Annotated in this window: 47 protein-coding genes, 1 tRNA gene and 1 riboswitch (1 of these 49 only partly in view); of the genes, 33 read left to right on the top strand and 15 right to left on the bottom strand. The window is 41.1% G+C overall.

Annotation, left to right across the window (positions count from 1 at the left end; all coding sequences use genetic code 11):
* The first annotated feature begins 85 nt into the window (after positions 1-85).
* The 9 genes from nhaD (at position 86) to mobB (ending at position 8,293) form a co-directional block, all read left to right on the top strand.
* Complete coding sequence (gene nhaD, locus J0656_RS14740; RefSeq protein ID WP_207035205.1) at positions 86-1,474, top strand: sodium:proton antiporter NhaD; 1,389 nt, start codon at positions 86-88, stop codon at positions 1,472-1,474.
* A 56-nt stretch (positions 1,475-1,530) separates the two neighbouring features.
* Positions 1,531-2,223 (top strand): MotA/TolQ/ExbB proton channel family protein, encoded by a 693-nt coding sequence (locus J0656_RS14735; protein ID WP_108245178.1) that lies wholly within the window; start codon positions 1,531-1,533, stop codon positions 2,221-2,223.
* 9 nt (positions 2,224-2,232) lie between these two features.
* Positions 2,233-2,619 carry an ExbD/TolR family protein gene (locus J0656_RS14730; RefSeq protein ID WP_100816272.1) on the top strand — a complete coding sequence of 129 codons (387 nt, stop codon included), beginning with the start codon at positions 2,233-2,235 and terminating at the stop codon, positions 2,617-2,619.
* Entirely contained in the window at positions 2,619-3,497 is an 879-nt protein-coding gene (locus tag J0656_RS14725; protein ID WP_176619675.1) for an energy transducer TonB, read from the top strand. The genes J0656_RS14730 and J0656_RS14725 overlap by 1 nt, the downstream gene beginning before the upstream one ends.
* Positions 3,497-4,708, top strand: coding sequence for a bifunctional folylpolyglutamate synthase/dihydrofolate synthase (locus tag J0656_RS14720; protein WP_207035203.1), 1,212 nt, complete (start codon positions 3,497-3,499; stop codon positions 4,706-4,708). The genes J0656_RS14725 and J0656_RS14720 overlap by 1 nt, the downstream gene beginning before the upstream one ends.
* A gap of 70 nt (positions 4,709-4,778) precedes the next feature.
* Positions 4,779-4,853, top strand: a tRNA-Val gene (locus J0656_RS14715).
* A 230-nt stretch (positions 4,854-5,083) separates the two neighbouring features.
* The gene (locus J0656_RS14710) at positions 5,084-6,349 is read left to right on the top strand and encodes a site-specific integrase (protein WP_067034492.1); all 1,266 of its coding nucleotides are present in this window, start codon (positions 5,084-5,086) and stop codon (positions 6,347-6,349) included.
* Between the two features lie 331 nt (positions 6,350-6,680).
* Entirely contained in the window at positions 6,681-7,265 is a 585-nt protein-coding gene (locus tag J0656_RS14705; RefSeq protein ID WP_127138628.1) for a BfmA/BtgA family mobilization protein, read from the top strand.
* A gap of 5 nt (positions 7,266-7,270) precedes the next feature.
* Entirely contained in the window at positions 7,271-8,293 is a 1,023-nt protein-coding gene (gene mobB, locus J0656_RS14700) for a MobB family relaxase (protein ID WP_207035201.1), read from the top strand.
* 575 nt (positions 8,294-8,868) lie between these two features.
* Here mobB and J0656_RS14695 read toward each other — a convergent pair.
* Positions 8,869-10,425 carry a trypsin-like serine protease gene (locus J0656_RS14695; protein ID WP_083158080.1) on the bottom strand — a complete coding sequence of 519 codons (1,557 nt, stop codon included), beginning with the start codon at positions 10,423-10,425 and terminating at the stop codon, positions 8,869-8,871.
* A 26-nt stretch (positions 10,426-10,451) separates the two neighbouring features.
* On the bottom strand, positions 10,452-10,862 hold the full coding sequence (locus J0656_RS14690) for a hypothetical protein (protein ID WP_207035199.1): 411 nt from the start codon (positions 10,860-10,862) through the stop codon (positions 10,452-10,454).
* Between the two features lie 1,295 nt (positions 10,863-12,157).
* On the opposite strand from J0656_RS14690, the gene J0656_RS20455 reads away from it, so the two are divergent.
* On the top strand, positions 12,158-12,457 hold the full coding sequence (locus J0656_RS20455; RefSeq protein ID WP_207035225.1) for an Arm DNA-binding domain-containing protein: 300 nt from the start codon (positions 12,158-12,160) through the stop codon (positions 12,455-12,457).
* Positions 12,458-13,145: 688 nt separating this feature from the next.
* On the opposite strand, the gene J0656_RS14680 is transcribed toward J0656_RS20455, so the two are convergent.
* The 5 genes from J0656_RS14680 to J0656_RS14660 form a co-directional block, all read right to left on the bottom strand.
* Positions 13,146-13,859: a fibronectin type III domain-containing protein gene (locus tag J0656_RS14680; RefSeq protein ID WP_207035197.1), complete on the bottom strand. Its 714-nt coding sequence runs from the start codon at positions 13,857-13,859 to the stop codon at positions 13,146-13,148.
* A complete protein-coding gene (locus J0656_RS14675; RefSeq protein WP_207035195.1) occupies positions 13,856-18,859 on the bottom strand; it encodes a YCF48-related protein in 5,004 nt (1,667 codons plus the stop codon). Before J0656_RS14675 ends, J0656_RS14680 begins: the two co-directional genes overlap by 4 nt.
* A 42-nt stretch (positions 18,860-18,901) precedes the next feature.
* Complete coding sequence (locus J0656_RS14670; protein ID WP_207035193.1) at positions 18,902-20,782, bottom strand: SGBP N-terminal domain-containing protein; 1,881 nt, start codon at positions 20,780-20,782, stop codon at positions 18,902-18,904.
* Positions 20,779-23,172, bottom strand: a complete 2,394-nt coding sequence (locus tag J0656_RS14665; protein WP_207035191.1) for a T9SS type A sorting domain-containing protein — start codon at positions 23,170-23,172, stop codon at positions 20,779-20,781. The genes J0656_RS14670 and J0656_RS14665 overlap by 4 nt, the downstream gene beginning before the upstream one ends.
* Before the next feature lie 181 nt (positions 23,173-23,353).
* Complete coding sequence (locus J0656_RS14660) at positions 23,354-24,022, bottom strand: NUDIX hydrolase (RefSeq protein ID WP_207035189.1); 669 nt, start codon at positions 24,020-24,022, stop codon at positions 23,354-23,356.
* Positions 24,023-24,152: 130 nt separating this feature from the next.
* On the opposite strand from J0656_RS14660, the gene J0656_RS14655 reads away from it, so the two are divergent.
* From J0656_RS14655 to J0656_RS14605, 11 genes are read left to right on the top strand one after another with little or no spacing between them, the layout of a single operon-like run.
* Positions 24,153-25,007: an SDR family oxidoreductase gene (locus J0656_RS14655; protein WP_207035187.1), complete on the top strand. Its 855-nt coding sequence runs from the start codon at positions 24,153-24,155 to the stop codon at positions 25,005-25,007.
* Between the two features lie 32 nt (positions 25,008-25,039).
* Positions 25,040-26,227, top strand: a complete 1,188-nt coding sequence (gene uxuA, locus J0656_RS14650) for a mannonate dehydratase (protein WP_207035185.1) — start codon at positions 25,040-25,042, stop codon at positions 26,225-26,227.
* Positions 26,224-27,630 carry a glucuronate isomerase gene (uxaC, locus tag J0656_RS14645; RefSeq protein WP_207035184.1) on the top strand — a complete coding sequence of 469 codons (1,407 nt, stop codon included), beginning with the start codon at positions 26,224-26,226 and terminating at the stop codon, positions 27,628-27,630. The genes uxuA and uxaC overlap by 4 nt, the downstream gene beginning before the upstream one ends.
* A gap of 15 nt (positions 27,631-27,645) precedes the next feature.
* Complete coding sequence (locus tag J0656_RS14640; protein WP_207035182.1) at positions 27,646-28,692, top strand: sugar kinase; 1,047 nt, start codon at positions 27,646-27,648, stop codon at positions 28,690-28,692.
* Positions 28,693-28,701: 9 nt separating this feature from the next.
* Complete coding sequence (locus J0656_RS14635; RefSeq protein WP_207035180.1) at positions 28,702-29,376, top strand: bifunctional 4-hydroxy-2-oxoglutarate aldolase/2-dehydro-3-deoxy-phosphogluconate aldolase; 675 nt, start codon at positions 28,702-28,704, stop codon at positions 29,374-29,376.
* Positions 29,376-30,356 (top strand): TRAP transporter substrate-binding protein, encoded by a 981-nt coding sequence (locus J0656_RS14630; protein ID WP_207035178.1) that lies wholly within the window; start codon positions 29,376-29,378, stop codon positions 30,354-30,356. Before J0656_RS14635 ends, J0656_RS14630 begins: the two co-directional genes overlap by 1 nt.
* Positions 30,356-30,814: a TRAP transporter small permease gene (locus tag J0656_RS14625; RefSeq protein ID WP_207035176.1), complete on the top strand. Its 459-nt coding sequence runs from the start codon at positions 30,356-30,358 to the stop codon at positions 30,812-30,814. Before J0656_RS14630 ends, J0656_RS14625 begins: the two co-directional genes overlap by 1 nt.
* A 5-nt stretch (positions 30,815-30,819) precedes the next feature.
* On the top strand, positions 30,820-32,115 hold the full coding sequence (locus J0656_RS14620) for a TRAP transporter large permease (protein ID WP_207035173.1): 1,296 nt from the start codon (positions 30,820-30,822) through the stop codon (positions 32,113-32,115).
* A 41-nt stretch (positions 32,116-32,156) separates the two neighbouring features.
* Positions 32,157-33,515, top strand: a complete 1,359-nt coding sequence (locus tag J0656_RS14615; protein ID WP_207035170.1) for a 3-keto-disaccharide hydrolase — start codon at positions 32,157-32,159, stop codon at positions 33,513-33,515.
* 10 nt (positions 33,516-33,525) lie between these two features.
* Entirely contained in the window at positions 33,526-34,866 is a 1,341-nt protein-coding gene (locus J0656_RS14610; RefSeq protein WP_207035168.1) for a Gfo/Idh/MocA family protein, read from the top strand.
* Between the two features lie 6 nt (positions 34,867-34,872).
* Positions 34,873-36,051, top strand: coding sequence for a Gfo/Idh/MocA family protein (locus tag J0656_RS14605; RefSeq protein ID WP_207035166.1), 1,179 nt, complete (start codon positions 34,873-34,875; stop codon positions 36,049-36,051).
* Positions 36,052-36,183: 132 nt separating this feature from the next.
* Here the strand turns inward: J0656_RS14605 and J0656_RS14600 are convergent, their stop codons facing one another.
* The 6 genes from J0656_RS14600 to thiM all read right to left on the bottom strand — a co-directional run bounded on the left by J0656_RS14600 (position 36,184) and on the right by thiM (position 40,731).
* On the bottom strand, positions 36,184-37,095 hold the full coding sequence (locus J0656_RS14600; protein ID WP_207035163.1) for a ketopantoate reductase family protein: 912 nt from the start codon (positions 37,093-37,095) through the stop codon (positions 36,184-36,186).
* A 98-nt stretch (positions 37,096-37,193) separates the two neighbouring features.
* Positions 37,194-37,835 carry an HAD family hydrolase gene (locus J0656_RS14595; RefSeq protein ID WP_207035161.1) on the bottom strand — a complete coding sequence of 214 codons (642 nt, stop codon included), beginning with the start codon at positions 37,833-37,835 and terminating at the stop codon, positions 37,194-37,196.
* Positions 37,826-38,476, bottom strand: coding sequence for a thiaminase II (gene tenA, locus J0656_RS14590; RefSeq protein ID WP_207035159.1), 651 nt, complete (start codon positions 38,474-38,476; stop codon positions 37,826-37,828). The genes J0656_RS14595 and tenA overlap by 10 nt, the downstream gene beginning before the upstream one ends.
* Positions 38,463-39,296, bottom strand: coding sequence for a bifunctional hydroxymethylpyrimidine kinase/phosphomethylpyrimidine kinase (thiD, locus tag J0656_RS14585; protein WP_207035158.1), 834 nt, complete (start codon positions 39,294-39,296; stop codon positions 38,463-38,465). Before thiD ends, tenA begins: the two co-directional genes overlap by 14 nt.
* Positions 39,293-39,931, bottom strand: a complete 639-nt coding sequence (thiE, locus tag J0656_RS14580) for a thiamine phosphate synthase (RefSeq protein WP_207035156.1) — start codon at positions 39,929-39,931, stop codon at positions 39,293-39,295. Before thiE ends, thiD begins: the two co-directional genes overlap by 4 nt.
* Complete coding sequence (thiM, locus tag J0656_RS14575) at positions 39,928-40,731, bottom strand: hydroxyethylthiazole kinase (RefSeq protein WP_207035154.1); 804 nt, start codon at positions 40,729-40,731, stop codon at positions 39,928-39,930. The genes thiE and thiM overlap by 4 nt, the downstream gene beginning before the upstream one ends.
* A gap of 69 nt (positions 40,732-40,800) precedes the next feature.
* Positions 40,801-40,893, bottom strand: a riboswitch (TPP riboswitch).
* Between the two features lie 266 nt (positions 40,894-41,159).
* Here thiM and J0656_RS14570 point away from each other — a divergent pair.
* From J0656_RS14570 to J0656_RS14525, 10 genes are all read left to right on the top strand, one after another.
* Complete coding sequence (locus tag J0656_RS14570) at positions 41,160-41,891, top strand: CPBP family intramembrane glutamic endopeptidase (protein ID WP_207035153.1); 732 nt, start codon at positions 41,160-41,162, stop codon at positions 41,889-41,891.
* A 108-nt stretch (positions 41,892-41,999) separates the two neighbouring features.
* A complete protein-coding gene (locus tag J0656_RS14565; RefSeq protein WP_207035151.1) occupies positions 42,000-42,929 on the top strand; it encodes a polysaccharide deacetylase family protein in 930 nt (309 codons plus the stop codon).
* Between the two features lie 62 nt (positions 42,930-42,991).
* Positions 42,992-44,695 (top strand): serine hydrolase domain-containing protein, encoded by a 1,704-nt coding sequence (locus J0656_RS14560; protein WP_207035148.1) that lies wholly within the window; start codon positions 42,992-42,994, stop codon positions 44,693-44,695.
* Between the two features lie 24 nt (positions 44,696-44,719).
* Entirely contained in the window at positions 44,720-45,427 is a 708-nt protein-coding gene (locus J0656_RS14555) for a hypothetical protein (RefSeq protein ID WP_207035146.1), read from the top strand.
* Positions 45,428-45,702: 275 nt separating this feature from the next.
* The gene (locus J0656_RS14550) at positions 45,703-46,821 is read left to right on the top strand and encodes a serine hydrolase domain-containing protein (RefSeq protein WP_207035144.1); all 1,119 of its coding nucleotides are present in this window, start codon (positions 45,703-45,705) and stop codon (positions 46,819-46,821) included.
* Between the two features lie 69 nt (positions 46,822-46,890).
* Complete coding sequence (locus tag J0656_RS14545) at positions 46,891-47,226, top strand: hypothetical protein (protein WP_207035142.1); 336 nt, start codon at positions 46,891-46,893, stop codon at positions 47,224-47,226.
* The gene (locus J0656_RS14540; RefSeq protein WP_237688953.1) at positions 47,210-47,788 is read left to right on the top strand and encodes an RNA polymerase sigma factor; all 579 of its coding nucleotides are present in this window, start codon (positions 47,210-47,212) and stop codon (positions 47,786-47,788) included. The genes J0656_RS14545 and J0656_RS14540 overlap by 17 nt, the downstream gene beginning before the upstream one ends.
* A 19-nt stretch (positions 47,789-47,807) precedes the next feature.
* A complete protein-coding gene (locus tag J0656_RS14535) occupies positions 47,808-48,152 on the top strand; it encodes a hypothetical protein (protein WP_207035139.1) in 345 nt (114 codons plus the stop codon).
* Positions 48,153-48,288: 136 nt separating this feature from the next.
* A complete protein-coding gene (locus J0656_RS14530) occupies positions 48,289-49,743 on the top strand; it encodes an amidohydrolase family protein (RefSeq protein ID WP_207035138.1) in 1,455 nt (484 codons plus the stop codon).
* A 206-nt stretch (positions 49,744-49,949) separates the two neighbouring features.
* On the top strand, positions 49,950-51,263 hold the full coding sequence (locus tag J0656_RS14525; protein ID WP_207035135.1) for a serine hydrolase domain-containing protein: 1,314 nt from the start codon (positions 49,950-49,952) through the stop codon (positions 51,261-51,263).
* Positions 51,264-51,348: 85 nt separating this feature from the next.
* On the opposite strand, the gene J0656_RS14520 is transcribed toward J0656_RS14525, so the two are convergent.
* Positions 51,349-52,263 carry a PAS domain S-box protein gene (locus tag J0656_RS14520; RefSeq protein WP_207035134.1) on the bottom strand — a complete coding sequence of 305 codons (915 nt, stop codon included), beginning with the start codon at positions 52,261-52,263 and terminating at the stop codon, positions 51,349-51,351.
* A gap of 312 nt (positions 52,264-52,575) precedes the next feature.
* Here J0656_RS14520 and J0656_RS14515 point away from each other — a divergent pair, with 312 nt between their 5' ends.
* Together J0656_RS14515 and J0656_RS14510 are read left to right on the top strand one after the other, a co-directional pair.
* Positions 52,576-56,418 carry a BspA family leucine-rich repeat surface protein gene (locus J0656_RS14515; protein WP_207035132.1) on the top strand — a complete coding sequence of 1,281 codons (3,843 nt, stop codon included), beginning with the start codon at positions 52,576-52,578 and terminating at the stop codon, positions 56,416-56,418.
* A 2-nt stretch (positions 56,419-56,420) separates the two neighbouring features.
* Positions 56,421-57,122, top strand: a complete 702-nt coding sequence (locus tag J0656_RS14510) for a hypothetical protein (protein ID WP_207035130.1) — start codon at positions 56,421-56,423, stop codon at positions 57,120-57,122.
* Positions 57,123-57,175: 53 nt separating this feature from the next.
* On the opposite strand, the gene J0656_RS14505 is transcribed toward J0656_RS14510, so the two are convergent.
* Positions 57,176-57,671: the 3' portion of a metal-dependent hydrolase gene (locus tag J0656_RS14505; RefSeq protein WP_207035128.1), read on the bottom strand. The gene runs 188 nt beyond the window's last position; the window shows 496 of its 684 coding nt (coding positions 189-684); its start codon lies beyond the right edge, outside the window; the stop codon is at positions 57,176-57,178.

Raw genomic sequence — 57,671 nt, 5'->3', positions numbered from 1 at the left:
TTATGTGGAAATATTCATTTTGAATATCTTTAGCCGCACAGATAACTGCTCAAAAATATTATTCCTTAATTAAACCAAACTTAACATGGAAACCCTTTTAGTTGTCATTTTTGTAATTGGATATTTGGCAATTACCCTAGAACATAATTTAAAAATAGATAAGCTTATTCCCGCATTGGCCATGATGGCTATTTTGTGGGCATTGATGGCTTTTGGCATCGACGGTTTTACGACCTGGTTCGATTCTGGAAACCATGCTCTGCTTGAGAACTTTGGGTCCTTCGGGCACGAAGAGAAAATGGAGTTAATGGAGGAAACTCTTCTTCACCATTTGGGGAAGACCGCAGAGATTTTGGTATTCCTTCTTGGAGCCATGACCATTGTTGAGATCATTGATTACTTTGATGGTTTCGCAACTATAAAGTCTTTTGTAAAGACACGTAGCAAAAAGAAGATTCTTTGGATTTTTTCTTTCTTGGCATTTATTCTTTCTGCCATTATAGATAACCTTACAGCAACTATTGTATTGATTTCCATCCTTCAGAAAATTGTGAAGGACAGAGAAGTAAGACTTTGGTACGCCGGTTTAATCATTATCGCTGCAAATGCAGGGGGTGCATGGTCGCCGATTGGTGATGTCACCACTACAATGTTATGGATCGGGGACAAGGTTTCAACTGCTATGCTTATCGAGCATTTGTTGGTTCCTTCTTTGGTATGTATGTTGTTGCCATCTTTTATAGCTTCATTTTTGCCCGCTTTTAAAGGGGAGATTGATGCGGATGATGACGATAGTAGTTCGAAATCTAAATATGGTCCCATAATGCTTTATTTGGGTCTTGGGGCGATTGTTTTTGTTCCAATATTCAAAACGGTAACACATTTACCTCCATATGTGGGTATGATGTTGTCCTTGGCAGTTGTGGCCACTTTTGCTGAAATCTACAGTAATAAAAAGATTGCTATATCATCCGTAGACCAGGAAAGTGATGCACACTCCCACCATAGTCCGGTACATAGCGCATTGACCAAAATTGAACTTCCCAGTATCCTGTTTTTCTTGGGTATTTTGATGGCAGTTGCGGCGCTAGAATCATTGGGTCTATTGTTCAACTTCGCCGAAGGACTAAAACAAGGTATGCCTTTGATCGGAACAGAAATGGCCGGCACACGAGTATCCGATTTAGTTGTGATATTATTGGGTGTGGGTTCTGCCGTTATAGACAACGTACCGTTGGTTGCGGCCAGTTTGGGAATGTTCAACGAAACATTGGATGATCAACTTTGGCACTTTATCGCCTATTCCGCGGGAACTGGAGGTAGTATGCTTATTATAGGTTCAGCAGCTGGAGTTGTAGCCATGGGAATGGAGAAAATCGACTTCTTCTGGTATCTTAAAAAGATATCTTGGTTGGCCTTTGTGGGCTTCATTGCCGGGGCAATTGTATTTATGGTGATGCGATATTTGTTCTAAAAAATACTTTAGTTCAAAAATCTCCGTTATTATTGCAAATAAATTGGGGATTTTATATGAATATTTTACAAGAAGTAACGGAAGGCGCTGAGGCAACTGCCTCAATTTCCGAAGAAAAGACCTTATCCGTAATAGATCTTATTGTCAATGGAGGAACAGGGAGTGTCATAATAATTGTGGTGCTTTTTGTTCTTCTTTTTGTTGCTATGTACATTTATTTTGAACGAATTTTTGCCATTAAGGCCGCGTCCAAAATAGATAAGAACTTCATGAACCAGATTCGTGACCACATTAGCAATGGTAAATTGGAGGCTGCAAAATTATTGTGCGCGCAAACGGACTCTCCGGTGGCACGACTTACCGAAAAGGGTGTCGCCCGAATTGGAAAACCTTTGGATGACATCAACACTGCCATCGAAAATGCAGGTACGTTAGAAGTTTACAAACTGGAAAAAAACGTTAGCGTATTGGCTACGGTTGCAGGTGCTGCTCCAATGATCGGTTTCTTAGGAACCGTAATTGGTATGATTTTGGCATTCCACGAGATGGCAAGTAGCGGTGGACAGGCAGAAATGGGTTCTTTGGCATCCGGTATCTATACTGCGATGACCACAACTGTTGCAGGCCTGGTAGTAGGTATTATTGCCTATATTGGCTATAATCACTTGGTGAACAGGACAGATAAAGTGGTACATCAAATGGAAGCCAATGCAGTTGAGTTTTTGGACCTTTTGAACGAACCAGTATAACCCTTAGCTATGAAACTGAAGGGAAGAAACAAAATAAGCCCGGAGTTCAGCATGTCGTCAATGACGGATATCGTATTTCTGTTATTGGTCTTTTTTATGCTGACCTCCAATGCGCCAAATGCGCTGGATTTGCTTTTGCCCAAGGCCAAGGGCAAATCCACGAACACACAGAATGTTTCAGTTACCATTGATAAAAACCTGAAGTATTTTGTGAACAACGAGCAAATCAACAAAGAATACATTGAAATTGAATTAAAAAAGGCACTTGAAGGTCAAGAAAAGCCGACAATCATCCTCAGAGCAGAAGAAAACGTAGCCATTAAAGAAGCGGTCAACGTAATGGACATTGCAAACAGGAACAGTTACAAGGTTATCTTGGCGGTGCGGCCAAAATAATGTCCTTTTTAGATACGAGACACAAGAAAAAATCCTTTACGCTCACAACACTTTTGTTGAGCGCATTACTCTTATTGCTTTTTTATATTGGATTGACCTATCTGGACCCACCCATTGAAAATGGCATTGCTGTGAATTTTGGGACTATGGAATTTGGGAGCGGGGAAGTTCAACCAACGGAACCAGTGCGTTCCGAACCTAGAGAGGTCGTAAGTCAACCTGAACCACAAGAAGTAGCTGAGCCAGCTGAGCCTGAGCAAACGGTGGTTGAGGAAGCTCCGGTCGAAGAGGTTTTAACCAGCAATGATGAGGAAACCATTAAGCTAAGACAACAACAAGAAGCCAAGCGTAAGGCACAAGAAGAAGCAGAAAAAGCTAAAGCTGAAGCTGAGCGAATTGCTCGTGAAAAACGTGAGGCCGAAGAGCGTAAACGACAAGAGCAGGAAGCGAAGAAAAAGAGTGTGGATGCACTTATCGGTGGTATAGGTAAATCAGATGGCACCACTACCGGTAGTGAAGGCGACGATGATCGTGCAGGCGACAAGGGACAACCAGATGGAGATCCTTATGCCTCATCTTACTACGGTTCCCCTGGAAGTGGAACAGGTGGTTATGGATTAAGTGGAAGGTCTTTGGCCAACAAAGGAAAGGTTCAGCAAGATTGTAATGAAGAAGGTAGGGTTGTTGTTAGAATCACCGTTGATAGGTCTGGAAAAGTTGTTAAGGCGGAACCTGGCGTAAAAGGTACTACAAACAACGCTCCATGTCTATTGGAGCCTGCCCGTAAAACTGCTATGCTTCATAAATGGAATTCAGATTCGAATGCTCCGGCACAACAGATAGGTTTTGTGGTTGTTAATTTTAAACTAGGGCAGTAGTGACCTACCAAGAAACGTTGGACTGGATGTTCGGACAGCTTCCGATGTACCAGCAAAAGGGCGTAGCTGCCATGAACGCAAAACTGGACAACATCATCAGCTTTTGCAATGTGCTTGGCAATCCTGAAAAAAAATTCAAAAGTATACATGTTGCAGGAACCAATGGTAAAGGGTCCAGTAGCCATATGCTGGCATCAATTCTTCAAGAGGCCGGTTACAAGGTAGGTCTTTATACGTCACCACACCTCAAGGATTTTAGGGAGCGCATCAAAATAAACGGAAAGGTTGTAGGTGAAGATTTTGTGGTTGATTTTATTGAAGAGTACAAGCCTTTTTTGGAATATCAAAAGCTTTCTTTCTTTGAAATGACCGTAGGGATGGCCTTCCATTATTTTGCAGAGGAACAGGTAGACATTGCCGTTATCGAAGTTGGTTTGGGGGGACGGCTTGATTCTACCAACATAATAACCCCTGAAGTGTCCTTGATTACGAATATCGGGATGGATCATACGCAGTTTTTGGGTGATACTTTGGAAAAAATAGCGTTGGAAAAGGCTGGAATCATAAAACCAATGGTGCCTGTTGTTATTAGTGAGACGCAAGCAGAGACGAAGATGATCTTTAACCTGATTGCACATCAGCTAAAATCAGAAATTGTTTTCGCAGATGAACAACCGGCAACGAGATATACAACTGATTTGCTTGGGGAATATCAGCAAAAAAACATAAATGGAGTAGTGGCAACTATGCATCAATTAAAAGGTTTTGATGTAACTGAGCAAACAATTTCCGAAGGTTTGAAAAATGTTATTGGAAACACTGGACTTTTGGGTAGGTGGCAGATATTGCAGCAAAATCCATTGGTGGTTTGTGATACGGCCCACAATAAAGAAGGGCTTCAATTAGTTTTGAAGCAAGTCGAAAAGCAATCCTATAAAAAACTCCACATTGTGCTTGGCTTTGTAAGCGACAAAGATGTGAAATCTGTATTGACTCTTTTTCCGAAAAATGCGCATTATTATTTTGTAAGACCCGCTATTCCAAGGGGTATGGATACGACTATTTTGGAGGAATTGGCTAGGGAACAGGGGCTTATGGGTGAAAAATATGGGTCGGTACAATTGGGTTTTCAAAGAGCTTTGGATAAGGCCGACGATAAGGATATGATCTATGTGGGAGGAAGTACTTTTGTTGTGGCCGAAGTTGTGTAATTTTTTTCATTTTTTTGTTTTTTAAATCAAAAACAGTCTTATATTTGCACTCCTATTTAGCAAATTAAATGGGCGCTTAGCTCAGTTGGTTCAGAGCACCTCGTTTACACCGAGGGGGTCGGGGGTTCGAATCCCTCAGCGCCCACTTTTAGAGTTCAAATGAAAACAAAGCCTTGCATATCTTATTGATTTGCAAGGCTTTAATTTTTTTGAGCCTTGTTTGAATTGGTTTGATTTGATATGTTTTGGTTTGCAATTCGGTTAGTAAAATTTTTTCTGTAAAGTGTTAACCGGATAAGAATGTAAATCGCTATATTACAGCATCTTAGTATTTGACTTTCGTAGGTATTTTTCGTTCAATTTAACACAAAACCTATGAGAACCCGATCTACATTTTCAATCAGTTTCTGGATAAGCACTGCCCGAAGGAATGACGGAACGGCCAAGATCTATGCCCGTATCACCGTTGATAAACAAAGAGTTAACATGAGCCTTAAGTATACCATCCCAATAGAAAGTTGGGATAGAAAGGGGTCGAGGGTTCTGGGGCGCGCTGCCGACGCACAGGAAATCAACACTTATCTGATGGAAGTCGAAACCGAACTTTTCCAATGCTATCGTGAACTGCGGTCCAAGACGCCAAATATAACCCCGCAGATGGTCAAGGCGAAGTATTTCGGAGAAGACTTAGATCAAGTGACCTTAACCGAACTATTTGAACACCACAATCTACATGCTGCCCATAACCTTGGCAAAGCGACCCTGAGCCATTATAAGACCACCCAGAAGTACTTGTTGGACTATTTGAAGAAACAATACAAATGCAATGATTATAGATTGTCACAGCTCAATCACCAATTTGTTGTGGGTTTCGAGACCTATTTGCGCAAGCTACATCCAATCCACCATCATGGGAGGCTTTCGAACAATGGGGCCATGAAACACATTCAGCGTTTGAGAAAAATGGTTAGAATGGCGGTAAATAACGAATGGATAGAAAAGTATCCCTTTCAAAAATTTAAAATAAGGATGGAGAAAAAGGAAAGAGAATTTTTGACCTTGGAGGAACTGCGGAAAATCCAGGAGTTCCGAACCAAGATTGAACGGTTGCGGATTGTAAAGGACTTATTTGTATTTAGTTGCTATACTGGTATTGCTTATATTGATATTATGAACCTTACTGAGGATAACTTGATTTTGGGTATCGATGGGAAGCATTGGATAAGTACCAAAAGACAGAAGACCAAGAACAGTTTCAAATTACCTTTAATGGGACCGGCCTTGTCGATTATCAAGAGATATCAATATCATCCCAAAAGACGCATTGATAAATTATTCCCTGGGATTTCCAACCAAAAATTGAATAGTTATTTAAAGGAGATTGCAGATTCGTGCCATATTAAAAAGCACATTACTTTCCACATGGCCAGACATACGTTTGCTACAACTATCACATTAAGTAATGGGGTTCCCATAGAGACTGTTTCTAAGATATTGGGACATTCAGAATTGGCCACGACCCAAATTTATGCAAGAGTATTGGATAACAAAATCAGTGAAGATATGAGTGACTTGGAAACGAAACTGGATTCTAAGTTTTCAGATTCAGATGCCGGACAAGAGAAAATTTGGAAACCGTGATTTTTAAGGTGGAATTTGTAAAAACTACTCATCAAATAATAACATTAATAGTGCAGCTGATTTTCAAATCAGCTTGTATTTATTCGGTCCCGCTTGCGGGACGTAGGGAATAGCAAGAGGGTGATGCGCAATTTGCGCCATCACGGTTGTTTTCGGGTCTTCAATAAGTTGAAAACCAGTTAATTGAGTAGGTTTTGGAATACTGTGCAAAATCTGGGGCTACAGTAGACTTTTCCGAAATCTACAGTAAACCCTTCGGGAGGCCCTGTAAACACTGGAAGTTTTTGACGAAAAAATTGACGCAATTTCACTAAAAAACAAAATCGCACCTATGGAAAAGCAATCAACCAATGATAGAACTAAGAAAGGAAGCGGTGGTTATTCCAACATCACCATAAAGAAGGAGACGGCCATACGCTTTCGCAGTTATTCTAAAAAGTTCGGCAAATCGCATAGTGAGGTATTGGATGGAATGGTATGCTACTTCAAGGAGAACAACCTTGATCCTTTTGGGGAGGGAACCAAGATCATCGTTGACAATATCAAAAAGCTGGAGCGTCAGATGATGAAAAAATTCGATAGGCTCATCGCCATTATCAAGAACATGGAAAAGACCAGTATCCGGCCCACCTATGAAATGATGTTGATCCTTTATGAGGCATATGTGAGAGACGGGAGGAAACCTAAACGTGAACCCGTCAAGATACGAGAAGAGCGAATGGATTTTTTGGAGCCTAGAAACACCGTTCCAAAAGTGGAGCATGACAGAATGCTAAAAGAATTTGAAAGCTATAAAAAGCATTGCAATGAAATGCTTCAAAATGTTGAGAAGGTGGAACCCATGATGGGAAAGCCATATCTCAAAATCAATATGGGCATCGGGGATTTTGAAAGCTTGAAACATCAATTAAAATAACGCTCATGTACCTTACCATCTCGGCACAGAAAATGGGAAGTACCTACAACTCCAGTGTAGGGAACTATGTGGACTATCTGGAAAAGGAAAACGAGGACAGATTGCCTGAACAAAGGGAGGAATTCTTCGACCAAGAAAACAACAGCGTAAGCCCTCAAACGGTCATCGATGAAATAGATGCCAATACCGCCAAGCTTAGGCAGAAAGACCCGAAATTCTATTCCATAGTGGTCAGTCCCAACCAAAGGGAACTGAAGGCCATAGGCAATGACCCCAATATGCTAAGGGAATATACAAGGAAACTCATGGAGGACTATGCCAAGAGTTTCCATAGGAACCAAGAGGTCAAGGCCGAGAACCTGAAGTACTATGCAAAGATAGAGCATGAGCGCACCTATCGGGGTTTTGACAAACAGGTTCAGGAGAATGCTCCTTATCGAGGGGAGATAGCAAGGCTCAGGAACGAGATACGGAAAGTGGAACGGGGCGAATCCATCGGGAATATCAAGGAGCTTGAAAAAAGAATCAAAGAGCAGGAAAGATTGGCACCACACAAACAGAACGGACAATTGGTGGCCGCAGGGATGCAAAAAGAGGGGCCACAGACCCATATCCATATCATTGTCAGTAGAAAGGACGTAACGAACACCTATACGCTTTCCCCGATGGCCAAACACAAGGCCTCAGAAGTGGAACTGAACGGAAAGACGGTCAAGAGAGGGTTTGATCGGGACAGTTTTTACCAAGCAGCCGAAAAGACCTTTGACAGGACAACTGGCTTTAAAAGGAACTATGTGGATTCCTATGTTGGGAGAAAGGCCCATGCCAAAGAACCTGGGAAATTCTTTGCCAAGGTGATGGGACTGCCCACCAAGGAAAAGGACATGGCCTTTAAACTTCTTAAAACGATGGGTGTCAAAGCTCCCAACATACCGACGAATAAAGTGCAGATTGCGGCCAAGATCATCAAGGCACTTGGGAGGGGTATCGATAAGGCGAGGGGCACAGGTGAGGATATGGGCTACTGAAATCCAAAAAGTAGGTTGCGCCCTACCGAGTTTTTGCTTCACGCTTATCTATCGGAACGCTACAAAACCCCGATAGGATCCATGCGCAAAAGTTGGAGGTAAGATTTGGGGTTCTTTTTGTAAACAGTTCGGTTTTAAGGGAAGGTTGCATTTTTAGGGAAGGCTACAAAGCCATCACTTAACTTTAGACCAAGTTCAGTCCACTTTTAGTTGAAGATTTACACCTTGGATTAGCAATACTAGGCTATGACAAATAACTTTTGATTTTTTAAGCACGATAGATTGGATAAAAAAAATGTGAACAGTAACTGGTATTTTGATTATACGTTTTTGAAAAATATGTAGTCTCAGTTGTTGAGCGAATTGCTGAATTTCAGCACTAGATAAAATCACTTAACTCGAATTAACTTATTGTTTAAGTGGAGTCCAAATAAGCTTGATTCCTATTTTATTTATATTTCTTTATGTTTTTTAAATGGATAAAATGGAATGAACGATTTGTATTACATCAAAAACATCCGATTTTCAAATCGGATGCTTGGCTTTGCTCTTACTTATTATCTATGAGAACCTTTCTATTCTTTAATGATTTTATGGGTCTCCCTTTCTCTTTCCGATATAATTTCAAGAATGTACAATCCTTTTTTAAGTCCATTCAAGTCTAAATCAAAACCAGAAGTTCCAATTTCACCTTTGCCTTGAAGAAATATGTTACTTTGGAAATCAGAAAGTATATATTCGAATGTCTTTTGGTTGCTTAATCCCAGCTTCCTTTCTTCAAGTGGAGAAATTTCACTTATTGTTAAGTAGTCTTTTACTGGATTTGGACTCACTCTAAAATAATAGCGTCCAGGGATTTGTCCTGTATAATATGCACTATGGGTACCCGTATTGCAAACATTGTCATTTCTTACTTCTACCCTTATGGAGCTTTCAGTATAGTACTTGGTCAATGTTCTTCCGGTGGTGTTTGTATAAAAGGAATTGTTAATATACCAAGAATATGGGGTTTCCCCACTGCCTCCATTAGCGGTAATGTCAATATAGTTGCTGTTGACATTATAAATAGTTACGGTCATTGGGGATTGACCAGCATTTTGGTTCACATTCAAGCGTTCGGTAATCGTATAGCCATGAGAAGAGGTTGCACGTATCCATCCATTACCGGAAGATGTTGAGCTCGAAGCTTTTACTGTAACTTGTGAATTGCTACCGGAAACGACCTGAATATTACTGGATGACGACCATGTAATGTTTCCAGTGCCATTATGTAAAGTATAAGAGGTATTCGTATTACACAATAAACTATTTCCAGAAATATATGGAAAAGCCACGAAGTTGTCAATCCAATTTCTATAGTTGTAAAGTCGAGTATAAATTGTGGGCTTGTTATCCTTGGGTGCCTCTCCCCAACTTGAACAGCCAATTAAAAAGCGTTGGCCACTTTTCAACACGGTTGCAGGACCGCCACTGTCACCTGGGGCCACTCCTGCATTAGCCAATCTAAGTGCTATCATATTATATGTGACTTGTACGGAGCCCGTATTTTGGCTATTTGCACTACTGCTGGAAATGATTGGCATATCCAATGTCTGAAGATTGTTTGATGGGAAACCGTTATCAGTAGTAAGTCCCCATCCCGTTACTCTTGCAGTATTACTTGGTGATGAATCAAATGCTTCATCCGTTAATTGAATAGGTTGTACATCACTATTAAAATTCAATGGAGCTGTAAGTCTGATTAAAGCTAGGTCATTTTCAAAAGTTATGCTATTGTAATTTGGGTGCCTGACAATTTGAGCGACATTTCTGTACTGCCCTGTGGTTAAATCATTCCGTTGCGTTATGCCTGCTGAAATCGTTATTTCATTAACGCCAATAACGTTTCCGTTAATTGTATTGGTCACACAATGTGCTGCTGTTAAAATCCATTCTGATGTTAGGATGGAACCTCCGCAGATATGATTATTTCTAGCTCCTACAATATGATGGTTGTTGGTTGCCCGCATAGAAACTTGCCAAGGATTTTGGTCGATTGTCGTATCGTTACCACCTATGATTCGGTTTTGACCAAATGCTAAGGAGAATGCAAAAAATAATAGGATAAGTAGGTTTTTTTTTGAGTTTTTCATAATGTTTGGTTTTTTGAAGAATTGGTTTAATCACTTATAAGAGTAAAACCTTTGAAATCATTGGTCAATAGGCCATGATTTCCAGAAAGACATGAGAATATTTTTCCTTTGATAAAAACTTCTTCACCAACATCCGAATTCATTTTTCTTGTTGGAAAAACTCGTATTATTTTTTCTTTATACAGCTCGAAGAGTTCAGGGATATTAGTTTCTATGTCAACTTCATAATACTTTTTATTACCATTAAAAAATGGCTGTCCCTCTTCTACAACTTTTACTATCGCCGGAACACCTTCCGTTAATTCTGTTTCCATTGCAGATTCAATGCACAATGACTCTAAACTTGACAGAGGATCATTGTTTTCTTGTCCATTGGAACAGGCAGCGAATAATAAAAGGGGAATTAGGATGATTATAATTATAATGTTGTTTTTCATAGCATTAATATTAAATTAATTAAATACTAACTTTCATAAAATTAGTTGTTTAGATCCTTAGAAAGGATGTAAAAAAATCTAATTAGTTGCGTATTGAATCTAAATTGCAGTTTTGAGACTGACTTTATTGAGTATTATTTGAGGGCTTATATTTAATTGGTTCTTCTGTAAAACTAGATAGCGTTTATCTGTAAAACTAGATAGCGTTTAATCGACTTCTGTAAAGTCTTTCACTTGCGTAATTTACAGTATCCGTCTTCTATATTAGCACGTTCCATGTATTAAAATGTTTGATAATACGGTTTGATATATCCACAATTTCATCTCCGTTTCATACAGTTAGTTTCCTTGTAATATCTTTTAAAATGCTAATTTTTGCAGCAAATATCATCTTCTTTTGAGCAAGCTCTTAATCTAGAATATCTTACATTAAAAAAGAATATTAGAATTGAAACATTTGAATTTACACAAAAAAATTAATAATTAAAAACCTACATATTTAAAATATATATCTTACTTAGAAATAATACAATAGTTTTGGTTCTTTATTTTTCATATTGATACTTAAATCGTTTAACTGATCAATATGATTTAGTTTTATCAGTTTTTATCATCAATCTTTTTGTGTGAGCTAATCTTTGTTAAAATTTAGCCTCACCCTTTTTGTAGCCTTCCCTAAAAATTTTTTCAAACAGAATTTTTGTATGTTTAGGTTATCATATATACATAAAATTTGTGTTCAAAAGTTGTTTTTTGCTTTCCGTGTTTTTAACGGGAACTCCTTCAAGGTTACAGGGTAAAACTATGATTTTCGGCAATATAAGATTTCGTCGATGATTCAGTCATCCCGACTCATTTTAGTGTTTAGTTGGTGTATATGTTTGTTTAATATTTTATAGTTAGATTTGACATCTACGAAGTAAGGTTACCAAAAGTGGTCTGTAATTCGGTTAGCAGCAAAAGCATAGGCAAGGAAAAACGTAATAAACATAAGGGTTGGCGAATTAGGTTCGAATCCCTCAGCGCCCACATAAGATCAAACAAGTACAAAACCTTGCATATCCTATTGATTTGCGAGGTTTTGACGTTTTAAGGCATTATTCATTTGAATTGGTTTGATTTAATATGTTCTGGTTTGTAATTCGGCTAGTAAATATTTTTATCAAAAGTGTTAACTGAACAAACGAATAAGTATATGAATTACAATAGTTTAGTGTTTGACTTTCGCAGGTAATTTTCGTTCAGTTTGACACTAAACCTATGAGAACCCGGTCTACATTTTCAATTAGTTTTAGATAAGCACTGTCTGTCGAAATGACGGTTCCTATAAGATATATGCTCGTATCACTATTGACTCACAACGAGTTAACATGAGCTTGAAGTATAGCATCCCGAAGGAAAACTGGGACCGAAAGGGGTCGAGGGTTCTGGGGCGCATGAAGGAAGCACGGGAAATCAATACCTTTCTAATGGAAAATGAAACTGAACTTTTCCAATGTTATCGGGAACTACGGTCTAAGACCCAACATATAACTTTGCAGGTGTTTAAGCCGAAGTATTTCGGGAAAAACGAAAAGCGAGGTGAGTTTAACTGAACTATTTGAATATGGAAGTGGGGCCCATAACTTCAACAAAATGACCTTGAGTCAATATAGGACCATTTTTCTAAATGTCCAGTCAAATGTAGTAAGTCCAAAAATTCAGTAATCCAAAAATTGCAACAGCAAATAAGAATAACGCAATCACAAGGAAAATAAGAAACGACTTCCTTTTATTTTTTAAAACGATTTCTGTCTTTGAATCTTTTATTTCGAATAAATCCCGCAATAAATAATATCACTTTGAGTACTTGGGTAGTTAGTGTCAAAGACCAAATTGGACCCGACCTAGAAATTTAGACCTATGATGAGTCTGTTTTCCGATTGCCATTTGAAATAAAACTTTTTGTTTTTGTCATTCAAAAGTTTTTTCAAAACTGCTAAATCTGTGTTTACACTAAAATTTTCAGTTCTAGATTAGAATATTGACAGGAGTTTTATTGTTATTGAGCTTTTAAAAAAATCTCTAAAAATAGTTGCCTCAGTACTGGTTTTAATTTTTATTTCAATTCCGAATATATGACCTTGGTTATCATGTTAGGCTCTATATCAGTAAGTCTGCAAGCCTTAAGGTTTCTCTCATAGAGAACTTTATCGGGTTGGTTCAATTTGACCATATATCTGGCATTATTTACATCAAGTTATTTCTCAAATCCGGTTGGATATAATTTGAAATTACAATAAGTTATTCGATGGTGGTAAAAGACCATGTCTCCCCATTACTTGTAGAATACCTGTCTTTTACATTAATTTTCCAATAATATGATTGATTTGGGGAAACACTTACCTCTATAGAATTTTGTTTAACCCCAGATTGATAGAGTTCTGGCTTTTCAGAGTTTCCAAAATAAACATCATAAGATAGAGGGTCGTTATCGATATCAGACCCTTGCCATTCCAAAACCACCGAAGCTGATGTGACTTTCGACCCTATAAGAGGTGAAATCAAGGAAGGAATGTATGGAATATGATTACTTATTGGATCACCTTTAACATAGAATGCCCGTACTTTACTATACTCGCTTTGAGAATTTTTAGAATCAATGGCCTGTACACGCCAATAGTAATCCTGACCAACTTCCATTGTAAGTGTTATATTAGTTTCAGTGACAACCCCATTTTCTATAATTTCTGTGAAAGATCGATTGGTAGATATTTGTAATCGGTAAGTAACCGTATCCTTATCAGGGTCATCAGAGTCTGTCCACTCAAATTTCAATTCTGGATCAATACAAAGTTCATCCTCATTGGGAAAAATGAGCAAAGGTACCTCAGGAGGGTTGTTTTCTGAGTTGGGACCATCCGGAGAAGAATCTGGTTGAGGTTCTCCTTCTCCGCTTCCGCCTTTGGAACAGCTTAAAATCAAAAGACAGAAAAGCATATATAATGACTGTTTCATTTTTTTATAACTTTAAAGGAGGTTTTTTGATTGTCACCTAATTGGACGATGTATATTCCAGAATTTAAGGTGGATACCTCACAAGTTAGAGTTTGATTGGAAATGGTAACATTCATGGATAAAACCATCTGTCCTGATGAATTGAAAATCCTTAAAGGAACCTCTTGATGATTTGAGAACTTCTCATTTGAAAGCGAAGCGGTAAATGAATTTACCACAGGATTGGGGATTACAGTTATGCCTTTCTGGAAATAGATCAGCTTTGAATATGAAAACTCACAATCTCCAGCTGAATTTACCTCCAATACATCACCATTATCAGCGGTAATTTGAACGCTTTCTTGGCTGGTTTCCATTATCTTTCTCCCATTTATTGAAACAATATAAGGTGCAGCCCCTCCCTTAAATTGAAGATCAACTTGTTTTGAAGAGGAAGAAGAAATTATAGAAGTCACTTCAAAAGGTTCGGGTTCTGAAATGGTGAATTGATAGCAGTATTCCTTGTTTGTGCCATGGTCTTGAAGACAAATATCATACATTCCTGCAGATAAGTTTTCAAGAAGTAATTCACCTTTGAAGTCGGAGCTTGTGGAAATTGAACTGCCTGTTAATTTTGCGGAATAGGCATTCTCGGGTATACGGGCCATTATGTGCAGACTTCCATTCGATGTCCCTCTACAAGTGGTATTGGATTGAAGTATCATAAAGGGATCATTGGGTTTAATCTCAACGGAAAGCCTATTAAAGGAGCGAAGGCCAGTCAAGAGGTCGGTCCTTATAAGGCCTATTTCTCCGAAACCCATACCTCCCCAGTCAACAATAAGTTCATTTCCATTTGTTTCATAAGATCTTTGCCCAGAAACCGACCAGATATAACTTACTTGGTCTTCCAATGGAGTGGTATAAACATGTCCATTACTGTTTTCGACCACTTTTTCCAAGCCAAAGATTTCAGGCGGGCTTGGTCGTTCCAAAACGGTAACTATGATTTCTGAAGACACACCGGTGTTACAGCTACTGTAAGGCACTGTGCTTACGGTATATGTGCCAGGTTCGCTCCAGGTTATTTTTGCCAAGTTGTCTTCAGAAATTAGTTTGTTATTCCCTTCAACATGCCATTCATAGCGCACATCACTGTGTTTTAAAATGGAATATATTTCCTCATCCTCGACTCTTACCGATTTGTCTCCCTTTATATATCCAGCATTGATTGGTTGCAGGTCATCTTCAATTTTATGAACACCTCCGCCATTGACAGAGATGTAAATGGTGCCATTTACATAATCCATGTCCAATATATCACCATTGCTGTTAAATACTTTTTTCCAATGAATTCCCCCATCTATGGTAGAATAGATACCATTATTGGCACCTATATACCATTCCAGTTCATTCAATGCGATAATTTCACTAGTGTAACCAGTATATAAATTTAAAAACTCCCATGAATCACCACCATCAATGGTCTTGTAAAACCCATTGCCTGTCGACACTATTCCAATTAGGTCGTTGGCGAAGGTGATCCCATATACAAAGGGCTCTTGATCAGGGTCAACTATTAGCTCTTCCCAAGTAGCCCCACCATCCTCTGTACGGGAGACACCATTGGATTTTCCGGCAAACCCAATGGATTCGCTAGGAAACTCAAGTACCCTTACATGGTCAAGGGCCGTATCTGCAAGCGGTGTCCATGTTTCTCCAAAATCAAGGGACTTGGTAATCCGACCTTCCAAGTTTTTGGAGAACAAAATAGTATTATCTAGTACATCCAATGCCCCATAAGAATCTTGGGCCATTATCGGTATCCAGGTGTCTCCACCATCAGGGCTTCTATAAGCCTCACCATTATAGGTTCTGATAACTAAGTTTTCCCCTATCTTTTCAGCTTGATAAACTTTTTCATCAATGGGTGTGGTCATTTCTATCCAAGTCACTCCACCGTCGTTCGATTTTCTAGATTGATATTCGGAAAAAAAGTAAGCATTATCCCCATCAAAAATCACATCCCGAACCCTACCGCCCCCTAGCAAAGTGCTTACAGGGCTCCATTCTGTTCCACTGGGAGAAGCAAAAATAGCGCGGCCATTTTCATAGGATCCTGTTCCGACCGCTATTCGATCTCCTAACTGATTAATGTCCAAAGATTGTATACTTGCATGAACATTCAAATAAACGGACGACCAAGTGAGTCCTCCATCATTTGTTTCATATATACTTCCTCCTATCATATATCCTATGGATTCATCTACAAAGTGAATTTCTTTGATTCCGGATCTATTTTCAGCGTTGATGACCACCCAACTTTGTCCTTGGTCTTCTGTTTTTAAAACTTTGCCTTTGTTTGTTGCAGCAAAGCCAACATTGTCATCTCTGAAAGTGAAAGTGGTTATATCCTCATCATACGCCAATTCTTCAAGGTCAAGTACGTAGTTTGTCCAGGTTTCCCCGCCGTCATTGGAAATAAAGTAGGTCTGAGAGTTGTTGCTGGCAAAACCGAGCTCATCATTAGGGAAGTAAATGGCCCTGGGATCTCCAAATCCTCCTCTATATGAGGTTTCTGACCAAGATTGTCCCCCGTCATTACTTTTGAAGATATAACGCTCCATGTAAATGAACAATACCTCTGGGGAAACCGCCATAAACCTACCATTGTATGTTGTTAAACTGCCGAGCTGATCAAAATCCAATGGTTTCCAATTCAAACCTGCATCATCTGTTCGCAACAGTACTGATGAACCTGCTATAAATCCGGTGGTTTCGTTTACAAACTGTATCTCATACAAATTGGAGGGGTATGTGTACAAACCACCCACTAGGTTTGTCTGTTCTATTACATGCATGTGTTGCCATGTGGCTCCTTTATCAAAGGTTTTCAAGATCACTCCGTTGGCGCCCACCGCTATGGCATCGGTATCGTTCAGGAATTCCACGTCATACAGGTCACTGGTAAGTGGAATCCCTATTTTTTCGCAATCCCCCAGCTCTATTTCTTCACTTTCATCAATAATGCCCAAAATTATGTTTTCCTCCAGCACTGTTCCTTTAGCTCCGGTTGCTTGGACCCGAATGGTATATGAATTTTTGAAATCATCGTTGAACCCGTCACCGACAAACAATTGATTGTTAGAAATAGAAAAGACCATATTGTCTTCGTCTCCTATTCCTTCAATCAATGAATAATTGAAGGTCTCGTCGTCACCAACATCTGTTGAAAAAGTGCCAATGAGAGAGCCGATTACGGCATTTTCCAAAATGGAGTAATTGTCTATCTGAACTTCAGCTACACTTCTGTCCCATTCTATTTCTTTTTGCGTAGGGAAGGTTTTGTCCACACTCTCTGCAGGATGTGCCGATACTAGGCCTTTTAGTTGTAGACGGAATTCAGGTTGGGATGTATCATCACCTCTAATGATCAGATATCCAGAGTGGACATCGGTCGTGTTGGGCAAAAAACCTACTTCAAAAGTCCCTGTTTGAAGAGGTGCGAGTTGTTGTGGCAAGGAGGTTTCACCGACATCACCATTGATATAGAAGCCTTCGCCGCTTACCTGTATTTTGGAAAAATTAAGCGGGGCCTTTCCCATGTTTTGAATTGATATCCGTTTAATGGCCAAGCTATCCACTTTCGTGTCAAAGCCAATTTCTTCGCCATTGTCAACAATGGAATATCCAGACTTGATTTGCATAAACGGATTTGGACCTGCATGGTACAGGTCCACGGAGCTTTGATACTGTACTTTGTCGTTCAAAACTGCAAAGTAGACAAATCTGCCATCCGACTTTAAAAAATACTTGTCACCGGAGGTTTTTCGGGTTGCCCTCAGCGGGGAATAGTTCTCGACCGAATTGGAGTTGACATCATAAGAGCCTACCCCAGCACTACCGTTTACATAATATATTTTATTGTTCCATACCAGCATATCTGCATAAGGGTTGACATTTATAGCAGTATTAGCCTGTTTTGTTCCTTGAACGGTGCCGTCAGAAGTCCAGAGTAAATGATTGTTGAACGCTCCAGTACTAAAAAAAAGATTTCCATTATGTTCCACAAAACCATTGAAATTGCCGGAGCCAAATAAATAGGGGTCTTGGAAGTTTAATATTTCTTTGGTTCCATGGCTTGTGCCATCTGTAACCCATAACGCATCTCTAATATTATTGTATGCATTACCTGATCCTAAGGAGAAAAATACTTTTTCGCCGACTTCGATCAACCCATACAATTTTAACCCACTATACGATTCAATGGAGAATTCCTTTAGCATAGTATAGTTATCCAAATCGGTTAATCGATATAATCTAATGTAAGTATTGTTATGGCTATAGGTAATGAAATAGAGTCCTGAAGTAAAAGATTTAAATCTTCCCATGTTCTCCAGGCCATCGATGACCATACTTTTTGTGCCTTCCGTTGTTCCATCAGTTTCATACAATTTGCCATTATTGGTAAAATAAAGCTTATTATTGGCTACTACGAGATTGCCACTGGAATAAATAATATCTCCGGCATCTATAATGTCTTCCACAAGTACTGTGCCCTCGGTAGTACCATCTGTTCTATGCAGCTTTGGAGGCCCACTTATATATTGATTGGAAGCCGTGAAATAAAGCATATCGCCGTAAATGGTAAAGTTTGATGGTCTAGAACTGGAATTATCCCCATCCGTATTAAGGTCTTTTAAAAGAGATGTTCCATTTTCAGTTCCATCAGATTTCCATAGTTCAATACCCTTACCCGGCGTATTGCTTGCAAAATAAAGTTCATTTTTGAATATGAAGAGATTTCCAGGGGGGGAGGATCCATCAAGTAAACCTTTTATCAGCTGTGTTCCCTTTCGAGTTCCATTGGTTTTCCAAAGTGCCCACCCCTCCGTTAAGTTTCTTGCCATGAAATATGAGGTGTTTCCGATGGTAGCAAACCCTCCAATTTCCTCAAAATTCTCTAAATATGTTTGGCTATAGGTATAAATACTGATGAGCGAAATAATCGCTGCTAGCAAAGATTTGTTTTTTTTATTACCAACCACTGGTCAAAGGTTTTTTTAGTTAACGTTAAAATATACAATGTTGGAGTTTAGCACATTCGGGTAACCATCAATTGTACCTTGAATTGCAAGTGGCTTTTCATTGTTGCCGGTCCATGACTTCAATCTGTTGTAGGTATTGGTGCTAAAGGGCAGACGAATTTCGGTGCTATCTTGATTCAGCTCGAGGTCGTAAACATATTCATTAAACGTATGGTGCTCTCCGTTGGTTTTCACCATAAACTCCTTTCTTAAATTGACCCCCCTGATAATAAGAGTGTCACCCCTGGTAAAATCAGTTCCATTTATTTCAGTTATTCTAATTATCCGATGATCATTGACGACTTCAAACCGATGGGGATAAAATGTGGTCCGTGTACCCTCCGATATGGTAATGCTATAGCTGCCAGAAGGCAAATCGTCCGGAATTACAGTTGTTAAGCTATTCTGTGATTGTGAGGTTTCAAAGGAATGATAATGATGATAGAAATGTTCTGTAATAGGGAAATTGAACTTTTCTCCGTTTGTGTTCACCAATTCCAAGACAACCTGCGAGGGATCTTGTATGTTTTGGACAGAAATGTATTGTGTTGAACCAGCAAATACCCTATACCCCGTCTCTATAGCAGAATCTGTAAATTCAAAACCAGGGTTCAGAAAATAAGAGGTTACCTTGGAAGCTCTGACGGGTGCTTTAACTACAAATTCTTTGGTAGTACCAATTTCTGAGGTCACTGTAAAAGTTGCGCCATTATTTTGGCCAATGTCCATACTTGTTACTTGAGTGACTTCAGTGGAAGCCTTGGTGGAAAGTTTGATTTCGGGAGTAATATCTGTGTAATCGAAATTCCCCATTTCAAGATATATTTCACCTGTTTTTGAATCAATTTGACCTATGTATGTTTCTTCGCCTTGATGTACTTTGAAGGATTTTACTTCATGCTGCCCACTTTCAACTTGAAGTGTATAAGTGGTTTCATTTCCTCGTGAATCTGTGACAACATAAAAAAGTGAATCATGAAAATTCATTTCTGTTCCACTCTCAGGATTGATGCTGTATCCTTCCTTTAAGTTGATGGTTGGTGCCAGCTTTTCATAATCAAAGTTACCAAGCCTGATATTTATGGTTTTAAGATTTTCATCAATGGTTGCTGTGTAAAGAGAGTCATTTTGTCGAATTTCAAAGGAAAGTATCCCGGTCCCACCGTCAGAACTGAACATCCGAACCTTGGAGTTGGACGTGTTCCCACTTTTATCTTTGGTGGTGATTCTCCAGAACAAAGTTTTGCCAACTTCTATTTTAGTGGTGTAGTTATTTGTGGTAAGGTCTGCAACAATCAGCTCCGAAGGAGGGTTCTCTGTCCCAATGTATATATCATAAGTAAGATTGTCATCATCAATATCGGAGCCTTCCCATTCCAATGTTACTTCCTGTATATCCTTTTCAAATTGTGAATCTTCTTCTGGACTGATAAGACTCGCAGGAAAAGGGGCATAATTTGACACCCCATCTCCTGCAGAATAAAATTTCCAATGCTCGCTTTCTTTCGATTTGTCCGAGTTTGAAACTTTGGAAATTACGTACCATAGATAAGGGGTGTTTTTATCCAAAACCATTGAAACTTTGCTGTTGGTTGTTGGTTGTCGTAGGATTTGATTTGTGGTGAGGTTTTCAAGAATAAGTTCATATGAGTCATTGTTGTCGGCTTTCCACCTAAATTCAATACTTGTTTTTTCCAAGCTTTGATCAACCCCTGTAGTACATTCAGAATCCTTTAATGGATATTCCAAGTTTACTTCGGTCGGAGAGCTGTTTGCAGGAGGTTCTGCTTCATTGCCACCTTTAGAACAGGCATTAATTACGCATGCCAAAAAAATTAGAAATAGAGGATATTTCATCTTTTTATAACCTTTTTATAATCATTGTGAGTACCATTCGAGCATTCCAAATAATAGATGCCTTTTGGCAAAGACTGCAAATTTCCAAAAACTAGATAGGGGGCATCAAGAAATGTCTCTCGATAGACCACTTGACCGGTCTGTGTATATAATGTCACCGTTTGCTTTCCTTGACCATTTTTTGGATATATCTCAATTTTATCGATAAAAGGATTTGGTGCAATTAGAATGTCACTCTCCAGATTCACGATATGTGAAGCAATGCCTTGGCAAGGGGCTTCTCCTTCAACAGATATCTGGTTCAGCCCTTGTTTTAATTGCACTTCCAGCTTTGATTCCTTTGTTGTAAGGGTTTGATTGTTTATCCTGACTTTGTATTCGTTGCTACCTGACAATTCCAATTTTAAAACCTGACCAGCATCTACTTTTGCGGTAAGTGAAATTTCTGATGAGGATTTCACGGTTAAAGTATAACAGATTGTTTCGGAATCCGTACCATCCACAGAAATGCAAACTTCGTGTGTTCCAGGTGCTAGATTGTAAAAGCTACCTTCATTTACAAAGGATATTTCAATACTGTTATCAAGGATGCCTTTGTAGGCTCTATCGTCACTTGTGCTTATGATGATCTGACCATTTGCTGAACCGGGGCATACCTCGCCGATAGACTTGACATCAATCAAATCTGGGTCCAAGTAGGCTATTTCGCAACCTTCAGCGTTTACCGAAACACCAAAAGTTGTATTAGGACAGGAATCCAAATAATCAGGAACATTATCCCCATCGGTATCTATTTGTTCTTTGGAGCAACCTTTTGAATCTACTTCTGCGCCAAACTCAGAATAGGGGCAAAGGTCCAAATCATCCATAATGCCATCCGCATCAGAATCTTTTTGTGCCTTGCTACATCCATATTCATCTACCGATTCGTTCAAAGGAGTGTTAGGGCAGTGGTCCAGTCTATTTGGAACAGTATCCTGGTCTGTATCTTCGTCGGATGTTGTAAAATCCAAGTTGCCTATATCATATTTTATAAGGAAATAATCTTTGTCATTATTACCACTATTATTGATCAAAGTTATTTCAGGGGAAACATTAAGCTCACCAGAGGAAAAACTTCCTGAATAATATAAATTGTTGTTATTGATTTTTATTGTTCCCGACCAATCTTCTACCTCGGTATGGTACTGCTGTGGTGCCCCGCTTAGATGAATCAAATAATCCATTTCCAGGTCATTTAGACCTACTTTAATGAGAACAGGCTCTGTGCCGGGATTTATAGTGGTCAGTGATCCGTTGTCAAACTCCTTGGTTCCTCTAAAACTGGTAGCTATCAATAAATGCCCTTTATAGTCCGCAAAATGGCCGTTTTGACCATAATACGGGAAGCCATCAAATGCCCGGTAGTTTAGAAAAGTTCCATCCGAACTATATTCTAGAAGTCCCGCTGCAAAAGCAAATTCAGTATTTGTAAACCTGAAATCGTCTGAGATTACTGTGTCAAAAGCGTAAGTCCATATATATAATTTCCCGTTTTCCCCAACGTGGATATCTGAAGGTAATAATATATCGTCCCCGTTTCCCTCAACATATTGTTTGCTAATGGTCTTGGACCAAACCTTGGTTAAATTGGAGTTTATTTTATGGATTTGTGTTTCATCAGTAATACAGCTGTTTTCTCCATAATTTATGGCAAGATAAATATCACCGTTTCCATCCATGGTAACAGCTTTGAGTTCATCATCTCCAGGACCTCCATATTTGATGGCATCTTTTACTTGACCGATTGTATTGAATTTTGCAATATAGATGTCATCCTCGTAGTATGTATCTGCATAAGTGCATTCAGTATTTTCGGTTTTATTAAAAAAGAAAGCATCATCTATGTTGATGGTTTCGTTGAACATTCCAATGACATATATGAAACCATCATGATATTTAACCCGAGTGTATCTTGTCCCTTCGATTTTTTGAGCCCATAGAAGTTGTCCGTTGGAATTGATCTTTATGATGGAATTACCATAGGGTACATCAATATTGTCTATTGTAGTAAAGCCTTCTTCTCTTGCTGGATATGTCAGTTGAGCATATGTATTCCCATGTTCATCAATAGTCATGGCGCCTAATGTAGGCTTTTGGTTGCTGTAATTGAACTGATCTAAATCGAAGAAATCAAATCTCCAAATTAATTCCCCGGCTTCGCTTCTTTTTTCCAGACCAGCAGTTGTGAGAAATAGTAAACCATCTTCCACTAAATGAATATCCCTTGCGCTATCACCTAGATGTCCCCCATTGGAAATGGCCCATTTTACTTCTTGTGAATAGGAGAATTCGTTGTAGAAAAAAAAGGTAAGCAGAAAAGAAAAAGTAGTAATGTATCGAATACGCAAAATTAATATAGACAGTTGGTTATAGAGGTAAATATATATTTTATAATTTAAAAAAGCCCGTATAATCGTACAAATCAAGTAATATCCGTCAAGGGGATGTGTTCATCGCCCAGATGGAAAATATGTGTCTAGACAATTTTTTCAAATAGAACGATACGCCCAATAAAAATCCAAATGGATATTACTTTAACCTGTACAGATATGGACCTCCTTTCACCCCCTGCTTTTTCTTTCCGGTGTTCTTCAAAACATCCATTTGGAATATTCGCTTTCTAAAATTCCTTCTATCCAACTCAACATTCAGGATGTCTTCGTATAAGTTCTGAAGTTCGTGCAAAGTGAACTCCTTTGGCAAAAGTTCACCAACAATTAGTCTGTCCCTTAAATTATTTCGGACAAAAGAATGCGCTTCATTGATCAATTTCCCATGGTCAAAGCCAAGATTGTTGGGTATGTCGTCCACATCGAACCAATCGATGCTTGTAATATTGTCCCTTAATGTCAGCGGATGGTTCTCTGGTTTCACCAATGCGTAAAAACAGATGGTAATGACCCTTTTCAAAGGATGCCTGTCCAATGCTGTATAGGTCTTTACCTGTTCAAAGTGTATGTCCCTGAACCCGGTCAAGGAAAAAAGGACTTTAGCAGCACAATCCTCAATAGTTTCATGCTCTTCCATGACCCCTCCGGGAACATGCCATTGGTTTTTAAAATGTCCCAAGGACCTTTTTATCAAAAGGATTTTCAGTTTTCCGTCAACATATCCAAAAACCGTTATGTCAGCAGTGACAGAGCATTCAAAGGAATCCGGTTTTACTTGAATATCTTGTAATTTTTCTTGAGTGTTCATTTTTTTATGGAAAATTTTATCTTTTTCTCTAAATGGACAATTAAAATTTATATATTTGAAACTATGTCAAAAGTACACAGAATATTTTTTACCTAGTCCAATACTTTATTCAAAGAAAAAAATAATAGCAATGGATAATCCCAAATATAAAGAATTGAAAGGCAAAGTTGTGGCGATAACAGGTGGTGGCGGTATTTTGTGCAGCACCTTAGCCCATGCTTTTGCCGATCAAGGAGCTAAGGTCTGTGTTATGGATTTGAATGTGGAATCCGCCCAAACCGTTGCCGATATGATTAATAAGTCTGGGAACAGTGCAATGGCCGTCAAAGTTGATGTGCTTGACAGGGAAAGTTTGGAAGAAGCGAAAAAAAGGATTACTGAAAAGTTCGGCCCCTGCGATATTCTCATCAATGGAGCAGGGGGCAACCATCCTTTGGGAACGACCAGCAACCCCTATTTGCTCAAGGAGGATTTGGTTGAAACAGCAAAGGATTTCAAGACGTTCTTTGACTTGGACACGGAAGGAATTCAATTTGTGTTCAACTTGAATTTCATTGGAACCCTTTTGCCTACACAGGTTTTTTCAAAAGACATGGTAGGTCGCAAAGGATGTAGTGTTTTGAACATTTCCTCGATGAATGCCTTTACACCACTTACGAAAATACCGGCATACAGCGGGGCAAAAGCCGCTGTTTCGAATTTTACCCAATGGCTTGCCGTCCATTTTTCCAAAGTGGATATCCGGGTCAATGCCTTGGCTCCCGGTTTTTTTCTTACCGACCAGAACAGAAGTTTGTTGACCAAGCCGGAAGGGGGACTTACTCCTAGGGGAACTACAATAATTGATCAAACCCCTATGGGTCGTTTCGGTGAACCGGAAGATTTGGTGGGAACGACCTTGTGGTTATGCAGTGAACAATCAAAATTCGTAACGGGCATAGTAGTTCCCATCGATGGGGGCTTCAGTGCTTTTAGCGGCGTTTAATTAAATTAGGGAACGATGAAAATTCAATATCAATGGGTTTAGAACAGACATGGCGATGGTACGGGCCAAAAGACCCCGTTTCCCTTGCTGATATTAGGCAGGCAGGGGCAACCGGCATTGTAACGGCATTGCACCACATTCCAAATGGTGATGTTTGGTCCATATCGGAGATAAACAAAAGAAAACAAGAAGTGGAGGCCTATGGTCTTACTTGGTCAGTAGTGGAGAGCATACCCGTTCACGAGGACATTAAAAAACGAACAGGGAAGTATAAGGAATACATAGCGAATTACAAGCAGAGCATTGAAAACCTCGGTCTATGTGGAATTGATATAGTGTGTTACAATTTTATGCCCATTCTGGACTGGACCCGGACCGACCTTTCCTATAAAATGCCTGATGGTTCCTATGCACTCCGTTTTGATGCCATTGAATTTGCAGCCTTTGAACTCTTTATCTTAAATCGTGAAGAAGCCTTTGGTCATTCTTCCAAAGAAACTATTGAAATGGCCAAAACAGCATTCGAAAGCATGGATGACGAAGCCAAGAAGCGTTTGGTCCAAAACATCATTGCCGGTCTGCCAGGGGCAGAGGAAGGATACACGGTGGAACAGTTTCAAGAGGCTTTGGACATGTATAGGGACATCGGGGAGGAAGAACTTAGAAGCAATCTGTACGATTTTATCAAGGAAATCGGCCCAGCAGCTGAAAAGTCCGGTGTCTTTTTGGCAATCCATCCAGATGATCCCCCATACCCTATCCTAGGCCTTCCAAGAGTGGTGAGTACGGAAGAGGATGCCCAAAAATTGCTTGCGGCCTACAACAGTCCCCATAATGGGCTGTGTTTTTGTACAGGCTCCTACGGGGTAAGGGAAGACAATGATTTGGTGGGTATGGCCAATCGTTTATCGGAAAGAATCAATTTTATACACCTGAGAAGTACAAAAAGAGATTCGCTCGGCAATTTTTATGAAGCGGACCATTTGGATGGAGATGTGGATATGTATGGAGTCATGTACGAATTGATAAAAGAACAACTTGGACGCAGCAAAAAAAATGCAAAGAACCGTCGCATGCCGATGCGGCCTGACCATGGACATCAAATGTTGGACGATATCCACAAAAAAACGAATCCGGGATATTCCGCAATAGGACGCCTTCGGGGCCTTGCTGAATTAAGAGGGCTCATGTACGGTATAGAAAAATCCTTGCTTCAATGACGTTTATAAAAGATGACTTTTTGCTGGAGACCCCACAAGCAAAGAAGCTGTACCATGGCTATGCCAAGGAAATGCCCATTATCGATTACCATAACCACTTGTCACCCGAGCATGTTGACAATGATCACCAGTTCAAAAACCTGGCTGAGGCTTGGTTGACGGATGATCATTATAAATGGAGGGCAATGAGGGCTTGTGGCGTTGATGAAACTTATATCACCGGTGATGCATCGGAAAGGGAAAAGTTCCAAAAGTGGGCGGAGACAGTCCCCTTAACGCTTAGGAACCCCTTGTATCATTGGACACAATTGGAGTTGAAAAGTTACTTTGGAATCGATGATTTGCTTACCGGAAAAAATGCAGGACGTATTTATGAGGACACTAAAGAACAATTGCAAGAGAAAAGCCATAGTGCATTGGGACTGTTGCAACAGTTCAACGTAGAGGTCATCTGCACGACTGATGACCCCATCGATGCTTTGGAACACCACCGTAGCACGGCGAAAAAGAATGCCTCGCTAAAAATGCTGCCAACCTTCAGGCCCGATAAAGCATATGCCTTAGAGAACAATAGTGCCTACAGGGCATATTTGGAAAAATTAGGAGAGGTATCAGGGACACAAATATCCAACTATCAGGATTTGATTACGGCCCTCAAAAAAAGAATGGCATATTTTCATCAAGAAGGTTGTCGTCTTTCAGACCATGGTTTGGAACAATTGTATCATTTTGAGATGAACCGTTATGATGTTGAGTACATCTTTGGAAAACTGATGAACGGTCATTCTCTGGAAGTCGAGGAAATACAATACTTTACCTTTGAGACCTTGGTCCACCTTTGCCAAGAATACCATAAACTGGGGTGGGTACAGCAATTCCATTTAGGTGCCCTACGAAATACAAACAGAAGAAAATTTGCCCAGCTAGGGCCTGACACAGGATTTGACTCGATTGGCGATTTCCCACAAGCCCTCAATCTTGCAAAGTTTTTGAACACTCTTGAAAGTACGGGACAGCTTGGCAAGACAATCCTCTATAACCTCAATCCCGCCCTTAATGAGGTTTTTGCCACAATGGTGGGAAATTTCAATGATGGCAGTGTGCGCGGTAAGGTGCAAATGGGTTCCGGATGGTGGTACAATGATCAACTGGAGGGTATGGAAAGACAAATGAACGCGATATCGAACATGGGATTGCTCAGTTGTTTTGTGGGAATGCTCACGGATTCCCGGAGCTTTCTGTCCTTTCCAAGGCACGAATACTTCAGGAGACTGTTGTGCAATATATTGGGGAATGACATAAAAAAGGGCCTGGTGCCCAATGATATCGAATACATAGGCGGATTAGTCCAAGACATTTCTTACGGAAATGCCAAAGCCTATTTTAATTTAGGAGATAACTAAAATAAAGGTAACAGAATGAAAAAAGTAGTAACCTTTGGGGAAATAATGCTTCGCTTGGCCCCTTCGGGATTTTTGAGGTTCTCTCAGGCCAATAGTTTTGATGTGGTCTATGGCGGAGGGGAGTCCAATGTCGCAGTTTCCTTGGCAAACTATGGTGTGCCAGTAGATTTTGTGACCCGATTGCCAAAAAATGATATCGGTGAATGTGCCTTGATGGAAATGCGTAAGCGTGGTGTAGGTACTGACAATATCATTTATGGAGGAGACCGCTTGGGCATCTATTTTTTGGAGACCGGAGCTGTAAGCCGCGGGAGCAAAGTGGTCTATGATCGTGCACACTCCGCCATGGCAGAAATAGGTCCCGGGATGGTGGATTGGGACAGTGTCTTCAAGAATGTGGAATGGTTCCACTGGACAGGAATCACGCCTGCCATCTCCCAAGGAGCGGCAGATGCCTGTATCGAGGCCGTGAAAATCGCAAAAAAACATGGGGTAACCATATCCACGGATTTAAACTACCGAGCCAAACTTTGGAAATATTGTGACGATGCCGAGCGAGAAGAGATCATGTCAGAGCTTACTTCGTATTGCGATATTGTTTTGGGAAATGAAGAGGATGCGGAAAAACACTTTGGTATCAAACCCGAAGGGCTGGACATTACCACACAAGGCGAGCATGTAAAGGCAGATGCTTTTTTATCGGTCTGTCAACAGATGATGAAAAGGTTCCCCAACGCAAAAAAGGTCATTACAACATTGAGGGGGTCTTTGTCAGCTTCACACAATACATGGGCGGGCGTGTTGTATGATGGCAACACCATGTACCAATCAAGGGAGTATCAGATCACACACATCGTGGACCGTGTCGGTGGAGGAGACTCCTTCATGGGCGGTCTTATCTATGGATTGCTGAACTGGCCCGGCGACGACCAAAAAGCATTGGACTTCGCTGTAGCGGCCTCATGCTTGAAGCATACGATAAAAGGGGACGCCAATTTGGCCACCGTTACGGAAGTTGAGAAATTGATGGGGGGCGATGCCTCTGGGAGAGTATCACGATAAAAAAATAAAATGGCAAGGTATACAAGATTGGAAGTAGTTCGGGTAATGCAGGAAACGGGTATGGTACCGTTGTTCTATCATTCCGATATCGAAATTGGGAAGAAAGTGCTCAAAGCATGCTATGATGGTGGTGCCCGTTTGATGGAGTTCACCGCACGTGGCGATTTTGCCTTTGAAGTATTCTCGGAGCTGAACAAATATGCAATCAAGGAGTTGCCCGGTATGATGATGGGCGTTGGTTCCATTACAGATGCAGCTGCAGCATCCATGTACATGCAAATGGGAGCAAGCTTTGTGGTGACCCCGTCTTTAAGGGAAGATATCGCCATAGTGTGCAATCGAAGGAAAGTACTTTGGTCACCGGGGTGTGGCTCTTTAACTGAAATCAACAAGGCAGAAGAATTGGGGTGTGAGCTCATTAAGCTCTTTCCGGGGTCTACTTACGGCCCGGGGTTCGTAAAAGCCATCAAAGGCCCACAGCCGTGGACGAGTATCATGCCCACTGGAGGGGTCAGTACAGAGGAGGCAAACCTGCGGGCTTGGTTTGATGCAGGAGTAACATGCGTGGGCATGGGCTCCAAATTGATTTCCAAAGATGTTCTGGAGCAAAAAGATTTTGAAGGATTGCAGAAAAAAGTGACGAACACCTTAAAATTGATAGAAAAAATCAGAAGAGAGAAATAATGAAACACTTCAATGTCATCCTTTTATTGTGCACGTTGTTTTTTGCCCTCGGTTGCGAAGAAACCTCGGGCATTAGAACAATTAGGTTGGCACATGGCTTGGATATCAATCATTCCGTGCACAGGGCCATGGTAAAAATGGGGAAAGATCTTGACAGTGTTTCAAAAGGAAGGCTTCGCATCGAAATCTATCCCAATCAGCAATTGGGCACTGAACGTGAAATCTTGGAATTGATTCAATTGGGCAGCCTTGATATGACCAAGGTATCTGTTGCCACTCTAGAGAATTTTGCTCCTAAGACAAGAATTCTGGGGCTTCCCTATCTTTTTGATAGCCGGGAACATGCATTTGAAGTGTTGGATGGTCCAATCGGACAATCATTGTTGGACAATGCCGAACAATTTAGATTGAAAGGCTTAGGTTATTACGATGCCGGGTTTAGAAGTTTTTATACCGAACATGCACCTGTAACTACACCAGATGATCTGAAGGGGCTAAAAATAAGGGTGATGGAAAGCATTACTGCAATGGATATGGTCAAAAGTCTAGGAGGTTCCCCGACCCCCATTTCGTGGGGAGAGCTCTACACATCCCTACAACAAGGCGTGGTGGACGGAGCGGAGAACAATCTACCTAGTTTTTATCTTTCCAAACATTATGAGGTGTGTCCATATTATTCGCTGGACGAACATACATTTTCGCCAGATGTCTTGATCGTTGGTACCGGGTTTTGGGATGCCCTTTCAGAACAGGAGAAGGATTGGCTTGACAAAGCAGTAAAAAAATCGTTGGAGCATCAGCGGAAATTGTGGGCCGAATCGGAAGCAGAAGCATTGGAGAAAATCAAGGAAGCTGGTGTAGAGATTTCGCATCCGGACAAAAAACCATTTATTGAAATGACAAGGGAGATGTACCGGGCATATGAAGAGGACGAAGAGCTGAACAACATGATAGAACAAATCAAATCATTGGCAAATTGATGGGACTCAAAAGGGCATTGGAAAATATTTTGGCCCACTTGCTAGTATTGTTAATGAGCCTAATGGTGCTTAATGTGCTTTGGCAGGTGTTCAGTAGATATGTCCTAGGTACACCAAGTGCCTTCACGGATGAACTTGCCCGCTTCCTTATGATATGGTTGGGATTGTTGGGTGCCGCCTATGTTTCAGGAAAAAACGGTCATGTGGCTATAGATGTACTGGCCAAACGGGCCAATGTCAAAAATCAAAAAGTTTTGAAAAGAGTGGTGTCCGGTTTCATCATCCTCTTCTGTCTGGCGGCAATGGTGACAGGCGGCGGATGGTTGGTGTACACTACCTACGAACTCAAACAGCACTCCCCGGCATTGGGGTTGCCATTGGCCTATGTGTATGTCGTGATTCCCTTAAGCGGGCTGATCGTGGTTTATAACAAAGTCGTCGAAATAATAACGGATTGAGCCTTATGGAATATATACCCTTGCTAGTTTTGATCATCAGTTTTGTGGGTCTTTTGGCCATCGGCACACCTGTGGCGTGGAGCATAGCTATTTCATCCATGTTGACCCTACTGGTAAGTTTGCCCATGCTGCCCGCATTCGCCACCATATCCCAACGAATGGCCACGGGCCTGGATAGTTTCGCCTTGTTAGCGATTCCATTTTTTATATTGTCCGGGGAACTGATGAACCACGGGGGAATTGCCCACCGTTTGATAGCTTTTGCCAAAAGCTTGGTAGGGGCATTGCCCGGAGGGCTTGCCCTGATCAATATTATATCGGCAATGTTCATGGGCGCCATTGCAGGTTCGGCCATGGCCTCGGCCTCTGCCATGGGAAGCATTCTAGGACCGGAAATGGAAAAAGAGGGATATGATAAGGGTTTTTCGGTATCCGTCAACATCACCTCGGCCACAACAGGGTTGGTAATTCCTCCAAGCAATGTATTGATCGTGTATTCCTTGGCAAGTGGAGGGGCATCCATTGCCGCACTTTTCTTGGCCGGATACATCCCTGGTTTGATCACCGGCTTATTGTTGATGGTGGTCGCCATGTTCTGGGCCAAGAAAAAAGGCTACGGCAAGGGACAACGAAGCTCATTAAAACAAGTTTTTAAAACATTTGTTGATGCCGTCCCAAGCTTATTTCTTTTGGTTCTGGTCATTGGGGGCATTGTGGCGGGCATTTTTACCGCTACCGAAGCTTCCGCCATTGCCGTGCTCTACAGTATGATTCTGGGCTTTGTCTATAAAGAGATAAGGTTTAAAAAACTACCCAATATCTTTTTGAACGCCTCGGCCACCACCGCTGTTGTTATGCTTTTGATAGCAGCCTCCATGAGTATGTCCTGGGCACTCTCCTTCGAGCATATACCTCAGGACATCAGTTCGGGACTTTTATCCATTACCGATAACAAGATTGCCCTATTGCTCATCATAAATATAATCTTGCTGATAGTGGGTATCTTTATGGACATTACACCGGCCGTGCTCATATTTACCCCCATATTTTTGCCCATTGTCACAAAATTGGGGATAGACCCGGTGCATTTTGGTATCATAATGATCTTGAACCTTTGCATAGGACTATGTACACCTCCGGTGGGTTCGGTACTCTTTGTCGGTGTCGGTGTAGCAAAAACATCAATTGAAAAAGTGATAAGGCCCCTATTGCCGTTGTTCGCGGCCATGATATTGGCACTTTTTCTGATCACCTATATTCCAGAATTGGCTCTCTGGCTACCAGGTCTTTTTGGCCTATAAATCGAATTGTAGAATATAATTTTTAACTCATGACACATAAAATGAATAAATTTAAACTAGGGACCTTGGCATTGTTGCTCTGTTGCGCATGTGCCGATGCTCCCAAAGATGATACTCCGTGGGTCGAATTGTCCGATGGGACCCTGAACGGATGGAACCAAAAAGGCGGGGAAGCCAATTATGAGGTAAAAGAGGATGCCATCGTAGGATCTACGGTACATGATACGCCCAATTCCTTTTTGACAACGGATAAGATGTATGACGATTTTATCTTGGAATTGGACTTCAAAGTGGATTCGACCATGAATTCGGGAATCCAAATACGAAGCAATAGCTTTCCCCATTATCAAAATGGAAGGGTGCACGGTTATCAGATTGAGATCGACCCATCGGATCGGGCTTGGAGTGCCGGAATCTATGACGAAGGTCGTAGAGGTTGGCTCGTTACCTTGGAAAACAATCCAGCGGCTCAAAAAGCATTCAAACAAAATGATTGGAACCACTATCGCATCGAGGCCATTGGGGATACGATTCAAACGTGGATCAATGGAGTGCCCGCCGCCCATTTGATCGATGATAAGACCGCAAGTGGTTTCATAGCGCTCCAAGTGCACAGTATTGGCAAAGATCAGAAGGCGGGAACAGAGATAGCCTGGAAGAATGTCAAAATCTTGACAGACAGCCTTTCAAAATACAGTAAAGAAATGCCCTTGGCACCAGTTGTGACAAAAAACCAACTGACCATTGATGAGGAAAAAAACGGATGGCAAATGTTATGGGACGGTGAGACCACCGTGGGATGGCGCGGTGCCCGTTTGGATGATTTTCCAGATAAAGGATGGAAAATCAAGGACGGTGTATTGACCGTTCTTTCCTCTGGGGGAGAGGAATCTGCAGCTGGTGGTGATATTGTGACCACGGAGTTGTACGGAGATTTTGAACTCAAAGTGGATTTCAAATTAACGGAAGGCGCCAATAGTGGTATCAAATATTATGTGGACACGGATTTGAACAAAGGACCTGGCTCCTCAATTGGTTTGGAATATCAAATTTTGGACGATGAAAGGCATCCCGATGCAAAATTGGGAAATCATGAAGGTAGTCGTACAGTGGCATCTTTGTACGATCTGATTCAAGCTGATATTAATAAGCCCATCAATCCGATCGGGGAATGGAACACGGCCCATATTATTTCTAAGGACAACCATGTGGAGCATTGGCTCAATGGGACTAAGGTTTTGGAGTACGAGCGAAAAAGCGATGCATACCGCAAATTGGTCTCAGAAAGCAAGTATGAGAAATGGCCCAACTTTGGCGAGGCCGATAAAGGTCACATACTGTTACAAGACCATGGGGATAGAGTAAGTTTTAAGAACATCAAAATAAGACCAATAAATTAAATCTAGATTTATGGGAGCGCGAAGAGACTTTATAAAAAAAACAACGGTCGCTGCTATTGGCATGGGACTACCCGGTAGCATCAATGCTATGACGGCCAAGAGTTATAACAATATTTTAGGAGCAAATGATAGGATTCATGTTGCCCTTCAAGGTTTGGGAAGGCGATATGGAGCCTATATTCCTTCCATAGCGGCTAAGCAAAACAATGTGCGCCTGAACTATCTATGCGATGTTCGGGGCAGCCAACTGGAAAAGGCGGCACAACATGTATCCGAACAAATATCATATAATCCCAAACAGGAAAAGGATATCAGAAAAATTCTTGAGGACAAGGATGTGGATGCGATTTTTATGGCAACGCCCGATCATTGGCATACACCCGGAGCCTGTATGGCCATGGAAACCGGGAAACACGTTTATTTAGAAAAGCCCTGCAGCCATAACCCTCATGAGAATGAAATTGTGGTCGCGTTTCAAAAAAAGTACGATAAGGTGGTCCAAATGGGCAATCAGCAACGATCGTCACCACAGAGTATCGAAATCATCAACGATATCCATAATGGCATTATTGGCAAGGCCTACAAAGCAATAGCCTTTTATACCAATGGAAGGGGGGAAGTTCCGATTCCCGTACAGACTGCACCACCAGAGGACTTGGATTGGGAACTGTTCCAAGGGCCCGCCCCTAGAAAAGCATACGCCCACGATACCTGGGACTATAACTGGCATTGGTACGGTTGGGATTATGGAACCGCTGAAATGGGGAATAATGCAACGCATGAACTGGATATAGCACGATGGGCGTTGGATGTGAAGTATCCAGAATATGTGGATGTGATCGCTGGGAAGCACCAGTTTGTGAATGACGGATGGGAAATGTACGACACCATGGAGGCGACCTATGCATTTGCCGATGATAAGATCATTCAATGGGATGGAAGCAGTAGGAACGGCTATTCCAAGTACGGTCGTGGTCGAGGTACCCTAATTTACGGTTCCGAGGGTTCGGTAATGGTGGACCGCGACGGATATGAACTGTACGATCTTAAGGGGGAATTGATCAAGGAAAATAAATCCGGCGGTAACGAAGGAGGAACTGCTCTTGGCGGAGGTGGAGACCTATCAACAAGACATGCAGTGAATTTCTTTGATGCCATTCGAGGAAAAGAAGCGTTGACATCACATATCGAAGTGGGGGCCATTTCGCAAATGTTGACACACTATGCCAATATAGCCTATCGAATCGATAAAGGCTTCAATGTGGATGGGAACACGGGAAGAATATTCGATCGGGAAGCCATGGAGCTTTGGAAGCGAACGTATGAACCTGGATGGGAACCAAAACTTTAAGAGAACATGAAACGACGCGACTTTATAGTAAAAGGAAGTCTGGCAAGTTCCGCTGCCCTATATGCCCCAACGGTGCTTGGGTACGGAACCTTTAGTGTGAACGAGACCATTAATATCGGGGTCATAGGAACGGGGGATCGAGGCGGTGGACTCATTCCTTTTATTAATCAAATCCCCAACATGCAAGTAGTGGCCTGTTGTGATATTATCCCATTCAGACTTAGCTCGGGTCTTTCAAAAGTAGAAGGAAAGGCCAAAGGATATTCCGATTACAAAAAAATGTTGGAAGACAAGGATGTGGACGCCGTTTTGGTGGCTACCCCGTTCAGCACACATTCCAAGATAGCTATTGATGCCCTAAAGGCAGGAAAGCACGTGTATGGGGAAAAGACGATGGCAAAAGGGTACGAGGAGATAGCTGAATTGGTCTCGGCAGCTGATGAGTCCAATAGCATATTTCAGACAGGCCATCAGTACCACAGCTCCCGTTTGTACTCCCATGTTGTTGATGAGATCAAAAACGGGAAAATAGGAAAAATAACGGCTTTTGAATGTCAATGGAACCGTAACGGCAATTGGCGTCGCCCTGTCCCGGACCCAAAATGGGAACGTATGATCAACTGGCGCATGTACAGAGAGTTTTCAGGAGGGCTTTTGGCCGAACTTTGTTCGCACCAATTGGATTTTGCCAATTGGGTCATGGGGGCCATGCCCGAAAAGGTCATGGGTATAGGAGGCATTGATTATTGGAAAGATGGTAGGGAGACCTATGACAACATCCATCTTATCTACAGTTATCCGGAAGGGGTAAGAGCGTCATTTACCTGTCTTACCAGTAACGCTATGGGCGATTACAAGGTCAAGGTAATGGGAGACAAGGGAACCTATATCTTGGACTATGCAAAGGCTTGGTTTTATCCAGAAGGAAGCTACGAAAAGAAAATCGGGGAAGTCGACGGTGTTTCTGGGGCCACCCTAAACTGGGACCAGGGCAGGGGCATACCCTTACAGTTTGACCATGAAGATCCTAGCAAACAGGCCTTAATCGACTTTAGGGACAACATTGTGAACAATACATTGCCTGTTTCCAATGCCAAGACAGGTGCCATGGCTGCAACCTGTGTGCAAATGGGATTGGATGCTATGTATGATGATGTAATTATGAGCAAACCACAGCAGGGTTGATGGTAGCAGGCCTCACCCAAAATACGGTATCACTGATTTTCAAAACTTGATGATCGATCAAGGATTGAATGAGTACTAAATCCATAAAATATGCTTTGTAGTTGTCCCAATCAATACATCATGAAAATAAAGTTATTTTATGGTCGATTTTAATTGAATCAACTCCCCAAGCAATTTAGTGAGCGTTACTGTTTCGGGGATGCCCATATCGTTGGCCATTCTTGAGATTTCAAGGTTTAAACTTTCAATTTCTGTCCTTCTATTTTGAAGGATGTCCACATAAGTGGAAATTAACTGACCATCCGATCGTTTACTGATCTGCATCAGGTTGTTTTCTATAGCATCCTTGTCAAGAGCAATACCTCGTTTTTGTGCTACACCAACACATTCTTCAATGACCGTTCTTGCCAATCTTCTTGCATCTGCATTCCTAATAAAAATACCATTGTCGGTCTCGAGCAATGGACAGATGGAGTTGAAGGCACAATTGGCAATCACTTTTGTCCATAGTAATGGAGTGATATCGGTTTCGCTTCGAAAGCTAAAGTGTTGTGTATTGATCCAATCCACCAAATCCTGAAGGCCGTCATTGTTTCCCTGCAAGTTTCCAACGGGCGACGGCATTACCGATTTAAAGGTAACCTCGTTGTCACCGGTTACTTGACTGGTGGAAAACAGGATACAGCGATATATTTTGTCGAACATTTCAAAAGGACGTTCCACATGGAGTCCGTTTTGGAGGAGAACAATAGAAAAATCCCCTTTTTTGTCCTTTAGTTTTCCAGCAATCTCGGTATTGGCGAACGCTTTTACGGTAATCAAAACAATCCCATTGATAGCTTGTAGGCCCTTAAAGGTTGTTGTCGTTATCCTTTGCTGAAATGTTTTATTTTTTTCAATAACGGTAATGGTTTCTTCAGTGTCGGGTATGTTGTCCACACTGCCTCTGACAAGCACCACCTCTTTGTTTTCTTGTTGTAAAAAAACGGCCAGAGCCTTTCCTATGGCTCCCGAACCAACAATGTAAATTTTTGTTTCTTTCATGCTTGTTTGCTTTATAGAGTTGCTGCTAGGTAATCAGTAAGGCTATAAGTTATCTGCCCCATGCTCGTATATGGCTGTTATGTTGACCTCTGCCTATTCTACTTGATATTAAAATCGTCAATCTCATAATCTGCCCATTGCAGAGATACATTTTTATTTCCCTGAGTATAGGCAATAACGGTCATTCCAGCATTTTTTGCTGCCTTCATTCCAATCTCGCTATCTTCTATCACGGCACACTCTTCGGGCCTTACCTTCAATTTCTCTGCTGTTTTTAAGTATATGGCAGGATGTGGTTTGCCCTTTACTTCAAAATCGGCCGATGAAACGATGTCGAAAAAATCCGTGGTCTTGGTCCTTTCCAGTACCGTTGGAATGATTTTTTGCGGTGCATTGGTCGCTAATCCAATTTTATAGTGTTGGGCTTTGAGCTGTTTTATGAAGGTCTTGATTCCCTGGGTGACACAATCTTCGGATTGAATCAATTCCATGACCCTGTGGATGACCATCTCTTCCGCTTCGGGCAAGGTTTTCCCCTTCCATGGAAACCGTTCGAACCAGAACAGGGTGACTTCCTTGGTCGTCATGGACCGTGTCAGCAAGCTCTCTTCTTCCGTCAACGAGACACCAAGTGAGGAAAAAACCTCAAATTCTGCCTGTTTCCATAGGCATTCACTTTCCACCAACACCCCGTCCATATCAAAGATGACTGCTTTCTTGTCCTTTAATATCAGCTCCATGTTCTTCCAGTGTATGCTGCATCCCAGAAATGGTACTCCAAATGCGAGGCATGGATAAAGGCTTCGGTCATCTTGGCCCTTGTTACTGGAGTGGCACGTTCCGCTGCAAGGTCACAGATCATGATTGCACGTTGTACACTATCTGAAAATTCCTCCCCACCGTAGGTGTCGATCCATCGTTGGTAAGGGTTATTGAAGGTTTGTTGACCTTTGTAAATGTGATCACCTACTTTTTTATAGATCCAAAAGCACGGTAGCGTTGCGGCCATGGCCACTTCTACGGGTTCCATGGCAGCAGTACTTTTTAAAAAGTGGGTATAGTGGTGGCATGCCGGTTGTATCTTACCCTTGTCCGTTACACCAAAATCCTGAAAGTAGGATTCGTGAAGTGCATTTTCAACGACTATGGCACCTTCCGCAAAACGAAGATAGGCCAATGCATCTCCAATATCATGGGATTTGGCACCTATGAGTGCAAGTGCCCTTCCGAAATGCTCCAGATAAATGGAATCTTGGGCCATATAAAATTGAAACTTGTTTTTGGGCAGAGTACCGTTTGCCAGCTCTTGGACAAAAGGCATGTCCAGTATAGCGCTATAATTACTTTCGATTTTTTTCCAGGCCTGTTCAGTCCATTTCATTTTTAATCATTTTTTGAGGGTTGAAAAAGTGGTTCAAGGGACCGTTTCCCTTTCCGGTCTGTACATTTTTTCCACTGTAAATGGCATTGTGCACATAACTTTGGGCAACATCCACGGATTCAAACAGGGTTTTGCCCTGTGCCAACAGGGAGGCAATTGCAGAAGACAGGGTACAACCAGAGCCATGTGTGTTGTTCGTTCTGATTTTTTTCGTTTTAAAAGAGTGGCACTGATTGTTCGGGTCGAAAAACAAGGAGGTAATGTTTGTCGTCTCCTGGTGCCCTCCTTTCATGAGGATGCTGTTGCACCCTAGTTCTTTGATTTGTTTTCCGGCAGTTCTCATCTCTTCCAATGTCTTTACTTCCATATTGGCCAAGATGGCTGCTTCGTCCATATTGGGCGTTATGACCGTGGCAATGGGGAGCAATTGTTCTATCAGGGCATTTACTGAATCCTCTTCGATAAGACGATGTCCACTGGTGGCCACCATGACCGGGTCGAATACTATGGGAACCGCTTCGTATTTTTTTAAGGTACTCGTTATACTTTCCACTAATTTTGGGGTGTGAACCATTCCTATTTTTATGGCAGCTGGCATGATATCGTCCATAACCGCTTCAATTTGGTCTTTGACAGCTTCCAACGATATGGGGTAGATTTTTCGTACCCCTTGCGTGTTCTGAACGGGCAGGGCCGTGAGCACCGTTGTGGCATAACACCCGAGTGCCGATATTGTTTTGATATCTGCTTGGATACCAGCTCCGCCGCTTCCATCAAAACCGGCAATGGACAAAACCGAAGGATAGGTATACTTCTTCATTTTTCTATGGTATTTTTTAGTTGATAAGCTGCTTTCATGGGGTCGTCAGCCCCACATATGGCAGATACTACGGCTATGCAGTCCGCACCGGCTCGGAAGACGGCTTTGGTATTGTTCACATGGATATTACCAATGGCTACCAGTGGCTTTTTTGTCAATTGTCGGATTTTTGAGATGCCCTCTAGTCCCCATTCCGTTACGGTGTCCGTTTTTGTATTGGTACTGAATACGGGGCTAATCGCAAGATAGTCCGATACCATTGTTTGCACGTTCTCCAGTTGTTTCAAATATTCTATTGAATATCCGATCAGCTTTTCCTCAAAACCGGCTCGTTGTCTCAAGACTGTGGGCCGGGTATCCGTATTGCCCACATGGATGCCAGAAGCATCAGCTAAGGCGGCCACTTTTGGATTGTCATTGATGATCAACGGCACACCATATTTTTCCGTGATATCCCTTAATTGTTTTGCCCTTTCCAAGAATAGGGGTTCGGTTAATTGCTTCTCACGCAATTGGATAATATCAACACCTCCTTGGATAGCCTGTTCCGCTACCTGCAACATGCCTTTTCCACGGCAAGCATCTTCCGAGATGACTAAATACAATCGGTATGGAAATAGGGAACGTACCTTCACTGTTTTGATATTCTGATATGGTCGTAAAACTCTTTTTCTGAAAGATTATGGAGTTTATCTATGAGTTTTAGCTGAAGGCTACCAGGGCCATCCACCTGTTCTGCCGATAGTTCTCCTGCTATGCCCAACAAGGCCATTGCTGCCGTTGTTCCTTCGGTTTTATCTTCCACAACACCCACAAAAGCCCCAATAAGTGCAGACGCGGTACAACCCATACCAGTCACTTTGGTCATTAGCGGATGTCCGTTTTTTACAAGAACAGTTTGAGTGCCATTTACGATGATATCTGTTTCACCGGAGATGCATACCAAAGTTTCGTGTTGAATGGCCAACCCAATAGCTGCGTTCACGGCCTCGTTGCTGTCGGCCGTGCTGTCCACACCTTTGGTGGCCCCTTCGTTGGCTTGGGCCAATGCCATAATCTCAGATGCATTGCCCTTGACCACGATTGGCTTGAACGCTAACAGTTTTTGCAAGATTTTATCCCTGAACGGGGTAGCCCCGGCACCAACAGGGTCCAAGACCCATGGTTTACCCAATTTATGTGAGGTCTCAGCAGCCAAAAGCATGGTTTCAGACCAATATTCATCCAAGGTGCCAATATTGATGACCGATGCATGGGCCAGAGCTACCATATCGGGTACCTCGGATTTTGCATGTGCCATAATAGGGGATGCACCTGCTGCCAAAAGGGCATTGGCTGTATTGTTCATCACAACATAGTTGGTGATATTATGCACCAAAGGAGATTTTGATCTGACGGATTCGATGTGTTTCCAGAGAATTTTTTCCATTACCATTATTGATTTAGATTACAATGGCCTTAGGTGTAAATCGGAAAACAAAGGAAAGTAACATCACCAGAAAGTGATGCTTGTTTCGCTTTTCCCTACGTCGGTGTGAGCCGTATCAGGTTCCAAGGGACTCTCTCAATTCTTTTCAGAATACCCCTAAAGCTTTTACAAAGGTACACATAATTAAGAACCTTTTTTGGAGTGGATACTATCCTTTTTTCCAAGTTGCCCTATTCAAGCTTTATGGGATTGCTTTTTGGTATTCTCAGTTTTTTTAATGATGATAACGCTTTGTTAACGAACTGGGATCTGTGATTGACTTAGGATTCTATCTTTGGTTTAAGTTATAGTAGCACTATTGCGGTACATCTACAGGTAGCGGTGTGGGTCTGAACGGCTCCCCCACTATCTCATTAGATAAACAATGACATTATATGAAAAAAATAGAAAAACAATCCGAAATGAACAAAGTGGGTAAAACAAAAACGTTGGTTGTTTTTATAGGGACCATTTTTTTGGGATATGTACTTTTTATCATCCCGGATGTTTTTTTTGGAGTTACCAAGATAAATGGAGGTAAAATCGGTATAAACTTGCTTTTTATTGGTCTCTTTCAATTTATAACGGTGACTGCCTTGCTGTACGGATCCCTAAAAATTTTAAATAAAAAGTTTAGTGATATTGGCCTTCGCTTTAACAATCTTGGAAAGGATATTCTTTTGGGTACTTTTTTCGGCGGTGTATGGACCATGCTTCAATTTGCTTTTATTATTCCAAACACAGGCAGAGCAAACCGTCCGGACATTAATGGAATGTTGGACATGTATGATGGGAGTTTGGTAGGGACCATATCCTTTGTAGCGCTTGGTGTTATAGGCGGCGGAATTACCGAAGAGATTTTTAACAGGGGATATTTTATCAATGTGTTGAAGGAAACTTTCAGGAATCCAAAAAAAGGGCTTTGGTTTTCGGCAATTCTGTCCATTCTGCTTTTTGCATTGGGTCACATGCCGGTCAATACGTTGGACTGGTTTGATATTTTGGTGCCCACCATTCTATATACAGTATTGTTCATTTGGACGAAACGCCTTTCGGCATCCATAGTGGCCCATGGTGTCTACAATGCATCAGCCATTATTTTAACTTATTCTATTTACTTTTACTAATAAGATAGTTAGGGGCTTTATCCTGTGGATAAAAACAAAACAATGTAACAAAGGAAGAGATGAAATACTCTTTTGGTAAAAGTAAAACACACTTCAATCTTACAAAATATGCAATTTAAACTTCAATTGTTTTTTTTGGTCTTTAGCGGACTTCTGTGTTTTGGCCAACAAAAATCCATTTCCATAACCATAGATGATGTCCCCAATGCCACTAAATATCAAAAAGACGGTTATAGCCCAAAGTTGTTGAACTTATTGGACTCCTTGGACATCCCTTTCACCATTTTCATCAATGAGAAGAAAATTTTGCAAACGGAAGACGTGGAACATAACAAGACCCTATTGGAATCTTGGATCAAAAGGGAACTTGCCCTGATCGGAAACCACACTTATAGTCATCCCAGATATTCGGATGCGGGTTTGGACAGTTTTGTCCAAGACATTGAAAAAGGGGAGATATTGACTAAGCGGTATGCGGTAAAGCATGGCAAAAACCTTGCATATTTTCGGTTTCCCTTTAACGACATGGGCAAAGATTCCATACAGCATGTACAGATCAGGGAGTATTTAAGGTCAAAGGATTACATAATAGCCCCTTTCACCGTAGAAAGCTCCGACTGGATGTTCGATTATGTTTATCAGCATTACTTGGACAGTGGAGAAATTGGGAAAGCCAAGGCAGTCGGGGAACAATATGTGCAAAAGACCGTAGCATTGGTCGGTTTTTTTGATGAAATGGCAAAAAGTTTATACGGGCGTTCCGTAAAGCATATCTATCTATGCCACGACAATGCCATCAATGCCGATTATTTGGGGGAAATCATCACAAGACTAAAACAGAACGATTACCAAATAGTAAGTTTCAAGGAATCGCTTACCGACCCGATTTATGATCAAGAGGACCACTATTACAAAAAATGGGGCATCAGTTGGCTGTACCGATGGATGGATACACAGGAAGAACGGGTAAAATGGATGAAACAGGAACCCGATTTATCTGAAATACAGGGTGCTTATCAACAAATACTTGAAAATTGAAGCCTATTGGATTGAAGATGTGATTTTCAACAAAAGTTAAGTTCAACCATCAAACATTCATTATGATCAAAAAACTTTTTATAGTACCATTACTTGCAATACTGTTTTCTTTTTGTTCCCCCAAAAAGTCAACATCTGAAACAGATGAACTTATCGGGGTATGGTCCGGATTACTGTTCCAAACCGAATCAAAATACGATTCATTGGTACTCTCACCAGCAATTGTTCCTTCGAAGGCATATTTATATGAAAAAGGCAAGAAGACTGTACGCCAAATTACCAGAAAAGGGAGGGTTTTTAATTTTAAAGATTCTTCTGGCCTTCGTTTTGAAGGTTTTTTGGCCAGTGACAGTACAACCTTTCATGGTGTATTTACCCATGATCTTTGGGCACAAAACCTCAGTTTTGAGCATAAGGATAACCAATGGAGGGCTAAAATTTATAAACCCGAAATAATCGATACCGATTATATCGTGTATTTGGAATTTTACAAGGATTCAACAAGCAAGGTACAGGCCAATATTCAAAGCAATAAGGAGAATAGGGAACTGCATTTCAAGATTGAAGAGGTTTTGGTGGAAGGGAACCGTATCGATTTCAAGATAACCAACGACCGTTTCGGGATTTCTGCAGTTTACGATACGGAGAAAAGGAATATAGCTCTTACTTATGGCAATGCGGGGGGGAAAAGAAAAGTTCAGATGAAAAAGCTCAAACCCAATGAATTGGAAGGTTACTTGCCAAAATTGCCTCAGGAAAACTATCAATACAGTATTCCAAAAGCTCCGGATTCCACCATGCAGTCAGCTTCTTTGGAGGATGTAGGCATCGACATCTCTATGTTGAGTTTTATTGATCTGGCAAATGGCAAAAACCTAGAGCACATTCATGGCATTATAATCACAAAGGACAGAAAACTTGTGTTTGAAGAATATTTTCATGGATATAACAGGGAAAATATCCATGATATACGGTCCGCTTTTAAATCCTTGGCATCCTTGGCGCTGGGCAAGGCCATGATGAAAAACGATGAACTAAACGTTGAAAATGCCGTAGTGGATTACTATCCTGAGTATAGCATCAATGATGCCCAGAAGAAAAAAATCAACATTTATCACATTTTGACCATGAGCACCGGCATACAGTTGGAGGATGAGGATAAGATGCAGTGGGAACATAAGGATTGGGTGGGGTACAAACTAAATTTGCCCATGGTACATGAACCTGGGAATGTTTTCGAATATTCCTCCGGAGGCAGTAATTTATTGACAGGGATCATCCAAAAATCGGTGGACACTTATCTTCCCCTTTTCATTTATAAGGAACTATTGTTGCCCATGGATATCCATAACTTTCAAATGCTCACTTCGCCCACTGGGATGGGATATTTGGCCGGCTCATTTTATATGCGTCCCATTGATTTTACCAAGTTCGGATTATTGGTACTCGATAAGGGAACCTGGAACGGCGAACAATTGATCGGGGAATCCTGGATAGATGAATCCATAAAACCACATATAAAGGGGAGCTGGCCCAAAGATTCTGACTATGGATATTTATGGAGATTGCTGGAGCGTGAAGTGGGCGGAAAACGGATGAGGACCATTGAGGCTTGGGGCAATGGCGGTCAGTTTCTTATCATAATTCCTGAAATTGATATGACCATAACTTTTACTGGGGGCAATTATAATTTGTTTCCCGAGATGGAGGACCGTCCCTTTTCGATTTTAACCGAATACATATTGCCGGCCGTTCAATTAAAATAGGTATTTACATCATCAAATTAAAAAATGAAAAAACAACTTCCAATAATCAACCTTACACTGCTGATCGCCCTGATTTGCTTCGTCTTTTATGATAGACAGGTCAAGAATGTTGAGACATTCAAAGAGATTAAGGCAGAAAGACTCAGCATAATTGATGCCGAGGAAAACCTGTACATTTCAATCAGTAACCCCGAAAAGCAGGCATTGGCCACTACTCATGGCATTGCACATAATCCTGGCTCTAATAGGGATTTGCCCGGTATCATATTTTTTAATCGTGTTGGGGATGAAGTAGGAGGTATCTACTATGATGGAACTGATGAAGAGAATTTTTCAGGTATCACTTTTGATCAACAAAAAAACGACCAAATAATGGCCATCATGAAAGACGAATACCTAGTTGATGGTGAGTGGAAAAGGTGGTATGGTATGTTTTTTAGGGAGCGGTCCGACTCCATACGGGTTGAAAAATTGTACGATCAGTTTCTGGAACGGACGAAATCAATGACGAAGGCAGAAAAAGATGCGGAGTATCTGAAATTTAAAAAATACTTGGATTCCGAAATCAACGTATACAGGATGTTCCTAGGGCGTGAGGAAAGCAAGAATACCGGTTTATTTATTTATGATTCAAAAGGAAATGAACGGATTAAAATTTATGTAGATGAATTTGATAATACCCGTTTTGAAATTTTTGATAAAAACGGAGTAAAACAAACCATTGAACGCTGAAGAATTAAAACAAACCTCTAATCATTCCGATTATCCTTTAAGCATGTAAGAAAAAGAACGGTATCAATGACAGTGATGTTTTTTGTTCAGGATGCGTCCAGCTTATGATGGCCAGCCAGCGTGATATGTGCCCGTTTAGATAACCAAAACGAAAGACAGGCCCAAATTGTAGATTAATTTCTTTTGGGGATTTGTAACCATTTCAAAAGTCGTCTTGTCCTATGGATGTGAATTCACAAAAAAAAGACGAATTATCAATTAAAAATCACATAGAAATGATTACTGTAAGTTTAAAACGATTTTACTTTTTTCTTTTTACCTCAACCTTGTTGTCAGGGGCGATTGGATATGCCCAACAGCAAACTATCCATACCATGTACGGCAAAAGTGTGGAGCCCTCTGAACTTACCCAGGGCATCAAAACGATTATGGAACAACATAGTGTCCCCGGTTTGTCCATTGCCGTTATCAATAACAATGAATTGGTCTATCACAGTGCCTTGGGGGTATCCAATATTGAAACAAACGAGCCCGTGAATGGGGAGAGTATATTTGAGGCGGCCTCCTTATCCAAACCTATTTTTGCCTATTTCGCCTTGAAAATGGTGGAACAGGGCAAGCTCGATTTGGACCGGCCGCTCCATGAATATCTGCCACATCCAGGTTTTGCTCCCGAATCTGAGGAGGATGCCAAGTTGATTACGGCACGTATGGTATTGGCACATCAGGCAGGGATGCCCAACCATGCCTCTGGCAAAAAAATAAAGTTGGCCTTTAAGCCAGGTACCGGATTCGGGTATTCCGGAGAGGCCTATCAATATTTGGCCGCAGTTATTGGCATGCAAAACGAAGTGGGCTGGAAGGAAGGTTTGAACGATTTGTTTCAAAAGAAGGTAACCGGACCTTTGGGTATGCCCCATTCCACCTTTGTTTGGGACGATTATATTGCTGAGCACAAGGTATATGGACATGATGAAGATGATGGAACGCCCAAACACAGAGTGCCCTCAGAAGGATATTGGGAAGATGGCGTCTTTAGTGCCTACTCCAGTTTGCATAGTGAGGCCAAGGAATATGCCCAATTTGTAATCGCCATGTTGAAGAAAGAAGGCTTGAAACAAGAAACTTTTGAAGAAATGCTCAAAGAGCATACCCATTTTGATGAGGACAACCCATTGCGTAAGGAAGTTGGTCAAACCGGATGGGGACTTGGATTTGCACAAAAACGCACCCCTGAAATGACCATGCACATGCATACAGGAAACAATCATGATTTCCAGGCCTACGTAATGTTCGTTCCGGAAAAGAAGTATGGATTGGTAGTATTTACCAACTGTGCCAAAATGATACAAGTGGTTTCAGGTTTATCTGAGATTCTTGGTCCACAATTTTAAAAAATGCCCGGGATGGTAAAACTAGTAACTTTCTGGGACAAGATATAAAACAAAAAAAATAACAATAGTATGGAAAATGTTCAAGATGCCATAGGTGCCCTGGTCCTGATGTCAGGATTGGTAGTGATCGTATATATCATTGCACGATACACTTATTTGGTCAAAAAGGCCATGATTGAAAACGGGCTGGCAATCCCGGCGAAATCGAAGCGATTGATGTTCATTGATATTGGATGTATTATGGGGGGAATTGGCTTGGGCCTTTTGGTTTCCTCCATGTTCAGTGCGATGGACTTGGATGAAAATACCACCGACCTTTTGGTATGGGGGACCATTTTGATTTTTGGTGCCATAGGGATGGTTCTGGCCCACTTTTTAAGAAACAAATTTGGCGATCAGGGATAACGATACAGATGCGAAATTGATTGATAGGGTCAAGGAAGGAGATGATAGGGCTTTTGTTGAACTGGTGAACAAGTACAAAGACCTTTCCCTTTCTTTGGCCCATTCCATCATGAAAGATCGTGACAAGGCTGAGGATGTGCTTCAGGATGCTTTTGTGAAGGTATATGAGAAGGCTGGTAGTTTCAAGCATCAATCCGCCTTTTCCAGTTGGCTATACCGCATTGTGGTCAATACGGCCTATAATGCCTTGAAAAAGGAAAAGAAATATCGTGAAATGGAACATTTCAATCAGGAGACCACAAACATTGGGGAAACCACTAATACGGATACAATCCGGGAGGAGGATCAAAAAAAATATATTGTAATGGCCATGGAACGGTTGCGGCCCGATGAGGCCTTGGTGCTCAGACTCCATTATCTGTGCGGACATTCGATCACGGAGATCCAGGAAATTACCGGATTTGGAATTTCCAAGGTCAAAGTAGACCTGCACAGGGGCAGGGGGCATATGGAAGAGGCACTCGAAGATTTATTGGGAGATCAAGTCAAAGACCTTTTGTGATACATTAAAACGAATACCTATGGAAGACAAAGCGTTTAAAAAAATACTTTTGAAAAGTGAAGTGAAGACTTCAGAAAGATTCACCGATGATTTGATGAAGAGGCTGGAAACTCGAAAAGCGGAACGCCCCACATCAATACAAATAGCACTCCGACCAGCACTATGGGGCTTGGTAACTGTAGAAATGGCCGTATTGGCCTTATTTTTTCTGGTGCCGATGACCTCTTTTACCGTTTTCAACTGGATTCATCTTGGAAAGACACATTTGATGGTTGGGCTTATATTTCTGTTTATATTGGGTATCAACCATATGCTTCGACTTTCACAAAAGGTGGAATCCTACAATCAATTGGTCAAACAATAAGACGTGGTTTTGAAGTGTTTAAGCGTTGTCCAGAAAAGTATTGTTTATGTATGTGCTCTTTTTTGTCGACCTATGGTGGCCAAGACGTATTGGGGGAGCTATGCAGAAAATTTATATATAAAGCGATTGTTAAAGTATGACTAAGAAAATCATATTGCTAAATATTGCCTTTGTTTTGGCGAGCATCTCTTTTTTTGAACAAGATTCCAAAAAGGCTTCCGCTCCATATCGAATCAAGAAAGTGAAGTCGGAATTGACAAGAAATGTGTATTCGGACAGTGTTTTGAGATATGTAAAGCATAACTATGAAACCATAGTACTACGTAATGCCACCATTATTGATGGTACAGGAGCTCCAGCAAAGAAGAAACGAACAATTATAGTCAAATCAGGAAAGTTTCATGCAATCGGAAATGATGATGAAGTAGTTGTCCCTACAGGTGCAAAGATCATGAACATGCAGGGGAAGACAATTATACCAGGTCTTGTAGGTATGCACAACCATCTTCATATCCCCGGTTTTCCCGATGTGGGGGAAATAGCTTCCAAATTGTATTTGGCCGCAGGGGTGACAACGATACAAACCTGTGGGGCCACCGATTCGGAAAAGGAACTTTTGTTGTCAGATGAAATTGAGCGAGGGGAAAAAATAGGACCCAATATAGTTCCAAGTGCACCTTTTGTAAATGGGCCTGGTGGCAACCCGAACATGATCATACCCAAAAATTTGAAACATCTGAAGGATACATTAGGGTATTGGTTGAACAAAGGTGTCAAATGGATCAAGGTTTATAGAAATGTTGAACCCGATGATCTTGAGGGGATTATTGATGTGGCCCACGGATATGGGGCCAAGGTCAGGGGGCATTTATGTTCCGTAACCTTTGAAGAAGCGACCCGGTACGGTATTGATGGTATTGAACATGGATTGAACAGCGCCAGTGATTTTAGGACCAATAAGAATTATGGTGTCTGTGGGGGAGGTCGTGAGTATATGGATGAATTAAATATAGATGACCCGAAGGTCAAAACCTTACAGCAACAAATGATTGATAGGGGTACGTTTTTGACGTCCACCCTTTCCATTTATGAAGCCAGTGTGCCCAACAGAATCTATTTGGATGATAGGGCCAAATCGGTAATGTCCCCTTATTTGCTCGATCAGTATGAAAGGCGGAGCAAGGAGGCGCAACAATCAAAAAGTGACCTGACCCGCGAGAAACGCTTGCAGCGTATTATGGCTTTTGAACGACAGTTCCATGAAATGGGCGGCCTATTGTGCAGTGGAGTGGATGCAGGCAGGCATATCGTACCTGGATTTGGGGATCAACGGAATTTTGAGTTGCTAAGAGAAGCTGGTTTTAGCACTGAGGAAGCGATTCAGGTCATGACCGGCAATGGTGCAAAAGCGCTTGAAAAAAATGATATTGGCTCGATAGCGGTTGGTAAAAATGCGGATTTTGTCAGTTTGGACGGAATTTTGATCAATGACCCATCTGTGATATATAAGGTAAATACTGTGTTCAAGAACGGTTTGGGCTATGATCCCAATAAACTGGTCGGGGACCTTCAAGGTAAGTTTGGTCTATAATGAAGTGTGAAATTCCGATTGGATGTCGATAGAGGAGGCCCTGGACAAGTTGGGTGCAACGGTTCCATCGTTAAAGCAAATAACCGAGCATATTTTGGATAACCCTGATAAGGTATGGGGAGGATCATTTACCTTTTAAAAATCAAAAGGCGTTAAAAAAGTTCTGTTAAATGTTTGGTAAGACGTTATCATTTAAAATCATCTCGATGCTTTGTGCAAAGTTGCTGTTGGGAATGTTCTCGAATGGAACTTTTGCACAAGATATGGATGTAAATAGGTTGGATGCCTATTTCAATACTTTGGAAAGAAATGACAAGTTCATGGGCAGCGTGGCCATTCTAAAAGACGGAGAGGTTGTTTATGATAAACAGTTGGGATATTCCAATTTGGAATTGGGGCAAAAACCAAATGTGAACACAAGCTATGGAATCGGTTCGATTTCCAAGGTGTTTACCGCTGTTCTCGTTTTTAAGGCCGTTGAGGCAGGTCTAATCGATTTGGATAATACCATTGAAGGGTATTTCCCTGCCATTAGTAATTCTGATAAGATTACCATTGCCCAATTATTGAATCATCGAAGTGGTGTGTTCGATTTCACCGATGATAAGGAAAACTATCTCAGGTATCGTACCACTTATATGGATCGGGCTGAAATGGTCGACATCATTGCTGAAGGCGGCAGTGTTTTTGAACCGGGAACTAAGGCGGCGTACAGTAATTCCAATTACGTTTTGCTCTCCATCATTTTGGAAAAGGTGTACGGACAGTCCTATTCAACTATTTTGAGGGAGCAACTTATCGACCCGCTGGGGCTTGCCCGCACTTATTTTGGTGGTACTATAAAGGAGGATCAAAGGGAGAGCCGTTCCTACAGGTATGATGGTCAATGGAGACTCATGGCGGAAACGAATACTTCCATCGGATTGGGGGCGGGCGGTATCGTTTCAACCCCGTCGGACTTATTGGTCTTTGCTGATGCCTTATTTTCAGGCAACCTATTGGCAGAGGAAAACTTGTCACAAATGAAGGTCATACGGGATAAATTTGGGATGGGATTGTTTAAGATAGTTTATTATGACCATGTCAGTTATGGTCATAATGGTGAGATTGATGGTTTTATTGGGGCAATGCGCTATTTTGAGGATGACAGGTATGGTTTTGTAGTCTTATCCAATGGGTTGAACTACAACTTGAATGCCATAACGGTAACTTTGGTCAATGCCCTTTACGGAAGACACTTTAGTATCCCTGACTTTAGGGTTTACCATACAAAGGCAAAGGAATTGAACGCCTATTTGGGGGTATATTCCAGTAGTACCTTTCCTGTAAAATTGATGGTCACCAAATCTGGGAACCAATTGGTTGTACAGGCCAAAGGGGGTGCCAAAATGAAGATGGAGGCCACTGCAAAAGGTGAGTTTAAATATGAGCCAGCCGACATTGTGCTCAAATTCTTTCCCGATACGGGAGAAATGACGATTTCCCAAAGTGGAAAATCTTATGTGCTGACACGGGAGTAACCAACTATTTATACTAAAAATCAGATGATGAAAATTTTTGACCGCAGGAATCGGCCATTGGGCTCAATAAAACTATTAGTTTTACCTAAAGACGCTGTACAAAAGTAATCAGGTCTTCGGAGACGTTCAATCCCAATTTTTTTTTCAATCGGTTCCTTATCACTCTCAAACTTTCTTTTTTGACCATCATAATCCTGGAAACATCCGATGAGGTCATCCCAATCTTAATAAAGGCCAAGTGTTTCATATCCTTTTGGGAAAGATTGGGGTAGTGGGTTGATAGTTTAGAATAAAAATCGGGATGTACTTTTTTATAGTGCATCATAAAATCCTCCCAATCCTCATCAAGGTTCATGGTTTCCTGGATATGGCACAGGATGCTTCTTAATTCTTTTCTCGTGTGCGGTTCAACCTCCAATATCCGATGTTCTATTTTTTTGATAATGTGCTTTTTTTTCTCAAATAATATAGAAGATAGCAGAAGATTCTGTTGGATTATTTCTTTTTCCTTCCTTTCCAATTCGGCCAATTTTCTGTCCTGAATGTTCCGGGTACAGCTCAATACCAGTAGCACATTTCCTTTTTTGTCAAAAATAGGCTTGGTGTATCCTTCGAACCATTGATAACCATGGTACTTTGTCCTGAATTTAAGTTCCAATTTTTCAGGCATAGAGGAGAAGCCTACCGAAGAGTTGGAAACATTTTTCAGTAGTTTGGAATATTGTTCAGGATGGATAAAGTCAAAAGGGACTTTTCCTTTAAGATCCTCCGAAGTATATCCCATGATACGTTCAGTGGAAGGGCTTGCATACAGATATTGACCGTCGGAAGGATGATGCAAACACACCACATCCATGGTGTTTTCTGCAATCAGTTTTAATTTGTCCAGTTTTTGTAGGGCCAAAAGTCGGGACAAGGCCTCTCCATCGAGGTTTTGTTCCTCTTCCAGTAATCGCAACAACCGTTCAGTCTCTTTACCTTGGCCCTTTGTTTCTTCCATTTATAAACTTTAGCTTCTATTTACCGTGGAATACTACAAAACTAACATGGTACATCAAATAATAAAAGATGATCGTGTTATGATGATCGTCATTTTGTTCGATGAATGACAGGGTTGTTTATCTTAATTGGACGCAAAGCTGTTTTTTATCATTGGCATAATCAGTCGTACTAATTTTGATGACGCACCGGATAAAAATTTAGGGTCTGATACATTTTAAAAAAAGATTTCATAAGAAAAATAATACCTTATATCGAATGCTTCTTCGTAAAGTGATAGGATATTAGTAAGTTACAAGAGTTAAACTAGCACATGAAAAAAACACTAACCTCTATTCTGTTGGGTTTGATTCACTTCTTTGTATCTGCCCAAACAGAATTTATTACAACATGGAAAACAGACAACCCCGGCTCTTCTGCGGACAATCAAATTACAGTTCCCACTTTTACAGGAGAAACCTATAATTATACTGTGGATTGGGGTGATGGAAATTCCGATACCAATGTTACCGGAAGTATTACACATACTTATAATGTCCCGGGCATATATCAGGTTTCGATTGAAGGGACATTTCCCAGAATTTATTTCAACGAATCGGGGGATAAGGACAAGATCCTAAACATCAAACAATGGGGGAATATTCAATGGACTTCTATGGAGTCCGCTTTTGCGGGTTGCACAAATATATCGGTTGGGGCTAATGACGTACCCAACCTGTCCAATGTGACGAGTTTGAGGAGAATGTTTTTCTATTGTAATTATTCATTTAATTATACTAATCGTGAGTACCCTAATTTTAATGGGGTAGAAAATTTTAACGATTGGGACGTAAGCACAATTACCGATATGTCCAACATGTTCGATAGGTCTTCATTTAATCAGGATATTTCGTCTTGGGATGTGAGCAATGTAGAGGATATGTCCTATATGTTTTTTAGTTCTAGTTTTAATAAGAACATTAATTCATGGGACGTTAGCAATGTAGTGAATATGGCGGGGCTGTTTAGCAGCGGTATGTTCAATCAGGATGTTTCGTCTTGGGACGTTAGCAGTGTGGTTAATATTGATTTCATATTCAACAGCACCTATTTTGATCATGATATTACCGGTTGGAATGTTACTAATCTGGTAAGTATGCGGCACGCCTTTAGTCAAGGCCACTTTGATCAAGATTTAAGTTCATGGGATATTTCCAATGTGTTGGATATGAGTAATGCTTTCGATGATTCGGATTTATCCAGAGAAGATTATGATGCTATACTGATTGCTTGGTCGCAACTTCCAGGATTAAAGACGGGCGTTACTTTAGGGGCCAATGATGCAATATACTGTACGGCCGAAAACGAAAGAGCTACTTTAATCAATGATTACGGCTGGACCATAAACGATTATGGGATTGACTGTGAACCCGAAGTGCCTTTTGTCACTATTTGGAAGACGGATAACCCAGGCCCTTCAAATGACAACCAAATTACCATACCCACGAGTGCAACAGATATTTATGATTATAGGGTAGATTGGGGCGATGGTACTTTTGATGAAGCAGTTACTGGAGACATTACCCATACTTATGCACAGCCGGGAGTATATGAGGTGTCGATTACTGGAAAATTTCCCAGAATATATTTCAACGGTTATGAATTTGGCCCCCAAACCTCTGACGATTTAAAATTGTTGTCCGTGGATCAATGGGGTTCCAACCGTTGGAAGTCAATGGATTTGGCATTCGCAGGGTGTGAAAATATGGATGTTACGGCAACGGATATACCCGATTTTTCAAGAGGGGTTTCATTAACCGGAATGTTTTGGGATGCCAAATCTTTAGAGGGGAACGTTTCTATTGCAAATTGGGATATTGAAAAGGCTACATATATGAACTTTATGTTCAGAGGAGCCAGCAATTTCAATATCCCTATTGGGGAGTGGAATGTTACTGGAAAGAGAGATTTCAATGGAATGTTCGAAGAAGCTGAATCGTTTAATCAAGATTTGAGCAATTGGAATGTCCAAGCAATGGAGAATATGACGAATTTGTTCAAGGGCTCTGGCCTTTCAAATACCAATTATGATAAAATCTTGATAGGTTGGAGTCAGTTGCCATCTTTAAAGAATGGGGTGCAATTGGGGGCTCCGGACAATTATTATTGTAGTGCCGAGGATGAGAGGCAGTATTTAATTGACACCTATGGATGGGTAATAGACGATGCAGGTGCCAATGGAGAGTGCTTTTTTGTGACTACATGGAAAACAGACAACCCTGGAATTTCGGCGGATAATCAAATTACAATTCCTACCCATCCTGATGAAACCTACAACTATACTGTTGCTTGGGGCGATGGTACTTTTGATGAAAATATAACAGGCGACATTACACATACGTATGCAACTGCAGGAACCTATCAAGTTTCGATTAGAGGCGATTTTCCAAGGATTTATTTTGATGATTTAACCTTCAATGAAACAACCAATGATAGTGATAAAATAATGGACGTGAATCAATGGGGTTCTATCGAATGGACATCAATGGAATCTGCATTTCATGGTTGTGCTAATTTGGATGTTACAGCTTTGGATCTTCCAGATTTTAGTCGGGTCACTAGTCTAGTGTATATGTTTAGGGGATGCAGGTCACTTATAGGAAACGAATCGATGAATTCTTGGGACGTATCCAATATTACCAATCTAGTGGCTGCATTCAACACAACGGATTTATTCAATCAAGATATTTCGAATTGGGATGTTTCCAATGTCACCAGTTTAAATGGAACCTTTGCGGGAGCCAAGGCTTTTAATCAAAACTTAAATGACTGGGATGTAAGCAGTGTAACCAATCTTGGGGTTGTTTTTGGACATGCATCTTCCTTTAATCAACCCTTGAATAATTGGGATGTTTCCAATGTAATTGATTTTCATTCTGCATTCGCTGAAACACCTTTTAATCAACCTTTGAACAATTGGGATACCTCAAGTGCACGCACTATGGGCGGAATGTTTTCGGATGCCGTCAATTTTAATCAAGATATTTCAAATTGGGATACCTCAAGTGTAATCGAAATGAGTGGAATGTTTGTTGATGCCACTTCTTTTGATCAAAACTTAGGAGAGTGGGAAATAAGTAATGTTACCAATATGGATTACCTTTTTTTAAATGCAGGATTATCCTTATATAATTACGACAAAACATTGATTGGTTGGAATAACTTGCCCTTAAAACAAAACAACGTTGTTTTGAACGCTGGCTCAAGTCAATATTGCGAGTCTGAAGAAGCACGACAGAGCTTAATTGATGGTTTTGGATGGACGATCGTCGATGGCGGTAGATTTTTTGGGTGTAATCAGGATAATGATAACGACGGAGTTTTAGATCAGTTCGACTTTTGCTTGGGTACTAGGATAGGTGCTATAGTGGATGAATATGGATGTGAGATTATTCCAGCTGATGCTGTCCAGGTTTATGTGTTGACACCTAGTTGTGTCGATAGTGCGGATGGAGCAGTAAATATTTTGATGAATGTACCAGGACATTTGATGGATATATCCATATCTGGCGATTCTTACTCGAATCAATTTGATGATGTAGCATCCGAGCAGGAATTTCAAATCGGAGGGTTAGCGCCCGGCACATATTCCATCTCTATTACAGTGCCTGAAAATTTGTTTGAACAAACCGTTGGGATTACCATAAATAGTTTGTCTTCCATAACGGGAAAAAGAGCTTCGACCGATTCCACAAATGGTACCGTTTTATATGAGGTAGCTGGAAGTAAGAATTATGATGTTTTGATAAATGGGGAGAAAAAAAGCTACTCCTTTGAAAATACAGGAAGACAAAACATTCTGATTGAGAACTTGTACGGTCAAAGTGAAGTTTCCATTTCAGGTGAGAAGGCTTGCCAAGGCATTGTGTCCGATAGCTTTTTTATTGGAGACGCCATTCAAGTGTATCCGACCATAACATCATCCTTTGTAAATATTATAACCGATAAAAGCAATATTGATACAAAGATTTTTGGCTTGGATGGAAGACTTGTGAGGGCAATCAACTTTAATCAAAATAACAAAAGTATAGATGTTTCCACCTTGAAATCCGGAATCTATTTCTTGCAAATGGAGGTCAATGGACGCATGGAAACCGTAAAGATCATAAAGCGATGAAAATGATAAAATCAATTTTTCGAATCATGTATTGCTCCATTGTTATCATTTTATCTTCGTGTGGCGGAGGCAGTGGAGGAGAGCAACCACCTCCAGAGGCAGAACCCAGCAATGATTTGCCTTTGAAAGTAACGGGAACATTGCCTGTGAACGGTGAACCTTGTTCGGATTATGATGAAGTGCCCTCCGACGACTCCATGGTATTGATTACCTTTAATTGGAGCGAGGCGCAATTTGCTGACAGTTATAAGTTGATTGTATTGGATGGCAGTTCAGAAATATTTAGCGATAACTACCCCAATGCGGAGGCCCAAGTGGAACTTCAAAGAGGAAAAACCTATACCTGGTCCGTTACGGCAAAGAACGAGTTCGGAGAAACACCAGGAAACTCATATTCTTTTACAACTCCGGGAATGCAGGTGGGTAATTACGCTCCTTACGCCGCAGAAATCAATGTTGAGTTTAATACGAATACAATGGAAATGTCCGTAGGTTGGGTTGGTAGTGATGAGGATAGTGATGCTCTTGTGTACGATGTAAAAGTATGGGAAGACAATAATCTTTTGTTGGAAGAGGTTGAGTACTCCCTTGACGTTTTGGAACCAATCATTTTCATGAATACAAGGAAATATTCCGTGGAGGTCATTTCAAAAGATACTGCTGGTAACTTTTCAATTTCAACATATAGTGTAGAGGCTCCATAATGCTGTCTTGAACAACTAAATAAGCCCTCGGTTTTTCGAGGGCTTATTTGTTTTTATATGGAGATAGATTCACCAATACCGGGCAGAATCAATTTCTTTCCTTTCTTCTCAAAATATTGAACGGCTTTGGTTTTGTCCAATTTTATAGGCGGAAAAGTATCGTAATGGCAACCGATTATCTGGTCGCATTCCACAAAATCACTGGCAATTGATGCATCCTCGTACCCCATGGTAAAATTGTCGCCAATGGGCAAAATAGCCATATCAAGTTTCGGGCAGGTCATGGGAATCAGTTCCATGTCCTTGGTCAGCGCGGTATCTCCTGCAATATAAATACATTTCGATTCATCCCATAGAACAAACCCTCCCGGATTTCCTCCATTGCTCCCATCGGGCAGCATACTGGAATGAATGGCAGTTACGTATTTGGCCGTTCCAAAATCAAAGGTATATTTCCCTCCATGATTCATCCCGTGTCCGTCAATACCCTTGTTTCCAAACCAGCTTACCACTTCAAAATTAGAAACCAATAAAGCATCTGGATTGTTC

This window comes from Flagellimonas aurea, assembly GCF_017313785.1.
Taxonomy (GTDB): domain Bacteria; phylum Bacteroidota; class Bacteroidia; order Flavobacteriales; family Flavobacteriaceae; genus Flagellimonas; species Flagellimonas aurea.
The sequence above is the reverse complement of the archived record's forward strand: the minus strand, read 5'-3'. Positions and strand labels throughout refer to the sequence as shown.

Bases quoted from the DNA above. Each gene is read 5' to 3' on its own strand.
- nhaD (WP_207035205.1), top strand. From the start codon at position 86: ATGGAAACCCTTTTAGTTGTCATTTTTGTAATTGGATATTTGGCAATT.
- J0656_RS14735 (WP_108245178.1), top strand. From the start codon at position 1,531: ATGAATATTTTACAAGAAGTAACGGAAGGCGCTGAGGCAACTGCCTCA.
- J0656_RS14730 (WP_100816272.1), top strand. From the start codon at position 2,233: ATGAAACTGAAGGGAAGAAACAAAATAAGCCCGGAGTTCAGCATGTCG.
- J0656_RS14725 (WP_176619675.1), top strand. From the start codon at position 2,619: ATGTCCTTTTTAGATACGAGACACAAGAAAAAATCCTTTACGCTCACA.
- J0656_RS14710 (WP_067034492.1), top strand. From the start codon at position 5,084: ATGAGAACCCGATCTACATTTTCAATCAGTTTCTGGATAAGCACTGCC.
- J0656_RS14705 (WP_127138628.1), top strand. From the start codon at position 6,681: ATGGAAAAGCAATCAACCAATGATAGAACTAAGAAAGGAAGCGGTGGT.
- mobB (WP_207035201.1), top strand. From the start codon at position 7,271: ATGTACCTTACCATCTCGGCACAGAAAATGGGAAGTACCTACAACTCC.
- J0656_RS14695 (WP_083158080.1), bottom strand. From the start codon at position 10,425: ATGAAAAACTCAAAAAAAAACCTACTTATCCTATTATTTTTTGCATTC.
- J0656_RS14690 (WP_207035199.1), bottom strand. From the start codon at position 10,862: ATGAAAAACAACATTATAATTATAATCATCCTAATTCCCCTTTTATTA.
- J0656_RS14680 (WP_207035197.1), bottom strand. From the start codon at position 13,859: ATGAAACAGTCATTATATATGCTTTTCTGTCTTTTGATTTTAAGCTGT.
- J0656_RS14670 (WP_207035193.1), bottom strand. From the start codon at position 20,782: ATGAAATATCCTCTATTTCTAATTTTTTTGGCATGCGTAATTAATGCC.
- J0656_RS14660 (WP_207035189.1), bottom strand. From the start codon at position 24,022: ATGAACACTCAAGAAAAATTACAAGATATTCAAGTAAAACCGGATTCC.
- J0656_RS14655 (WP_207035187.1), top strand. From the start codon at position 24,153: ATGGATAATCCCAAATATAAAGAATTGAAAGGCAAAGTTGTGGCGATA.
- uxuA (WP_207035185.1), top strand. From the start codon at position 25,040: ATGGGTTTAGAACAGACATGGCGATGGTACGGGCCAAAAGACCCCGTT.
- uxaC (WP_207035184.1), top strand. From the start codon at position 26,224: ATGACGTTTATAAAAGATGACTTTTTGCTGGAGACCCCACAAGCAAAG.
- J0656_RS14640 (WP_207035182.1), top strand. From the start codon at position 27,646: ATGAAAAAAGTAGTAACCTTTGGGGAAATAATGCTTCGCTTGGCCCCT.
- J0656_RS14635 (WP_207035180.1), top strand. From the start codon at position 28,702: ATGGCAAGGTATACAAGATTGGAAGTAGTTCGGGTAATGCAGGAAACG.
- J0656_RS14630 (WP_207035178.1), top strand. From the start codon at position 29,376: ATGAAACACTTCAATGTCATCCTTTTATTGTGCACGTTGTTTTTTGCC.
- J0656_RS14625 (WP_207035176.1), top strand. From the start codon at position 30,356: ATGGGACTCAAAAGGGCATTGGAAAATATTTTGGCCCACTTGCTAGTA.
- J0656_RS14620 (WP_207035173.1), top strand. From the start codon at position 30,820: ATGGAATATATACCCTTGCTAGTTTTGATCATCAGTTTTGTGGGTCTT.
- J0656_RS14615 (WP_207035170.1), top strand. From the start codon at position 32,157: ATGAATAAATTTAAACTAGGGACCTTGGCATTGTTGCTCTGTTGCGCA.
- J0656_RS14610 (WP_207035168.1), top strand. From the start codon at position 33,526: ATGGGAGCGCGAAGAGACTTTATAAAAAAAACAACGGTCGCTGCTATT.
- J0656_RS14605 (WP_207035166.1), top strand. From the start codon at position 34,873: ATGAAACGACGCGACTTTATAGTAAAAGGAAGTCTGGCAAGTTCCGCT.
- J0656_RS14600 (WP_207035163.1), bottom strand. From the start codon at position 37,095: ATGAAAGAAACAAAAATTTACATTGTTGGTTCGGGAGCCATAGGAAAG.
- J0656_RS14595 (WP_207035161.1), bottom strand. From the start codon at position 37,835: ATGGAGCTGATATTAAAGGACAAGAAAGCAGTCATCTTTGATATGGAC.
- tenA (WP_207035159.1), bottom strand. From the start codon at position 38,476: ATGAAATGGACTGAACAGGCCTGGAAAAAAATCGAAAGTAATTATAGC.
- thiD (WP_207035158.1), bottom strand. From the start codon at position 39,296: ATGAAGAAGTATACCTATCCTTCGGTTTTGTCCATTGCCGGTTTTGAT.
- thiM (WP_207035154.1), bottom strand. From the start codon at position 40,731: ATGGTAATGGAAAAAATTCTCTGGAAACACATCGAATCCGTCAGATCA.
- J0656_RS14570 (WP_207035153.1), top strand. From the start codon at position 41,160: ATGAAAAAAATAGAAAAACAATCCGAAATGAACAAAGTGGGTAAAACA.
- J0656_RS14565 (WP_207035151.1), top strand. From the start codon at position 42,000: ATGCAATTTAAACTTCAATTGTTTTTTTTGGTCTTTAGCGGACTTCTG.
- J0656_RS14560 (WP_207035148.1), top strand. From the start codon at position 42,992: ATGATCAAAAAACTTTTTATAGTACCATTACTTGCAATACTGTTTTCT.
- J0656_RS14555 (WP_207035146.1), top strand. From the start codon at position 44,720: ATGAAAAAACAACTTCCAATAATCAACCTTACACTGCTGATCGCCCTG.
- J0656_RS14550 (WP_207035144.1), top strand. From the start codon at position 45,703: ATGATTACTGTAAGTTTAAAACGATTTTACTTTTTTCTTTTTACCTCA.
- J0656_RS14545 (WP_207035142.1), top strand. From the start codon at position 46,891: ATGGAAAATGTTCAAGATGCCATAGGTGCCCTGGTCCTGATGTCAGGA.
- J0656_RS14535 (WP_207035139.1), top strand. From the start codon at position 47,808: ATGGAAGACAAAGCGTTTAAAAAAATACTTTTGAAAAGTGAAGTGAAG.
- J0656_RS14530 (WP_207035138.1), top strand. From the start codon at position 48,289: ATGACTAAGAAAATCATATTGCTAAATATTGCCTTTGTTTTGGCGAGC.
- J0656_RS14525 (WP_207035135.1), top strand. From the start codon at position 49,950: ATGCTTTGTGCAAAGTTGCTGTTGGGAATGTTCTCGAATGGAACTTTT.
- J0656_RS14520 (WP_207035134.1), bottom strand. From the start codon at position 52,263: ATGGAAGAAACAAAGGGCCAAGGTAAAGAGACTGAACGGTTGTTGCGA.
- J0656_RS14515 (WP_207035132.1), top strand. From the start codon at position 52,576: ATGAAAAAAACACTAACCTCTATTCTGTTGGGTTTGATTCACTTCTTT.
- J0656_RS14510 (WP_207035130.1), top strand. From the start codon at position 56,421: ATGATAAAATCAATTTTTCGAATCATGTATTGCTCCATTGTTATCATT.